The organism is Paenibacillus uliginis N3/975 (genome assembly GCF_900177425.1).
Lineage (GTDB): Bacteria > Bacillota > Bacilli > Paenibacillales > Paenibacillaceae > Paenibacillus_AQ > Paenibacillus_AQ uliginis.
Window position 1 is genome coordinate 499,547 of the sequence record NZ_LT840184.1, and the last position, 56,746, is coordinate 556,292.

Below are 56,746 nucleotides of genomic sequence, written 5' to 3' on the forward strand. Positions count from 1 at the left end.
CGTTTGGTGGCGATAGCGGAAGGGTTCCACGCGTACCCATCCCGAACACGACCGTTAAGCCTTCCAGCGCCGATGGTACTTGGACCGAAGGGTCCCGGGAGAGTAGGACGTCGCCAAGCACACAGAAAACACCGTTGTTGAGTAATCAACAACGGTGTTTTCTTGTCTATAATACTTACTGTCATTCATATCCGCCTTTAACCGCAGGAAGCTGCTTGTAAACATCTTTTGCCTTCAGGATGTTGATGATTTCATTAATCAATGCTTTCATCTGCTGAGCATCTTCTGTTTTGTCACATTCAGACCATTCATAATGAAGATCCCGGTTGTTAATATAAACCGTGAGATCATATTTCTCATGTGGTTTCTGATTACAGACGGTCGATAATTGTTTCTCTTCTAGGTAATTGGCGAGAACCATTGCCTTGTATATTTTTTGGCGCTCTTCCGGTGTAAATTGAAAATCAGATACCACAGCAGTTTCTCCGTTTTGAAGGTCTTTAACTAAAACTTGATTCACCGTATTAATCTCATTTTTTAATGCTGGGCCGTACTTTAAAACAAAATCAAAAGTATCCTGTCCCTGAACATCAAATGGGATTTGAAGTATCTGAATTTCTTTTCTATCCCCGTCACACCCCGTTAATGTATACCCTAACAAAGTATCGGTCTCTACTTTATTGAGTTTGTCACATGTATATTTATATACTTTGGGTGTTCCGAACTTATCTTGAGTTGTGTCATATTGCATCTCGATCTGATTATTGTTATGTTTTAAGACATAAAAGAGGGGATCCCCTTCAATAGTGTAATGAACGACACGCTGAGTACCTTTTGATTCCTTCATAAAAGCATCCAGCCTGTCAAGATTCGTCACGGTCATTCCGTGGTTGCTAATTACATCCTTCTCCTCATCAACTTGTGGATCCGTACAGCCAGATATCAGGGTGAGAAGCAGTATAAACAAAAGTGCTGCTCTATGGATCCATAGCTTCTTCAATTAGAAAGCCTCCTTCCATATATTCAATTATTGAACTCCTATCTTTAATGACGTACGGTCCAGGAAAAATGTTACAATTCGCTGTTAGGGATGATACTCCATAAAAAAAGCCATGAGCGCTTTTCTTTCAGCAGCCATGGCTTTTAAGCTATTTTATTCTGAAGAAGTTTGTACTGGCTCTTGTCTCTGTCCAAAAGGTACAGTCATTGCTCAGCAACCTCAACTACACCGCCTCTTAGATACTTAATCTTCAAGACTTTAAGAGGCTCCATACTAGTAATCTTCTCTTCCAGTTCATCATAGCTCTGAACACCCGTCATGTTTAGATGGGTAATAATATCACCTTCCTGAAGAACACCGTCTGCTGGTGTACCTTCAATAACCTGCACAACTTTAACTCCCTTCGTCTCGCTGCTCTCGTAAGAAATATGCTTCGTCCCAATCCAGCTCTTCCAAAAGGATGAGCGAATATCTTGACTGCTTTCCAGAACACTCTTCATATTTGTCATAAACCGGTATGTACCATAGGCCATGTTCTCCATCGACATGATCCCAAGATCACCAGGCCATAGGCCGGTATATTCAATGCCGACAAGAGTTCCCTCTGCATGAGGTTCAAGTGTCCAGATCGTAAGTTCGTTCTCATCGTCTGCGATTACCATTCTGCATGGTTCGACAAGCTCGGTAATCATTCCTCGTACGAGACTCCCCATCCATAATCAAGCTCGATAGCTCCACCAACTTTAAGCTCAATTAAGCAGATTCTTGTTTCCCAGCGGTTTCGTTCCTCTGGTACCGTAAGCGCCTTCCATACACGCTCAGGGGTAGTACGAATGACAATCTCCCGTTTCAACGTTGTAAATGTGGTTTCCATCTACATATCCTCCTCTAAATAATGTTTCAGATCGTTCAATTTGTTTTCCAAAATAAGGCCAAGTTCATGCTGCAGTCGCTGGTAATGATGCTGAAAAATCGGTGTGTTCAATCGGTAATAACAGTACTTGCCTTCCCTTCGCTCTAAAATCAACTCTTCCTCCAATAAAATAGCCAAGTGTTTCTTCACCGCCGGCTGCGAAATAATAAACTCCTTCACAATTTCACTCTGTGTTTTCTCCTGATGAGCAACTATTTTCAAAATCCGTCTTCGGACGGGATCCGAAACAGCTCGATAAATATCAGTCAATTTCAAACTCCTCCATTTATAACCTTTTGGTTATATGATGAAGTATATATTCCAACATGTGGAATGTAAATACTCAAGTTTCTGCAATCTGTGCTCGTCAAAATGTGATGCCAAACACCTAAAAATCCTTGTTACATCAACATTCTCAAGTTATCCGATCACTTGATTTTTCAGCCAGTTTCATATCTCAAAAAAATAATCAGCAGATTGCCCTTTACACAACCACTAACCTAGTGTACTATTTAACTATAACACTAACACAAAGGAAGTGGAACGATGAACGCATCCATAAATAAACCAAGTTCGGTTGTACTGAGTGCAGAGAAAATCACTAAGACAATCGGAAACAAGAACATCGTAGACGGATTGTCTTTTGATATACACCAAGGTGAGGTTGTAGGTCTTCTTGGACCGAACGGAGCCGGAAAGACGACTACAATCCGAATGATTGTCGGACTGATTAAGATGTCCCAGGGCGACGTCATTGTACGAGGACATAGTATTCGAAACCAGTTTGTAAAAGCGATACGCCATATTGGCGGGATTATTGAAAATCCGGAGTTTTATCCGTATATGAGTGGATACGACAATCTGAAGCAGTATCAGCGGATGTCTGAAGGAATTAATGAATCAAGAATTAACGAGGTCATCAAGCTGGTCGGACTACAGGACGCTATTCACAAGAAAGTCCGTGCTTATTCCCTGGGAATGAGACAAAGACTCGGTATTGCTCAAGCGCTTCTTCATGAGCCGTCTATTTTAATTCTGGATGAGCCAACGAATGGGCTGGACCCTGCTGGTATCCGGGAAATGCGTGATTACCTGAAGCTGATCGCGAGAGAAGAGGGCATTGCTGTTCTGGTCTCAAGTCATCTGCTGTCTGAGATGGAGTTAATGTGTAGTAGAGTTATCGTGATACAGGAAGGGAAGCTCGTGACTGAGCGTCCAATAGGCAGTGAGCCACAGAATGATCTGGTTTCGGTGACTTTCCGTGTCAATGATACTCAGCAAGTGCTGGAGGCTGTACACACGCTGGATGAAGTCAAAGTGATTGGTGTTCAGCCGGAACGAAACGAAGTCGGGCTCCAGGTGAAAGATGAAATGATACCACAGCTGATCAAGATTCTGGGGGATGCTGGAGTGGCCATTTATCGGATTGAAGAGATGAAACAATCATTAGAAGAAGAATTTTTGAAATGGACAGGGGGCAACCGCATTGCGTAGCTTTGGAAATCTCGTCACAAATGAATGGTTGAAAATGTTTAAGAAGAAAAGTTTTTTTGTACCGTATATTTTAGTGGCAGCCATGATTTTGTTTGTGGCTTACATGATAAATTCATACGCGGGCGGTGATACAGGTACAGGGTTCGAATATGCCAAAATGGTCGTAGCCTCCAAAGGAATGGGCCAAATTTTAACGATGCTTGCCATCGTTGTAACTGCCGGATCTGTTGCCAAGGAACACAGCTTCGGTACGATCAAACTGTTGCTGATCCGTGCACAGAGTCGTAGCAAGATTTTGGCCTCGAAATATGTCGTCATTGTGTTGTACATTATGTCACTGATTGCATTTGCGCTTGTCATCGGGCTTGCGACAGGGGCTGCAATGTTCGGTATGGGTGAAGGATCCGCGAACCTCCAGGACGTGCTCCTAGCTGCGGTGTACGGCCTAATCTATACTTTGATGTATGTTACATTTACGTTTGCCGTCGGTATTTTAACGAAATCGACAGGACCTGCGATTGGGATCGGGATGTTCATGGTTGTCGTCGAAAGCTTGGTTACTCAATTGCTGGCAAGCTATTCTTGGGCAAAGTACCTTCCGTTCTTTAATGTTGATCTCTCGATTTACAGTGGTGGTCCAGGGTCACCGATTCCCGGCATGTCACTGACGTTCTCAGCCATCGTGCTGGCTGTATATCTCCTCTTGTTTCTTGTCACAGGCTTTGTTACGTTTAAAAAACGGGATGTCGCTTGAAGAATCTAGGAACTAACTTATAGAGGAGAGCGGCGGAAAGGAGCAAAACTGAAAGTGACTATTGAATTCGACAATAACCTGCCGATCTATTTACAAATCATGAATTATTTAAAAAGAGAAATCGTAAGAGGAAGCCTGCAGCCCGGTGATAAAATTCCATCCGTTCGGGAGCTGGCAGCAGACCTTCAGATTAACCCCAATACGGTGCAGCGTACCTTTCAAGAACTGGAGCGTGAAGGCATTGTTGAGACGCGGCGCGGATTGGGAAGATACGTGACGAGTGAGGGATCTAAGATCATGACGATTAAAAAGGAAATGGCCGGTGAACTGCTGGAGCATTTTATCCGAGGTATGCAGGATCTTGGCTTTAAAGATCAAGACATTATGGCTATCGTAGCTGAAGCCGTTAACGATGACAGTAAGGAATCCGAATAGAAGGGGGGATACTACTAAGATGGAACACTTGATACAGTTTAAAGAGGTGTCTAAGAACTACGGCGGTAAAATTGCGCTGCATAATGTGTCGGTGAACATATCTGAAGGCAAAATCATTGGTTTGCTCGGGACGAACGGCAGCGGCAAGAGTACAATGATGAAAATTGCGGCAGGTCTTGTTCAGCCCTCAGCAGGGTCCGTCACCATCAAAGGTACCCCTGTGGGACTTTCGACAAAAGCGATGGTCTCCTTTATGCCAGACCGTCCGCTTACGGAATCATGGATGAAAGTATCCGATGCGATCAGCTATTTCAAAGATTTTTATGCTGACTTTGATGTTGAGAAAGCTCACAATATGTTGGAATTTATGAACTTAAACTTGAATGACAAGATTAGTTCATTATCCAAAGGGATGAATGAGCGGCTGCAGCTGACACTATCTCTTTCACGTAATGCATATGTGTACTTGCTCGATGAACCGATCGGAGGAGTTGATCCGGTGGCGCGCGGCAAAATTCTCAATGCGATTGTGGAATTTTATAATGAGGATAGCAGTATCATCATTTCGACACATCTGGTTAGAGACATTGAACGCATTTTTGATGAGGTGGTCTTTATTCGCAATGGTGAGATCGTCATGCATGAAGAAGTTGAGAATATTCGTCTTCAGCACGGAAAAAGTGTAGATGAAATGTTTAAAGAGGTGTTTGCAGAATGATGAGATTGCTGAAATACGACTGGAAGCGTAACGCAAGCTCGGTTCTTGGTCTGATGACCATTCTTCTGATCGTTCAGATATTAATCACGTCGGCAGGTTACATGCGCGGATGGGAATTTGGGGTTATGCTGGCTTTAAGTATGCTTGCATACGGAGTGGTGAGCACCATTCTGATTGTAATGGTATGCCGAACATTTGATCAGAACATCAAAGTGTATAACCGCCGTCTGCTGCCGGTCCGTTCCATTTGGAGTATAGTGTCGTCGCTAATACAGTCATGGATTAGTATGCTGATCCTTATGGTTTTGGTTATCCTGCACATGACGATACTCTGGAAGATAGAAGGGCTCGAATATGTTGTACGCTGGTCGAGTTTCGTCGCATTAGACTATGTCGTGGCCGCAGTAGCCGGTATTTGGAAATTCACGTTTGTAATGCTGGTTATCTTTTTATCGATTACAGTTGCCCGGGCTATAGGTAAGAAAGGGAGCCTGTGGATTGGTATCCTGTTCTTTTTTGCCATCCAAACTGCGATAGAATGGCTGGAATTTAAAATATTCACCTTCGACAATGGCTGGGTCGGTCAGGCATTCTCATTCAGTGTAGAGCAGGGTGGTATGGCTACGATTAATAATGAGTTCATTGAGATACCTTTAGGACCCCATGTATTTGAGATGCTGCTCGCCGCAGGTTTCATATATGCTATGGTTTACTTGATCGACCGTAAAGTAGAAGCATAAAGACACAATAATCGTACGCAAGACCTCGCAGGATGATATGCGGGGTCTTTTTTGGTTATGGATTAAGAGTAGTCGAACGGAATATAATCACTTTTTAACGGTTAGACTGAAATAAGAGACCTCTTGGCAAAATGAAAAAATGTGCTATAATAAATTCAAAGTCAAAGAAAGTCAAAGTCAGCAACAGTCGATTCAAACGAGTTCCAAAATGGTTAAAATTAACGTATAGGCAAGGCTCTGTGCGGACGTGTAAGATCATTACGGCTTAGCGTTTCAAGCAGTGGAGGATGAATGAACATGCGTAATATCTCTGATATTATCGAGCAGTATTTGAAGGGTATATTGCAAGACAGCACGGAGGGCACGGTTGAAATCCAGCGCAACGATCTCGCGGACAAATTCTCATGTGTGCCTTCCCAGATCAATTATGTGATCAGCACCCGCTTCACGTTAGAGAAGGGGTATCTGGTGGAAAGCAAGCGCGGGGGCGGCGGTTACATACGTATTCAGCGTATTGAGCTTCCGAAGCATACAGCACTTCATCACCATCTGCATCATTCAATTGGTAACTTTATTGATCAGACGGTAGCGGAGGGGCTGATTTACCAGCTTGAGGAGTCGCGGTTTTTGACGACACGTGAAGCATGTCTCATGCGGGCAGCTATCTCAAGGGAGTGTCTAAACGTCAAACTTCCTTACCGCGACGAGCTTCGTGCAAGAATCATGAAGGCGATGCTTGTTTCTTTGTTGGGTAAATGAGTCTGTGTTATAAGGAGGGTCATGAATATGGTGTGTCAAGAATGCGGTAAACGGCCGGCGACGCTCCATTTCACCAAGATTGTGAACGGAGAGAAGACGGAATTTCACTTTTGTGAATCTTGTGCCCGTGAAAAAGGGGAGATGATCCCTGGGACGTCGAATGGATTCTCTATTCACAGCCTTTTGTCAGGGCTGCTCGATCTGGATCCTACAGGAAAAGGTCAAGCTTCAGGCTCAAGGGGGCAGCAAGCCCCACGCTGCGAGGAATGCGGCATGACCTATTCACAGTTCAGCAAGCTCGGCCGGTTTGGCTGCAGTTCTTGTTACAAACATTTCTCGGATCGGCTGGATCCGCTCTTTAAGCGGGTTCACGGAAATACAACACATGTGGGCAAGATTCCGAAACGGAGCGGCGGCAAGATTCAGGTGAAACGCAAAATTGATGAGCTTAAGAAAGAATTGCAGTACCGGATTCTTCAAGAGGAGTTCGAGCTTGCTGCTGAAATACGCGACCAGATCCGTGAGCTGGAAAAGAGTATCGTTTAAGGCTAGGATGGTTGAAACTTAAGTTGCATTTGATATAGGAGGAATGCGTGATGTCGAATCTCCGGTTCACCGAACAGGCGCTGAGCGAATGGATGCGCGGTAACGGTCAGGATTCTGATATAGTCATCAGCACCCGGGTTCGGGTGGCGCGAAATCTGCAGCATCTTCCTTTTCCGCTGCTTGCGACCAACCAGCAGTCGGCAGAAGTGCTTGAGCGCCTGACTGGTGTATTGAAAGATCAGGAAGAGTTGAAGGAATTAGGATCTTTTCATACCATTATTTTGGATGATATGGAGGAACTGGATAAGAAAGTGCTCGTTGAGAAACATTTGATCAGCCCGGCTCTGGCGAATGAATCCCGGAACGGAGCGGTCATACTTACCGAGGACGAATCGGTAAGCGTCATGATCAATGAAGAGGACCATCTACGGATTCAGTGTCTGTATCCTGGATTTCAGGTCCGCGAAGCTTGGGATAGAGCTACAGCTTTGGATGACTTATTTGAAGATCAGGTCGACTATGCCTTTGATGACAAAAGCGGGTATCTTACGAGTTGCCCGACGAATGTCGGAACAGGGCTCCGGGCATCAGTCATGATGCACTTGCCTGCGCTCGTCATGACACAGCAGATTAATCGTATTTTGTCAGCCGTGTCACAGGTAGGGCTTACGGTCCGAGGCATGTATGGTGAAGGCAGTGAGGCTGTAGGAAATTTATTTCAGATTTCCAACCAGATTACGCTGGGGCAGACCGAGTCCGAAATTATAGATAATTTGCACAGCGTTGCACTTCAAATCATAGAACATGAGAAGAACGCCCGTGAACGGCTGCTGAGTGAATCAAAGCTGCGGATTACCGATCGCGTGATGCGCTCATACGGAATACTATCCTATGCAGCTGTTATGGAATCGAAGGAAGCGGCACAGCGCCTATCTGACGTTAGGCTTGGGGTTGATTTGGGACTTTTGCAAGGACCGCCGAGCTCAGTGATGAATGAGCTTAATGTTATGACCCAGCCTGGGTTTCTGCAAAAAAGATTTGGTGATTTGATGAATCCGGGAGAACGTGATGTTCACCGAGCAAAACTGATTCGGGAAATCCTTGGTAATCGACAACAATAATGCTACAAATGGGAATTTTGCAAAAATCCAAAAAGCGGTTTAAAATCAACGATATATAGGTTAGGACGATTGATCTCATCTATATATTGCACATTTGAGCGGCTTCATTTTGCATCATTCGGAGTTATAAAACAATCATTCGTGGAGGTGCAATACTATGATGTTTGGCAGATTTACGGAACGTGCGCAAAAAGTGCTTGCATTGGCTCAGGAAGAGGCCGTGCGTTTGGGGCACAACAACATAGGCACAGAACATATCCTGCTGGGACTCATCCGTGAAGGAGACGGCATTGCCGCTAAAGCGTTGATTGGTCTCGGCCTGGGGCTTGAGAAGATACAGGACGAAGTAGAAACATTGATTGGCCGCGGTCAAGAGCAGCCGACGAATATTGCATATACACCGAGAGCCAAGAAGGTAATTGAGCTTTCAATGGATGAAGCCCGCAAGCTGGGACACACCTATGTAGGCACAGAACATATCCTGCTCGGTTTGATTCGCGAAGGCGAAGGTGTGGCAGCCCGAGTACTTAACAATCTTGGCATAAGCCTGAACAAGGCCCGCCAGCAAGTGCTTCAGCTACTTGGCAGCAGTGAAGCCGTTTCGAGTCATCACGGACAGCCGCAAAATGTGAATACGCCAACGCTTGATAGCCTCGCACGTGACCTTACGGCCATTGCTAAAGAAGGCAATCTGGACCCGGTAATCGGCCGTAGTAAAGAGATCGAGCGTGTCATTCAGGTGCTTAGCCGCCGTACAAAGAACAACCCGGTTCTGATTGGTGAGCCTGGGGTAGGTAAAACCGCAATTGCGGAAGGTCTCGCCCAAAAGATTATTAACAACGAAATTCCGGAAACGCTCCGCGACAAGCGAGTGATGACCCTTGATATGGGCTCCGTAGTCGCGGGTACGAAGTACCGCGGTGAATTTGAAGATCGCTTGAAGAAAATCATGGACGAAATCCGTCAGGCCGGCAACATCATCCTCTTTATTGATGAGCTGCATACCTTGATTGGGGCTGGTGGAGCTGAAGGTGCCATTGATGCCTCCAACATCTTGAAGCCATCCCTTGCACGTGGTGAGCTGCAGTGTATCGGAGCTACAACACTTGATGAGTACCGTAAGTATATCGAAAAGGATGCTGCACTCGAGCGCCGTTTCCAACCGATTACTGTGGATCAGCCTTCTCCGGAAGAAGCTATTCAAATTCTTTACGGATTACGTGACCGTTATGAAGCCCATCACCGGGTGAAGATTACCGATGAAGCTATCGAACAGGCGGTTAAACTGTCTGACCGTTACATTACAGACCGCTTCCTGCCGGACAAAGCGATCGATCTGATTGACGAAGCAGGATCCAAGGTTCGCCTGCATACGTATACGATTCCGCCGAATCTGAAGGATCAAGAGTCGCATCTGGAGGATATTCGTAAGGAGAAAGACGCTGCCGTTCAGAGCCAAGAGTTTGAAAAAGCGGCTGCACTCCGCGATACCGAGCAGAAGCTGCGGGAAGAACTTGAAATTACGAAAAACCAATGGAAAGAGAAGCAGGGTCGTACAGATTCGGAGGTTACTCCGGAGGACATCGCAGATGTGGTAGCTAACTGGACGGGTATTCCTGTAAATAAACTTAAAGAAGAAGAAACTGAGCGCTTGCTCAATATGGAACAGTTGCTGCACGGCCGCGTCATCGGTCAGGAAGAAGCGGTTAAGGCTGTTAGCCGGGCAGTTCGCCGGGCACGTGCCGGATTGAAAGATCCGAAGCGTCCGATGGGCTCGTTTATTTTCCTCGGACCTACCGGTGTCGGTAAAACCGAGCTGGCCAGAGCACTTGCAGAAGCCATGTTCGGAGATGAGAATGCTGTAGTTCGGATCGATATGTCGGAATACATGGAGAAACATTCCACGGCTCGTCTCGTTGGAGCACCTCCGGGATATGTTGGTTATGAAGAGGGCGGTCAATTGACAGAGAAGGTTCGCCGCAAGCCATACTCCGTTGTCCTTCTTGATGAGATTGAGAAGGCTCACCCGGAAGTATTCAACATTCTTCTTCAAGTACTGGAAGACGGACGTCTGACTGACTCTAAAGGCCGTGTTGTCGACTTCCGTAACACATTGATCATTCTGACATCGAATGTGGGTGCTGAAGCGATTAAGCGCAACTCTACGCTTGGTTTTACAGCTGTAAGTGATGCGGGCAGAGACTACAACAACATGAAGGATAAAGTGATGGATGAGCTGAAGAAGAGCTTCCGTCCTGAATTCCTCAACCGGATCGATGAAATCATCGTATTCCATTCGCTCGAAGAGAAGCACATCGCCGAAATTGTGACGCTGATGTCCGATGAGCTTCGCAAGCGTCTGCGTGAATTCGAAGTAGAATTCGAACTGACAGATAAAGCGAAAGCTTTCCTGGCCAAGGAAGGGTATGACCCTGCATTTGGTGCAAGGCCGCTGCGCAGAGCTATTCAGAAGCATATCGAAGACCGTTTGTCTGAGGAGCTTCTGAAAGGAAATGTCGCGAAGGGTGACGAACTGGTTATTGATGAAGAGAATGGTGAGCTAAGCGTCACGAAGACGAGCACGCAATCCGCTATAACGAAATTTGAATAACAGGGTAGTCTATAAGAGGCCCCGCTGGTATACTGCCGGCGGGGTTCTCTTTTTTTAGAGGTTGTTCAAAAAGTCCGCTTTTGATCACGAAGTGAATCAGGAAGTGGGCTCGGCATCGAATCTTGAATTCAGCTAAAATGTTTCCTCCGGAAACATTTTAGGTGCTCACGTACCCAAAACAGCTGATGCTTCCGAAGACGTTTTCTACGAAAACGTGCAGCTCCGCTCCTCAGTCCCTAGCTTCATTCAACTCAAGCGTTTTGAAAAAACGCACATCGGAAGCATATGCCTCGGTGCTGAAAACCGACCTTTTTGAACACGCACTTATAGTAAACTTTTTGAATGTTCTTTACGATGAATTATAATAAATGGTAAACTTTGAGTAATGCCTGATTTTGCAAAGTTTTGACGAATATAGGCAGATGATGCATATCATAAAGGAGAGGCTATGGCAAAAACAAAAACAAAATTTTTCTGCACCGACTGCGGCTATGAATCGCCGAAATGGTACGGTAAATGCCCGGGCTGTCAGGCCTGGAATTCGATGGTGGAAGAAACAGAGACAGTCATCAAGACACAGGGGATGAATTCTCCCCTTTTTCATAGTAAAGAAAAGCCCGTATCGATCATAAATATAGAAAGCGGTAAGGAACCCCGGATCGAGACCGGGATTATAGAGCTGAACCGTGTACTCGGCGGCGGTCTCGTCCCGGGTTCACTTGTGCTTGTAGGCGGCGATCCGGGAATCGGGAAATCTACTCTGCTGCTCCAAACATCCAATCAGCTGGCGCGAAACGGACTTCGGGTGTTGTACATTTCCGGGGAGGAATCAGTGCGCCAGACGAAACTTCGAGCTGACCGTCTTGGAGCGCTGTCACCGGAACTTTTTGTTCTGTGCGAGACGAATCTGGATACCATTGAGGAAGCGATTGAGAACGTGCAGCCTCAATTCGTTGTCATCGACTCCATCCAGACCGTGTACCAGCCGGAAGTGTCAAGTGCACCCGGTAGCGTTGCTCAAGTTCGGGAATGCACAGCAAGATTCATGCGTCTGGCTAAGGTAAAAGGAATTGCTACTGTTCTCGTTGGTCATGTGACCAAGGAAGGTGCGATCGCGGGTCCACGATTGCTTGAGCATATGGTGGACTGTGTATTGTATTTTGAAGGAGAGCGGCATCACACGTATCGCCTTCTTCGCGCGGTGAAGAACCGCTTTGGTTCCACGAACGAGATCGGAATTTTTGAGATGGGTGAAGAAGGATTGCGTGAGGTGGGCAATCCATCCGAGCTATTTTTATCAGAACGGCCGCTCGGTGTTGCCGGATCAACCGTTGTTGCGAGTATGGAAGGCACCCGTCCAGTACTGGTGGAACTTCAGGCGCTCATCTCGTCAACCCATTTTCCTTCACCGCGAAGAATGGGTACAGGGGTGGATCATCACCGGATGAATTTAATTATTGCTGTACTTGAGAAACGAATGGGCATGTTCCTGCAAAATCAGGACGCCTATCTGAATGTCGCAGGCGGGGTTAAGCTGGATGAACCAGCGGTAGATTTGGCCATTGCAGTCAGCATCGCATCGAGCTTTCGGGATATGCCAACGAAGCCATATGATGTCATATTCGGCGAGGTGGGGCTGACCGGTGAAGTCCGTGCCGTTTCCCGAGCGGAGCAGCGGGTAAAAGAGGCAGAAAAGCTTGGATTCAAAAGAGTACTTATGCCTGAGAAGAGCTTGAAGGGCTGGAAGCATCCGAAAGGCATACAAATAATTGGAGTCAATACCGTGGCAGATGCACTAGCGGTTGCGTTAGATTAGGGGGCATACTAAGGTGAAAGAAACAAGCCAACTGGACAAAATGAATGATCTGCTGAAGCTGGTGGCGCCAGGAACAGCGTTTCGCGACGGGCTTGAGAATGTGCTAAGGGCAAAGACCGGCGCGTTGCTTGTCGTCGGCTACAGTCCGGAGGTGATGGAGGTCGTTGATGGCGGTTTTTCCATCAATTGTGATTTCTCGCCTAACTATTTGTATGAACTGGCGAAGATGGATGGGGCCATTATTTTGAGTGAGGACCTTAAACGGATCTTATATGCGAATACTCAGCTTATTCCGGACTCCTCGATATCCTCTTCAGAGACGGGGATTCGTCACCGGACGGCGGAGCGGGTAGCAAAACAGACCGGTAAGTTGGTGGTTTCCATTTCCCAGCGCAGAAACATCATCACGTTATATCAAGGGTCGATACGTTACGCGCTGAAGGAAATCGGCGTCATTTTGACAAAGGCTAATCAGGCCATTCAAACGTTGGAAAGATACAGAGTGGTGTTAAACCAGTCCTTAACGAATCTTTCGGCTTCAGAATTCGAGGAACTGGTTACCATCCCTGAAGTTGTGAATGTCATCCAGAGGGTTGAAATGGTACTCCGTATCAAGAAGGAAATCAAGCGTTACATCAATGAACTGGGCAATGAAGGACGTTTAATCAGTATGCAAATGGATGAGCTGGTCAGCAATATTGAGGAAGAGGCCTGGCTGCTGTACGCCGATTATGCCCGTGAATACAGCGAAGATAAAATCCGGGAAATCATCATGTCGCTGAAACGCTTAACGGATGATGAGCTTCTTGATATGCATCACATCGTTCGAATTCTTGGATATCCATCCGCTGCAGCGACCTCTGAGGAGGAAATTCTGCCGCGCGGTTACCGCATTCTGAACAAGATCCCTCGTCTGCCTAATGTAATTATCCGCAATCTGGTGGATCGGTTTGAAGATTTACCGAGCATTATGTCTGCTACCATTGATGAACTGGATGAAGTGGACGGGATCGGCGAAGTGCGTGCGCGTACAATTAAGGACGGCTTAAAAAGACTGCAAGAACAAGTATTTATTGACAGACAAATGTAAAACTCATACAATCGATGAATGTGATGTAAAATTTAACGAGGTGAATATACAAATGACGAAGTCAATTCCGAACATGTTTACTTTAGGTAACCTGTTTCTCGGAATGATTGGCATTATCTTGGCGACTACAGGAAATACAAGTATGGCTGCCATTATGATAATCATTGCCATGCTTCTCGACGGATTGGATGGCCGCGTTGCACGCGCGCTGAATGCGCAGAGTGAATTCGGTAAGGAACTGGATTCTTTGTCCGATGTGATCTCATTCGGCGTGGCACCTGCGCTCATTATGTACACCGTTGCTCTTACAGGTATCAACGATGCTTTTGCGTGGACGGTTACAGCTATTTTCCCGATGTGCGGTGCACTTCGCCTGGCTCGCTTTAACGTTCGTCCCGGTATCCCGGGATATTTCATCGGTTTGCCGATTCCGGCAGCGGGTGGAGTACTGGCTACTCTTGCACTGTTTCATGAAGAGATTACAGCACCTTATATGATCATTGCCATGCTATTGCTTTCTTATCTCATGATCAGCAGTGTCAAGTATCCGAACTTTAAAAAAATTGGCTTGCCGAAGAAAGCGATCAAGTTCACTCCTATTGTGATCATCGCTGCAGTAATGGTAGCCGTATTTTTTCCAGAACAAACCTCCAAGCTGATCTTCGTGCCGCTGTTGCTTTATGCGGGATACGGTTTGAAACAAAATTTTCGCAAGCTGAGCCGTAAGAAACGTCAAGAAGACCGAAATTCAGATGAGGCTTATCATTCCTCGGACCGTTAATAGACAACCCTGTGAAACAGCTGCACCCTTCAGTGCTGAGCCGTTTCAGTTCGAAATAAGAGCGGCCCGGAATGAGGCCGCTCTTTTATAAGATTGCATAATAAAAAGCATTTATTTCACTGTCCTGTGGCAGTGATATAAATGCTTTTTTATTTTTTATAGGGCGGAGCCAAAAGTGAATCCTACGACAGGTTAAACAAACCGAGTGTTGAGCATTTTTGGGATTCCTTAACGACGACTTCATCCAACTGAATGTCCAATAAATTAGCCATAGCGGACATATAGAACAGGTTACGGCCGAGTTCGGAACTAATAGCTTCCCGGCAATTTTCGCACAGATGGCCGTCAACGTGAGTACCCGCGAGTTCTTTGGCCTGTTCGAGATCAGCACCCATATCGAAGGTTTGCTTCGTGGCGTGAAGTTCGATGCAACCGCATTCAGTAATAGCTTTGGTAACAGCCCGATTGACTGACGCATTGCTTTGACCATTCTTGGACAGTACATCCAAAAGACTGCGGTGACGGAGCAACAATTCCGAAACTTGGTCCTGAAAAGCCTGTAAACTAGGAGCACTCATTATAATCATCCACCTCGATATCGATATTATGAATTGAATTGTGTTCATTATATTCCAGCCGTTCAGGGAATTTCAACCAATTTTAACACACAGGAAAGGAAGGAATGGTTCTATTTCCCTTGTGTTTACAGCTTAACACAGCCTCTACCGGAAAGGTTCCCTTTATTTCTAAACCATAGAAATTTATTCTCATTGGCTATAATTTGAGAAAAAACACTTTAAGTACGATTATAGCTCGGATAATTGGACCATACTGGAAAATATACAATGAACTATGAAAAAGGAGGTGCGCCGAACTCATGTTAAAAAAAGCTATCTTAGCATTTACGGTACTATGCGGAGCATGGTGTGGGTATACGTTATATCATATGGTGGAACGGTCGTTCCCTGAATTTTCCTTGGTCTTCAGTCAAGGACTGTTCGCCGGAGGAAGTGGTGTATTTGCATTGCTCGGAGGACTGCTATTCGGGATGATTGGAGTACTTGTTGCAGACCGGTTCGATGGCAGAATTCAGTCGATGATTGCATCCTTTTCTCGGATACCAATGAATGATCTTGCTGCTGGTACCGCGGGTCTGCTCGGGGGTTTACTTTTGTCGCTGTTGTTATCTCCAAGTCTTACCTGGCTTGGTCAAGGGGGACGTTTGCTACAGGTGGGCATTACCATGCTCGGGGGATATGTCGGCATGCGGATTGGTCTGGAGAAAAAGGAAGAGCTTGCTTCACTCTGGATGTCAGGAAGATGGAGTCAATCTGCTGAGCCTGAAGGACGGCGAATCGAGGAACATAAGATTTTGGATACCAGCGTGATCATTGACGGCAGAATCGCTGATATTTGCAAAACAGGATTTATTGAGGGAACGATCGTCATACCGGAATTTGTACTTGAGGAACTGCAACACATTGCAGATTCTTCGGACTTGCTAAAACGTAACCGCGGCCGGCGGGGCCTGGATATTTTGAATAAAATCCAGAAAGAGCTGGATGTGAAGGTTCTCATCTATGAAGGAGATTTCGATGAAATATCCGAGGTGGACAGCAAGCTGGTTAAACTGGCTAAAGTTCTTCAGGGTAAAGTGGTTACGAATGATTTCAATCTGAACAAAGTTTGCGAACTACAAGGTGTATCGGTTCTTAACATCAATGATCTCGCCAATGCGGTTAAGCCTGTCGTGCTGCCTGGAGAAGAGATTTTGGTACAGATCATTAAGGATGGCAAGGAGCATGGTCAGGGCGTAGCTTATCTCGATGATGGAACGATGATCGTTGTAGAAGGCGGACGCGAATATATCGGTTCGATGATGGAAGTGCTGGTGACCAGCGTGCTGCAGACATCCGCTGGACGGATGATCTTTGCGAAACCGAAACTGTTGGAAAAAGCCCAGTAAACGGGGTATGATGGAGTGTGTACTGTACATATCCGTTCCCGGCATGGGGGAATGTTACCAGGAGCCGGGTAAAGACAGGGGTTTTGGCATGAATACGAGCTTCGGTGCTGTTATCGTGGCAGCGGGTAAAGGTTCGCGAATGGGAACCCGTGAGAGCAAGCAGTTTTTGCAAATTGGCGGCAGACCGATCGTGGTGCATACAATGGATATATTCAACCAACTGCCGTGGTTGCAGGAGATCGTGCTTGTTACGGGCCGGGATGATGTTGCCCGCTGTGAGGAGTGGGTGAAGGAATACGGGCTGGACAAGGTGTCGGCTGTAATCTCAGGTGGCAGTGAACGGCAGGAATCGGTTTACCAAGGGATCAAGCAATTGAATACAGAATGGGTAATGATACATGACGGTGTCAGACCGTTTGTTACCCACGATGAGATTCATTCTTGCCGCGAAACGGCTCTTCGCGAAGGTGCTGCTGTTCTTGGTGTACCTGTGAAGGATACGATTAAACAAGTGAACGTACAGGGGCTAATTACAGCAACGCCTGAACGTCATAGTCTGTGGGCTGTTCAGACCCCACAGGCTTTTCGTCTTTCTGACCTGCTGGCTGCACATGAGTCAGCTCAGCAGAACGGTTTTTCCGGAACAGATGATGCGATGCTGCTGGAGAGAGCAGGTTTGCCGGTTGCTGTGGCGGAAGGGAAATATACGAACATCAAGATTACAACGCCGGAAGATTTGGAGTACGCTGCTTTTTTAAAATATAAGAAAGTATAATTGTGGACTTTACTTTCTTATATTTCTCGCAGAAACGGCCGCCGTCTTTAAGGACGGCAAAGCCGTTTCTACTTGAAGAAAAACAAGGGGGAGATGTAGATGATTCGAGTAGGTCAGGGATTTGATGTGCATCAGCTCGTGGAAGGAAGACCGTGCATTATCGGTGGCGTGACCATTCCGTATGAAAAAGGTTTGGTAGGGCATTCTGATGCTGACGTACTGCTGCATGCAATCACGGATGCCGTTCTGGGTGCTTTAGGTCTTGGCGATATTGGGCGTCACTTTCCGGATAATGACCCGGCTTTCAAAGACGCTGACAGTCTGAAGCTATTGGAACAAGTATGGGAAATGGCGAAAGAAAAAGGCTATCGTCTCGGGAATGTGGATAGTACGATTATTGCGCAAAAGCCGAAGATGGCGCCGTATATACCGGAGATGACAAAAGTTATCGCCAAGGCGCTTGAAGCGGATGAAGCGCAGGTTAACGTTAAGGCAACAACGACAGAGCAGCTTGGCTTTACAGGACGGGGCGAAGGGATCGCCGCACAATCTATTGTGTGCCTTGTTCAAGGTATGCTATCATCTTGAAAGAATCTTTGAAAGAAGCGAACGGAGGGGTTAGAAATGACCGAAGAAGTCCGTGTGCGCTACGCACCGAGTCCAACGGGACATTTACATATTGGCAATGCCAGAACGGCATTATTTAATTATTTATACGCACGTAAGCACAATGGTAAATTTATAATCCGTATTGAAGATACGGACGTGAAGCGTAACGTGGCTGGCGGAGAGGAAAGCCAGCTTAAATATTTGAAGTGGCTGGGTATGGATTGGGATGAAAGCATCGATGTGGGGGGCGAGTACGGTCCTTATCGTCAGACGGAACGACTTGACATTTACCGCAAGTTTTGGCAGGATCTGTTGGATTGTGGGCTTGCTTACCGGTGCTACTGCACCGAGGAAGAGCTGGAGAAGGAGCGGGAGGAACAGACCGCACGCGGGGAAACCCCTCGTTATTCAGGCAAACACCGTGATTTGACGGACGAACAGTGCCGCGCGTTTGAAGCGGAAGGACGGGTTGCGAGTATTCGCTTCCGTGTTCCGGAAGATAAAGTATATACATTTGATGATATGGTCAAAGGCACGATTTCTTTCAACACCAAAGAAACTGGTGACTTTGTCATTGTGAAAAAAGACGGTATCCCGACATACAACTTTGCGGTTGCGATCGACGATAATCTGATGAAGATTACCCATGTGTTGCGGGGGGAGGATCATATCTCCAATACGCCTCGCCAGCTCATGATTTATGAAGCGCTCGGTATGGAGCCGCCTAGATTCGGCCATATGACATTGATCGTAGGCGAGAATCACAAGAAGCTGAGCAAGCGTGATGAATCGATCATCCAGTTCATTGAGCAGTATGATCAGCTCGGTTATCTGCCGGAAGCTTTGTTCAATTTCATCGCTCTGCTGGGATGGTCTCCAGAAGGAGAGGAAGAAATTTTCTCGAAAGAGCAGCTGATTGATATCTTTGATGCGAACCGTCTTTCGAAGAGCCCTGCAGTGTTCGATACGAACAAACTGGCTTATTTGAACAATTCATATATTAAGAAGGCCGATCCAAACCGGATTGCAGACCTGGCCATTCCGCATCTGCAGCGCGCTTCACGCCTGCCTGCTGAATTGACGCCGGAGCAGGAAGACTGGGCTAGAGCGCTCGTTGCTCTCTATCAGGAACAAATGACCTCTGCATCCGAAATTGTTGATCTGTCTGAAATGTTTTTCCGTACTCATCTGGAGCTGGATCAGGAAGGTATCTCGATTCTTGCTGAAGAACAAGTTCCAACTGTGCTTTCAGCCTTCCTAGCGAAGCTGGAACAGTCTGAGGAATTCGCAGCAGCTAAAATTGCAGCCTTAATCAAAGAAGTGCAAAAGGAAACCGGCTTTAAAGGCAAAGCGCTCTTTATGCCGATCCGTGTGGCTCTGACAGGTCAGATGCACGGCCGTGATCTGAATCAGACGATATGGTTGCTTGGCAAAGACAAGGTGCTTGACCGTTTGCGTTCTCAGATCAAGGGAGTCTAAAACATTTCCTGAACATGGATGTATATCTTCTTGTCAGCGCACGGTCTTTTGGGTAATATATAAGAAAGTGCAAATCGAAAAGCTTAGATCAGGAGAAGTACGCGTAAAGATCGACATCATCCAGAGAGGATAACCGGAAGAAGACAGGGCAACTTGATTCTTCCAGGCTGAAAGTTATCCGGTTGTCGTTAAGCGGAAATGCGCCTGTGAGCTGTATGGTTGAAGCGAATCGTATCGTTAGATCATACCGGCTGTCACCGTTAATGACTTGAAGTGTAACCGGGCCGTCCGTCTCAGGATATGGGAGGAATATTGCCGGTTCAAGCAGAGTGGAACCGCGTGTCTGACGCCTCTGCAGCGAAAGCTGCAGAGGCGTTTTTTGTTAGCATATAAGAAAGTTTAAGTTTGGACCGTACACTTTCTTAAGTTTCTCGCAGAAACGTCCGCTGTCTTTATTTCCATTTGAATTGATCTTTTTATGGGTATAACTGGGGGAGGAGGATCGCTTATGTTCAAGCAGATAAAGTCGGATATAAGGACCGTATTCGAGAATGATCCGGCTGCCCGTGGGCTTTTTGAAGTGGTATTTACATATTCGGGTCTCCATGCTTTGTGGTTACACCGAATCGCCCATGCTCTGTTCAAACGGCGCTGGTACTCTCTGGCCCGTATCATTTCACAATTCAGTCGGTTCATGACTGGCATCGAAATTCACCCGGGAGCCCGAATCGGAAAGAGGCTGTTCATTGATCACGGGATGGGCGTGGTGATCGGGGAAACGTGTGAAATCGGTGATGACGTAGTCATTTATCAGGGTGTGACACTCGGTGGTACGGGGAAAGAGAAGGGGAAGCGTCACCCGACGATTGGGAGCAACGTGGTGATTGGGTCGGGTGCTAAAGTTCTTGGATCTTTCACTATTGGTGAGAACTGCAACATCGGCTCCAATGCGGTTGTACTACGTGAAGTTCCTCCGAACAGCACCGTTGTCGGCAACCCGGGTAAAATTGTGAAGCGGAACGGTGAGCGGATTCGCGACCGGCTTGATCATACCAAACTTCCGGACCCGATTGTTGATATGCTTCGCGACATGCAGAAAGAAATAGACGATATGCGTAAAGAGCTGGCAACATTGAGAGATGAGAAACGGCAGACACCAGAGGCGGATCATTTAGAAGCCTTTTTGCATAAAAATTTACAAAAGCGATAAGACGAAAGGATCGTGACCATCGAATGGCACTTCAAATTTATAATACGTTAACCCGTATGAAGGAGACGTTTAAGGCCCAAGAGCCGGGTAAGGTAAGCATGTACGTGTGCGGCCCAACCGTATACGGCTACATCCATATCGGAAATGCACGTCCAATGATTTTTTTTGATGTGGTACGCGCGTATTTAGAGCAGCAGGGCAGTCAGGTCAACTATGTAGTCAATTTTACTGATGTGGATGACAAAATGATCCGTAAAGCGGAGCAGACCGGAACAACTGTGTCGGAGGTTGCGGACACTTTCATCTCTGCCTACTTTGAGGATTTGGACGGACTCGGCATTCCCCGGGCGTCGCTTAATCCACGTGTAACCGACAATATGGACAGCATTATTGATTTCATTCGTGAATTGATCGAAAGAGATTTCGCTTACGAGAACGGTGGAGATGTCTTCTACCGAACGCGCAAGTTTGACGATTACGGCAAGCTGTCCCAGCAAAAAATCGATGAGCTTCAGTTCGGTATCCGGATTGAAGTGGATGAGCGGAAGGAAAGCCCTGAGGATTTTGTCCTTTGGAAAGCGGCTAAGCCTGGAGAGATCTTCTGGGAAAGCCCATGGGGAGACGGGCGTCCAGGCTGGCATATTGAATGCTCGGCAATGGCACGTCGTTATCTGGGTGATACGCTGGATATTCACGGCGGAGGTCAGGATTTGCAGTTCCCTCACCATGAGTGCGAGGTGGCTCAGTCGGAGGTGCTGACAGGGAAGCCGCTTGCGAATTACTGGATGCACAACGGTTATATTCGGATTAACAATGAAAAAATGTCAAAATCCCTTGGAAACGGGGTATTAGTAAAGGATTTACGTGAGCAATATACTAAAGAAGCTATCCGGTATTTCATGCTCTCGACGCATTACCGTAATCCATTAAACTATAGTGATGAAGTTATGGACCAAGCGCAGAACGGCATAGACCGGATTGCGAACGCGGTTGGAAACGTAAGACATCGTCTAAAGAATGCAGTCGGTTCGACAGAAGGAAAAACAGGAGTCGAAGTTGCTCGAAAAATGACAGAGGTTCTTGCCGAGTTCCACAACAAGATGCAGGATGATTTCAATACCCCGGATGCCATCACAGCCATGTTCCAATGGGTAACTGAGACGAACCATCTTCTGCAGCAGGCTTCCGTACCGGCAGAGGATCTTCAGACGGTTCTGGATGCTTTTGAAGAAATGAACGGAGTATTACGCATTGTAGACTCATCTGCAGATGAACTGCTTGATGAAGATATTGAGCGGCTGATCGAGGAAAGATCCGCTGCCCGCAGTAACAAAGACTGGGCACGAGCTGATGAAATCCGTGACATATTGGCTGCGGAAGGCATTGTGCTTGAGGATACGGCGCAGGGCATGCGCTGGCGGCGCAAATGAGCGGCGGTGACAACAAGGAACTGGAGGGGGGATGGTTTCCCTTCCCTCCTTCCAGGCCCGTCCGCCTCATTCCACCTATCGTGCTCGCCTACATTGGAGATGCAATTTATGAAGTTGCGGTTCGCCAGTATTTGATCTCCTTGCCGAATCTCCGGCCGCATCATTTACATCGTACAGCTACAAACCTTGTGTCAGCAAAAGCACAGAGTCGAATTTTGTCTTTTCTTGACCCAATGTTGACGGAAGAAGAACGGGATATTGTACGGCAGGGAAGGAATGCCAAGTCAGGCAGTCTTCCGAAGAATGCCGACGTTCTGGAGTATCGGCATGCCACGGCTTTTGAATGCCTGATAGGTTATCTTTATTATGTAGAACACCATGACCGTCTTCGGGAATTAATCGGGCAAGCCATCGAGTATATGGTTAATCCCGCTGAATAGCAGAAAAAAGTATAAACAGAATAAATTTAACCGCCGGCTTTAAGTGTTAAGGTCCGGACAGGTATGCAGGAGGAAAATAGTTATGCAGGAAGAAGAAATCATTGCGGGTAAGCACTCCGTCACCGAGGCGCTCCGCTCAGGGCGTACGATCAACAAGATCTGGATAGCCGAAAATGCGCAGAAGCATTTGACGATGCCAATTATCGCCGAAGCCAGAAAGCTGGGTATTGTTATTCAAAATGTCGATAAACGCAAACTGGATCAGATGGTGCCGGGGGTACAGCACCAAGGTGTTGTTGCTCAGACCGCTCCTTATGCGTATGTGGAAGTAGATGACCTTCTGAAAATTGCCGAAGATAAGGGACAGGCCCCATTCCTGTTGATTCTCGATGAAATTGAGGATCCACATAACCTTGGGTCCATTCTAAGAACGGCTGATTGCACAGGTGCACACGGTGTTATCCTGCCAAAGCGGCGTTCTGCGCAGATTACAGCTACTGTGTCCAAGACTTCAGCTGGCGCTGTTGAGTATGTCCCGGTGGCAAGAGTTACGAATCTCGCTCAAACGATAGAGCAGCTGAAAGAAATGGGAGTATGGGTTGTCGGAACGGTCGTAGATGCGGTTGAAGAGATCTATGATACTGAGGTGTTTAATGGTCCGGTTGCGATCGTAATCGGCAATGAGAGCAAAGGAATGGGCAGGCTCATCCGTGAGAAGTGTGACGTCCTTGTCAAGCTGCCAATGGCAGGCCAGATCAACTCGCTGAATGCATCGGTGGCTGCCGGTGTCGTAATGTATGAAGTACTACGCCGTCGCCGTCTTCAAGGTTAGAGCGGATGGCCGATTGGCGGGATGTGCTGCTGGTCGATGGTTATAACATGATCGGCGGATGGCCTTTCCTTGCACAACTCGCAAATATTGGTATGCAGGAGGCTCGGGATGCTCTTCTGGAGAAACTGGCCGATTACCAGGCTTTCTCGGGCCTTCGTGTCATTGCTGTTTTTGACGCTTACCGTGTACCGGGGCTGGGCAAATCTTTTACTCAGGGTAAGGTGCAAGTATACTTCACCAAGGAAAAAGAAACTGCCGATGAATGCATTGAACGTCTTGTTGTAGATTTCAGTCACCGTCGGCGTAAAATATATGTCGCTACAAGTGACCTGATGGAGCAGCACATTATTTTTGCACTCGGTGCTCTACGGATTTCAGCCCGTGAACTGCTCAGTCAAGTGGAGCAAAGTGAACGGGAAGTAAAACTCAAAATTAAAGAGGACCAGGCTAAATCAACGAGAAACACACTAGATGGCCAACTGTCTGAGGATGTCCGTAAAATGTTTGAGCGATGGCGCCGTGAATAATTGAACTGGTGGAGCAAATCATGAAAGTCTTTACATTTATGTTATTATCGTTCTAATTTAGGGATGACGTGGTTGACGGTCTTATGGACATCATATATACTTGTCATATATTTCAAGCGAGTGACGGGGTACCGTGCGTTCCGGGCCGGAGGGATTCTATTGAGTGTCAACCTCAAGGAAGTCATGATGTCAGGGTATGATTTGATAAGTGATGAAGACATTGTCGAGGCGGTCCGTGAAGGTGACAGCGGGGCGCTTGAATATTTGATCAATAAGTACCGGAACTTTGTACGTGCCAAAGCTCGTTCTTATTTTCTTATTGGCGCGGATCGCGAGGATATTGTCCAGGAAGGCATGATCGGCCTTTATAAGGCAATTCGTGATTTTAAAGGGGACAAGCTTTCTTCGTTCAAGGCTTTCGCTGAGCTGTGCATCACGCGGCAGATCATTACGGCAATCAAGACCGCGACGAGACAGAAGCATATTCCACTGAATTCCTATGTTTCTCTGGATAAGCCGATTTATGATGAGGATTCAGACCGTACACTGCTGGATGTTATATGCGGTACGGCGGTATCCGATCCAGAAGAACTGGTGATTAACCAGGAAGAGTTTGTTGGCTTGGAAGATAAAATGTCTGAAATACTGAGTGATCTGGAGCGGAAAGTGCTGATGCTTTATTTAGATGGCCGTTCCTATCAAGAGATCGCAGTAGATTTGAGACGTCATGTTAAATCTATTGATAATGCCCTCCAGCGGGTAAAGCGTAAGCTTGAACGCTATCTGGAGGTTCGGGATAATTAGAAGAATGAACGATGTGTGAAAGGCTCAATTTGAGCCTTTTTTTACTTCATTTCGAAATCCCGGTGTTTCAGTTATTGGAAGTATGACCATAATGGTAAGTAAATGCAGCCCGCATTCAGAGAGAAAAAGGCTTGAAAAGGCGTCAACCATGTGATAAAGTGTTTTAGGTAGGCCTAAATTCGCGTGTTTTATGAATGGAACGTTGTTACAGCATTGGAACAACGGTTTTGTTCATCTCGCAGGAATTTCGATTGTCTGTTACAGGACAAACCGATCTTTCTACTAGGATCAATATCGGTTCTTCTGATGAAGAAGGACGTCTTCGGGAGGTGCAAATCATGCGGGTAATTATCACTTTGGCTTGTACAAGCTGCAAACAAAGAAACTACACAACCACAAAGAACAAGCGAAATCACCCCGACCGCATGGAGATGAAGAAATTTTGCAAGTTCTGTAACGAGCAAACTCCTCATCGCGAAACCAGATAGTTTTTTGGAGGTGTAGTCGGCGTGAAACGTAGTTTCAAGTCTCTGTTTTCCTTTTTCTCTGAAAGCTGGGCGGAACTTAAAAAAGTTCGCTGGCCCAATCGTAAAGAACTGACGAACTATTCACTCATTGTTATCGGCACCGTTGTGTTTGTCACAATTTATTTTTGGGTTTTAGACATCGGTATTTCCGCTGTGATCGAAGCGATAATTTAGAAGGGTCCCAGGTGGCTTGATATGGAAAAAAGATGGTATGTGGTTCATACCTATTCCGGGTATGAGAATAAAGTCAAAGCCAATTTGGAAAAACGTGTCGAGTCCATGGGCATGGAGGACAAAATATTCCGCGTTCTTGTTCCTATGGAAGAAGAAATCGTAAACAAGGACGGTAAGAAAAAGACCGTCATGCGTAAAGTTTACCCGGGATATGTCTTGGTCGAAATGATTCAAACCGATGATTCTTGGTATGTTGTCCGCAATACACCGGGGGTTACGGGCTTTGTCGGTTCGACAGGCTCCGGTTCTAAACCGACGCCTTTGCTTCCAGAAGAAGTTGAACAGATTCTGAAGCATATGGGCATGGAAGAACCGAAACCGAAGATTGAATTCGACATCAAGGAATCTGTTCGTATCAAGGTTGGTCCTTTTGCGAATTTCGTGGGCTCCGTGGAAGAGATTTTGGCTGAAAAGAGTAAGCTTAAGGTTCACGTCAACATGTTTGGACGGGAAACCCCGCTGGAGTTGGATTATACTCAAGTGGAGAAGTTATAAATACTTCAGGTTTCTTGTGGGAGGGCGTAAAGCGTCCGATACCACTATTGATGCAAGGAGGTGTCTTACATGGCGAAGAAAATTATCAAGATGGTAAAACTGCAAATTCCTGCAGGTAAAGCGAACCCAGCTCCTCCAGTAGGTCCAGCATTGGGTCAAGCAGGTGTCAACATCATGGCATTCTGTAAAGAATTCAACGCTCGTACTGCTGATCAAGCTGGCTTGATCATTCCGGTTGAAATTTCGGTGTTTGAGGATCGTTCCTTTACATTTATCACCAAAACTCCACCGGCTGCTGTTCTGCTTCGTGTGGCTGCCAAGATCGAAAAAGGATCCGGCGAACCAAACAAGAAGAAAGTTGCAACGGTTAAACGTGATGCGGTTCGTCAAATCGCAGAACAAAAAATGCCTGACCTGAACGCTGCAACTGTTGAAGCTGCAATGTTGATGGTTGAAGGTACTGCCCGTAGTATGGGTATCACAATCGAAGACTAATACTCTTTCGATGCTACCGGATTAGATCCGGAATATGTGGGAGGAAATTCCGCTAACACCACAAAGGAGGAAAACAATCATGGCTAAACACGGTAAGAAATACCTTGAAGCTGCTAAGCTGATTGACAGCGAAGCAACTTATGAGCCTTCGGAAGCCGTTGAACTGGTGAAGAAGGCAGCAGTTGCCAAATTCGACGAAACTGTTGAAGTGGCTGTACGTTTGGGTGTAGACCCTCGTAAACAAGACCAGGCTGTTCGTGGCGTTGTAGTCCTGCCTCACGGTACGGGTAAAACGCAACGCGTTCTGGTATTTGCAAAAGGTGAAAAAGCGAAGGAAGCCGAAGCGGCTGGCGCGGATTTTGTTGGCGATCAAGATATGATTAACAAAATTCAACAGGGCTGGTTCGAATTCGACGTCTGCGTAGCTACACCTGATATGATGAGTGAAGTCGGTAAATTGGGCCGTCTGCTCGGTGGTAAAGGCCTGATGCCTAACCCTAAAGCCGGCACGGTTACATTCGATGTTGCTAAGGCTGTTCAAGAAATTAAAGCCGGTAAAATCGAGTACCGTCTGGACAAAGCAGGTCAAATTCACGCTCCAATCGGCAAAGTATCCTTTGATGCGGATAAACTCAATGAAAACCTCAAGTCTCTTGTGGATGCATTGAACCGCGCGAAGCCAGCTGCTGCTAAAGGTGTATACCTGAAGAACATCGCTGTATCTTCGACTATGGGACCTAGCGCTCGCGTGAACACAGCTTCTTTTAAATAATATTTACCATTGACTTACTTGTCATGGTTTGATATTATGTAACAGTTGTGAGTCCTTGTGACTGACCATTAAAGTTGAATATGCTTACCGTAGACAGTAGGTGCCGTTAGCTGGCTTAATTTCCTACCGAGGTGTTATGATAGAACGTCAGCAGTTTGTCCGGGAGACCGGCATAATGATGCTTCATCAGGCCTTCGTGATTCTACGGAGGCTTTTTTAGTGCCCGTAGGATGGTGGCCGTCATGGTCCCAGCTAACCATACAATCAGGAGGTGTAGACATTGGCAAACGCAAAAGTGATTCAAGCTAAACAAGACGCGGTTGACGTAGTAACTGCTAAGTTGCGCGAAAGTGTGACAACAGTTGTAGTTGACTATCGTGGATTGAACGTTACCCAAGTAACAGAACTGCGTAAGCAGCTTCGTGAAGCTGGTATCGAATTTCAAGTATTGAAAAACTCCCTGCTTCGCCGTGCGACAGCAGCTGCAGAGCTGACTGAGCTGGATGAAGCGTTGGCAGGTCCGACGGCTGTTGCTTTCGGTACTGAGGATGTTGTGGCTCCAGCGAAAATCTTGAACGATTTCGCTAAGAAAAACGACGCTTTGGAACTGAAAGGCGCAGTAGTAGAAGGCCGTGTCATCGGAGTGGACGAAATCAAAGCGCTGGCGGAACTTCCGTCCCGCGAAGGTCTCTTGTCCATGCTCCTCAGCGTGCTTCAAGCCCCAATGCGCAACTTCGCGCTTGCGGTTAAAGCCGTGGCTGACAAAGAAGAACAAGGCGCGTAAGCTCCTTATTCAACAAGCTGTATAAACAACTAAATCCTAAATATAAAATGGAGGTTCAACCCAAATGAGCAAAGAGCAAATCTTGGAAGCAATCAAAGGCATGTCCGTTCTGGAACTGAACGATCTCGTTAAAGCAATCGAAGAAGAATTCGGCGTAACTGCTGCAGCTCCAGTAGCTGTTGCAGGTGCAGGCGCTGGCGCAGCTGCTGAAGCTGAGCAATCTGAATTCGACGTAATCCTGACTGGTGCAGGCGCGTCCAAAATCAACGTTATCAAAGTTGTTCGCGAAATCACAGGCCTCGGCTTGAAAGAAGCGAAAGAACTCGTTGACAACGCACCAAAACCACTGAAAGAAAAAGTAAGTAAAGAAGATGCAGAAGCTGTTAAAGCTAAATTGGAAGAAGCAGGCGCATCCGTAGAAGTGAAGTAATTCCTTCTATACTGCAGCATGAATCAAACCCCTTGAATATTAGTTCAAGGGGTTTGTTATTGTAATAGATTGTTTTTTCAAGAAGAAGGCTATATTAGAGTTAGAGAGTTTTTAAGGTTTGGTGCCGTATTCACGGCAATCGATTTTGTGATACGGAGGTTGACATGCCGAATCAGCATTATTATACGAACCAGCCAGTAACCGGACATAACAGGCGGGAACTGGAAACGGTACTTCGTGGCAGTAAATTCAAGTTTATTAGTGATGCAGGTGTTTTTTCTAAGAGTGGAGTGGATTATGGGAGTAAGGTGCTGATTGAAGCCCTTGATATTCCAAGTCAGTCCAATGTGCTTGATGTCGGATGCGGTTATGGGCCGATCGGGCTTTCTGCAGCGAGAATTGCAAAGGACGGCCATGTAACGATGATAGATATCAACAGCCGTGCGGTAGAATTAGCCAAGGAAAATGCGAGACTCAATGGAATTGGTAATGTCACTATAATGGAAAGTGACCTGTTCACAGCAGTAGAGGGTAAGGAATTTGATATCGTTCTAACCAATCCGCCTATACGGGCAGGCAAAGAAACGGTACACAAAATTTTTGAACAAGCCTTTGAGCATCTGAAGGATCAGGGGCAGCTGTGGGTGGTCATTCAGAAAAAACAAGGCTCCCCATCGGCCAAAGCCAAACTGGAAAGCCTGTTTTCTCAAGTGGAGGAAGTGACGAAGGACAAGGGCTACCGGATATTCAAAGCGGTAAAGACTACATCCTGAACTGGCAAATAGGCTATTGACTCGGATTTCTGGCTGTGGTATTATTATAAAATGTCAGTATTAGGATGGTCTCCTTGTCTTTAGTTTGCTGAAATGTCAAGACTTGATGTGGGTATCATTGCATAAAGTCAGTCATATTGACGTATAATATGTACATTTTGGGCAAATCTACTGGATATGAGAGGATTATCATAACCATGGATAAGCTGCTCTTTTTTCGAAAGATATTCGATAAGGGCTTTTCTCTATTTATGGGAGTTTCCTCTGTACGTTCCATTATAGTGTTACAAACAGAGGTTCGCAATGAATTTTTAAAAGTGAGTAGACATGAGGGGTGAGTTTAAGTTGGCAGGACATCTTGTTCAATATGGTCGACGCACTCGGCGAAGTTATGCACGTATTACTGAGGTACTCGAAGTTCCGAACCTGATTGAAATCCAACAAAAATCTTATGAATGGTTTTTGGAGGAAGGGTTGCGCGAAATGTTCCAAGACATCTCGCCGATTCAGGATTTTACAGGAAACTTGGTGCTGGAGTTTATCGACTACAGCCTTGGAGAACCGAAATACACCGTCGATGACGCGAAAGAACGCGACGTAACTTATGCGGCGCCGCTCCGTGTTAAAGTCCGGCTCATCAACAAAGAGACTGGAGAGGTCAAGGAGCAAGAAGTGTTCATGGGAGACTTTCCGTTAATGACGGAAACCGGAACATTTATCATTAATGGTGCCGAACGGGTCATTGTCAGCCAGTTGGTTCGCTCTCCCAGCGTCTATTTCAGCACTAAAGTTGATAAAAACGGTAAGAAAACATACACTGCGACCGTTATTCCGAATCGCGGCGCATGGCTGGAGCTGGAGACGGACGCTAAGGATATTGTATATGTACGGATCGACCGTACCCGCAAAATACCGGTAACCGTACTGCTTCGTGCGCTCGGTTTCGGTACAGACGCAGAGATTTTGGAACTGCTGGGTGATGACGAGTACATTCGTAATACCCTGGATAAAGACAACACGGATTCGACGGAAAAGGCGCTTATTGAGATCTACGAACGCCTTCGTCCAGGCGAGCCTCCGACGTTGGACAATGCAAAGAGCCTCTTGGTAGCACGTTTCTTTGATCCGAAGCGCTATGATCTGGCGAACGTTGGTCGTTATAAGATCAACAAGAAGCTTCATATTAAAAACCGTCTCTTCAATCAGCGTTTGGCTGAGAGTCTGATTGACGTGGAAACGGGTGAGATCATTGCTGAAGCTGGTCAAACCGTAGACCGCCGTCTTTTGGACGAGATTATGCCTCACCTAGAGAAGAGTGTCGGCTACAAAACATATCATGTTGCGGGCGGCGTTCAGGATAGTGAGGATATTACACTTCAGACGATCGATGTGTTCTCGCCAATCGAGGACGGTAAAGTCGTTAAGATTATCGCCAATGGCAACATCGATAAATCGGTGAAGCATATTACGCAGGCGGACATTATTTCGTCCATCAGCTATTTCATGGATTTACTGCACGGTATCGGCAACACGGATGACATTGACCACCTGGGTAACAGACGTCTGCGTTCCGTAGGTGAACTTCTGCAGAACCAGTTCCGTATCGGTCTTTCCCGTATGGAGCGCGTTGTTCGTGAAAGAATGTCGATCCAGGATGCGAGTGTTATTACACCGCAGGCTCTCATCAACATTCGCCCGGTTATTGCATCGATTAAAGAGTTCTTCGGTAGCTCACAGTTGTCCCAGTTTATGGACCAGACGAACCCGCTTGCTGAACTGACGCATAAACGCCGTCTTTCCGCACTCGGACCTGGTGGTTTGACTCGGGAACGCGCGGGCTTTGAAGTCCGAGACGTTCACCACAGTCACTATGGCCGTATGTGTCCGATCGAGACTCCAGAGGGACCGAACATCGGTTTGATTAACTCCCTGTCTACATTTGCCCGTATTAACGAATACGGATTTATCGAAGCGCCTTATCGCTGGGTTGATCCGAAGACGGGTCAGGTAACAGAGCAGATCGATTATCTGACTGCTGATGAGGAAGATAACTATGTTGTAGCTCAGGCGAACGCAAGTTTAACAGAAGACAGTAAGTTTGCGGACGATATGGTAATTGTTCGTTATAACAAACAGGCCGATAACATTTTGCCAATGCCTAAAGATCGTGTGGATTACATGGACGTTTCGCCTAAACAGGTGGTATCTGTCGCTACGGCGCTGATTCCGTTCCTCGAGAACGATGACTCCAACCGTGCCCTCATGGGATCTAACATGCAGCGTCAAGCTGTTCCGCTTCTTATTCCGAAAGCACCGCTTGTCGGAACAGGAATGGAGCATAAATCCGCGAAAGATTCCGGTGTATGTATTGTATCCAAATATGACGGAATTATTGAGCGCTCAACAGCTAATGAAATCTGGCTCCGCCGCGTGGAAAATGTGGACGGACAAGAAGTCAAAGGCGATATCATTAAACATAAATTACACAAATTTATGCGTTCGAACCAAGGTACATGTATTAACCAGCGTCCAATCGTCCAACGTGGCGATGTAATCAAGAAGGGGGATATCCTTGCGGATGGTCCTTCGACTGAGATGGGCGAATTGGCACTTGGACGTAACGTTGTCGTAGCTTTCATGACCTGGGAAGGTTATAACTACGAGGATGCGATTCTTCTTTCTGAGAAGCTCGTGAAAGAGGATGTCTACACTTCGATTCACATCGAGGAGTATGAATCTGAAGCTCGAGATACAAAGCTTGGACCAGAAGAAATCACACGTGATATTCCGAACGTCGGTGAAGAAGCGCTGAAAAATCTTGATGAGCGCGGAATTATTCGTATCGGTGCTGAGATCAGTGCAGGCGACATCTTGGTTGGTAAAGTAACACCTAAGGGTGTAACGGAACTGACGGCTGAAGAGCGTCTCCTTCATGCGATCTTTGGTGAGAAAGCTCGCGAAGTGCGTGACACCTCGCTGCGCGTTCCTCACGGTAGTGATGGTATCATCGTTGATGTGAAGGTGTTTACTCGCGAGAACGGTGATGAATTGCCGCCGGGCGTAAACCAACTGGTTCGCGTGTACATCGCTCAGAAACGTAAAATCTCCGAAGGTGACAAAATGGCCGGACGTCACGGTAACAAAGGTGTCGTTGCCCGTATTTTGCCTGAGGAAGACATGCCGTTCCTGCCTGATGGCACACCTGTACAGGTTGTTCTTAACCCGCTTGGTGTACCTTCACGTATGAACATCGGTCAGGTATTGGAAGTTCACTTGGGTATGGCTGCTCTGCAGCTTGGTATTCACGTGGCTACGCCAGTATTTGATGGAGCAAGCGAGTATGATGTGTTTGATACAATGGAAGAAGCAGGCATGCAGCGTAATGGTAAGACCGTTTTGTATGATGGCCGTACAGGAGAGCGTTTCGAGCGCGAAGTTACTGTTGGTGTCATGCACATGATCAAGCTGGCGCACATGGTTGATGATAAAATCCACGCCCGTTCTACGGGACCATACTCTCTCGTTACGCAACAGCCGCTCGGTGGTAAAGCACAGTTCGGTGGACAGCGTTTCGGTGAGATGGAAGTATGGGCGCTTGAAGCATATGGCGCCGCATATACACTGCAAGAAATTCTTACCGTTAAGTCCGATGACGTGGTCGGTCGGGTGAAAACCTACGAATCGATCGTCAAGGGTGAGAACGTCCCGGAACCAGGTGTTCCAGAATCGTTCAAGGTATTGATTAAGGAACTTCAATCTCTCGGTATGGACGTCAAAATCCTTAGCGAGAACGAGGAAGAAATCGAGATGAGAGAACTCGATGATGAAGAAGATGCGGCAGGCGATAAACTGAGCCTTAACTTGGAAGGCACTGAAGTCGGAGTGGAATAACGGTCAGTCGTCACCCCGCCGGTTAACAGCCGGCGGTGGTGTTATGATCGGAGCACATAATTAGGACTAAGTTGAGGAGGGTTGCTCCTTGTTGGACGTTAACAATTTTGAGTATATGAAAATCGGTCTCGCTTCCCCGGAGAAGATTCGTTCTTGGTCTCGTGGAGAAGTAAAGAAGCCGGAAACAATTAACTACCGTACATTGAAGCCTGAGAAGGAAGGTCTTTTCTGCGAACGTATTTTTGGTCCGCAAAAAGACTGGGAGTGCCATTGCGGCAAGTACAAACGCGTCCGTTATAAAGGCGTAGTCTGCGACCGTTGCGGCGTTGAAGTTACCCGCGCTAAAGTCCGTCGTGAACGTATGGGCCACATTGAACTGGCTGCTCCTGTATCCCACATCTGGTATTTCAAAGGTATTCCAAGCCGTATGGGTCTGGCTTTGGATATGTCTCCAAGATCTCTGGAAGAGATCATCTATTTTGCATCTTATGTCGTGACGGATCCAGGAGATACGCCGCTTGAGAAGAAACAACTGTTGTCCGAGAAGGAATACCGCAGCTATCGTGAGAAATACGGTTACGGATTCCAAGCTGGCATGGGTGCAGAAGCTGTAAAGAAACTTCTTCAAGATCTGGATGTAGAGAAAGAACTCGAATTCCTGAAAGAAGAACTGCGTACTGCACAAGGTCAACGTCGTAACCGTGCGATCAAGCGTCTTGAAGTTATTGAAGCGTTCCGAAACTCCGGGAACAAACCGGGGTGGATGGTGTTGGACGTATTGCCGGTCATTCCTCCAGAACTGCGCCCGATGGTTCAGTTGGACGGCGGACGCTTTGCGACTTCCGACTTGAATGATCTGTACCGTCGTGTAATCAACCGGAATAACCGTCTGAAAAGACTGCTTGATCTTGGTGCACCTGATATTATCGTTCAGAACGAAAAACGGATGCTTCAAGAAGCCGTGGACGCACTGATTGATAACGGTCGCCGTGGTCGTCCAGTTACAGGACCGGGTAACCGTCCTCTGAAATCTCTCAGTCACATGCTGAAAGGTAAACAAGGACGTTTCCGTCAGAACTTGCTCGGTAAACGTGTTGACTATTCCGGTCGTTCCGTTATCGTTGTAGGACCTTATCTGAAGATGTACCAGTGCGGATTGCCTAAGAAAATGGCGCTGGAACTGTTTAAGCCTTTTGTTATGAAAGAGTTGGTCAATAAAGGCCTGGCTCATAATATTAAGAGTGCGAAACGTAAAGTGGAACGCGTAAGTCCAGAAGTTTGGGATGTGCTCGAAGAGGTAATCAAAGAACATCCAGTACTTCTGAACCGTGCCCCTACCCTTCACAGACTCGGTATTCAGGCGTTTGAACCGATTCTGGTAGAAGGTCACGCGATCCGTCTTCACCCGCTCGTATGTACAGCTTACAACGCTGACTTTGACGGTGACCAAATGGCTGTTCACGTTCCGTTGTCTGCGGAAGCACAAGCGGAAGCACGTCTCCTGATGCTTGCATCCGGAAACATTTTGAACCCTAAAGACGGTAAGCCTGTCGTTACACCTTCACAGGATATGGTCCTTGGTTCCTTCTATCTGACAATGGACAACAAGGAAGAAAAAGGAACAGGCATGATCCTGGGCAGTGTGAACGAGGCTGTGTCCGCATATCAGCGTGGAGCAGCAGGTCTGCATGCACGTGTAGCTATTCCGGTTAAAGCTCTGGGTAAAACAATCTTTACGGAAGATCAGCAAAAAGCGATGCTTGTTACCACTGTGGGACGGATTATCTTTAACGAAATCTTCCCGGCCAGCTTCCCTTACATTAACGAAGCGACTCGTGTGAACCTGTTCCAAGGTACACCTGAGAAATACTTTGTATATGAAAAAGGTGCGAATATCCAGGAAGTTATTCAAAGTCTTCCGATCAGCGGTGCTGTCGGAAAAGAATACCTGGGTCAAATCATTGCACGCTGCTTTGAGACTTATCACACAACTGAGACTTCTATTATTCTCGATAAAATCAAGCAGCTTGGATTCACATATTCCACACGTTCTGGTGTTACCGTTGCGGTGTCCGACGTTATCGTTCCGCCTGAGAAGACTGAAATTCTCAAAGAGTCCGATGGGAAGGTTAGTGTCGTAATGAACCAGTATCGCCGTGGATTGATTACGAACGAAGAGCGCTATGACCGTGTTATCGATATTTGGTCCAAAGCGAAGGACGATCTTACTGAGGTGCTCATGAAATCGATGGATCGCTTCAACTCCATCATGCTCATGGTTGATTCTAAAGCACGGGGTAACAAATCTCAGATTACTCAGCTCGGCGGTATGCGTGGTCTGATGGCCAACCCGTCCGGACGGATTATCGAGATGCCGATCAAATCGAACTTCCGTGAAGGTCTGACCGTACTCGAGTACTTCCTGTCTACTCACGGTGCCCGTAAAGGTCTTGCCGATACGGCTCTTCGTACCGCTGACTCCGGTTACTTGACCCGTCGTCTCGTTGACGTGGCACAGGATGTCATCGTACGTGAAGATGAGTGTAGTACGGATAAAGGCTTCACAGTTAGCCGGATTCAAGACGGTAAGGAAGTTATCGAGGATCTCTACGACCGTATTGAAGGACGCTATGCTTTTGAGACTGTCCGTCATCCGGAGACTAAAGAGGTTATCGTCAACCGTAATGAATTGATCGACTCTGACAAAGCTGACGAAATCGTTAAAGCTGGTGTCGAGAAACTACAAATCCGTTCCATTCTCAGCTGCCGTGCGCGTTATGGTGTCTGCAAGAAGTGTTACGGACGTAACCTGGCGACAGGTAAGTTTGTCGAGATTGGTGAAGCGGTTGGTATTATCGCTGCTCAATCGATCGGTGAACCAGGAACACAGCTCACTATGCGTACGTTCCATACCGGGGGCGTTGCGGGTGATGACATCACCCAAGGTTTGCCGCGTATCCAAGAGCTCTTTGAGGCCCGTAATCCTAAAGGTCAAGCAACGATCAGTGAGATTGACGGTGTCGTTAAAGAGATCCGTGAAACGAAAGACCGCCGTGAAATTGAAATCCAAGGTGAAGCGGAAACGAAAACATATTCCGTTACTTATGGCTCCCGTCTGCGCGTAAGCGAAGGCAAGCACATCGAAGCCGGGGATGAATTGACGGATGGTTCGATCGACCCTAAAGAAATGCTCCGCATCAAGGGTATCCGCGGCGTGCAGAACTATATTCTTCAGGAAGTTCAGCGCGTATACCGGAACCAGGGTGTAGAAATTAACGATAAACACGTCGAAGTTATGATTCGTCAGATGCTGCGTAAGATCCGCATCGTTGATGCAGGAGATACCAATCTGCTGCCAGGCTCCTTCGTGGACATTCACGAATATGAATCTGCCAACAAAGAAGCAATTCTATCAGGCAAAGAGCCAGCAGTGGCTAAACCGGTTCTGCTCGGTATTACGAAAGCTTCCCTTGAGACGGATTCATTCCTTTCCGCTGCCTCCTTCCAGGAGACAACGCGCGTGTTGACTGACGCAGCCATTAAAGGTAAAGTCGATCAGTTGCTCGGACTGAAAGAGAATGTTATCATCGGTAAACTGATCCCTGCTGGTACGGGTATGAACCGCTACCGCAGCGTTAAGTTTGAGGGTCAGGAAGATGGGAACGGCGAGAATCAGGAACTGGAGACCGCTAACGTAGAATAAAGAAGAATGATAGGGAGGCAGGGAGTTTGCCTGGATTAACAATTGGGCAAATTTCTCTCCCTGAATTTCTTTTTTACCTTGATATTATGCTTGACATCATTTAATGCAGATGCTAATATAGCAAAGGTGCGTGAGTAGTAGCTTTATCCCTGTTCTTTTGGAGGAATATCCAATGTCTAATGATAAAGGATTACAGGATGCTCATGTTAAGATTGGCACCAAACAAACAATGAAGGCCGTTGAAACCGGTCAGGCTACAGAAGTTTATGTGGCTGAAGATTGCGACCAGCGTTTGACTTCCAAAATCGTGACCCTGTGCGTTAAGCACGGTGTAGATATTACGTATGTGCCTACAATGAGAGCACTCGGAGAGGCCTGCGGCATCGAAGTCGGTGCAGCAATGGTAGCAGTCTTAAAACAGTGAGTACGATCTGTTTTTGTTGGAGAAGGGTTCTTCTCTCGGCAAAAACTTTTCATTTGTTCTTTTATGAACCGCCTGGGTCTGTGGACTTAAAAAGGTTTGTAATAGGATGAGAAATATAGGAAGGGGGTGGCAGCATGCCAACAATCAACCAACTGGTCCGTAAGGGCCGTCAAGCTAAAGTTTACAAATCGAAGTCACCGGCACTGCAAAAAGGATTCAACGCTTTGAAACGTGAGGATACCAATTTGAGTGCTCCGCAAAAACGCGGTGTGTGTACTCGTGTGGGTACTATGACTCCACGTAAACCGAACTCTGCACTTCGTAAATATGCTCGTGTTCGTTTAACGAACCGCATCGAGGTGACTGCTTACATTCCAGGTATCGGACATAACTTGCAAGAGCACAGTGTTGTTCTGATCCGTGGCGGTAAAGTAAAAGACCTTGCAGGGGTACGTTATCACATCGTTCGTGGTGCACTTGATACCGCTGGTGTTAACAACCGTATGCAAGCTCGTTCCAAATATGGCGCGAAACGTCCTAAAGCAAAGAGCTAAATTAAGTTACATGTTGAAATGACATGATTGAAGAAAGGGGGATATCCATGCCACGCAAAGGTCCAGTTACTAAAAGAGACGTGCTGCCGGATCCGGTGTATAACAGCAAGCTCGTTACTCGTCTGATCAACCGCATCATGCTGGATGGTAAGAGAGGTGTTGCTCAAAGCATTCTCTACAATTCATTCAAACTAATCCAAGAACGTACGGGTAATGACCCAATGGAAGTGTTTGAAGCAGCCATCAAGAACATCATGCCGGTTCTGGAAGTTAAAGCTCGCCGTGTCGGCGGTGCAAACTACCAGGTGCCTATCGAAGTAAAACCAGAGAGACGTACATCCTTGGGATTACGTTGGCTCGTAAACTACTCCCGCAACCGCGGCGAGAAGACTATGGAAGAGCGTTTGGCGGCTGAGATTATCGATGCTTCCAACAACACTGGTGCTTCTGTTAAGAAACGTGAAGACACGCACAAAATGGCTGAAGCGAACAAAGCGTTTGCTCACTACCGTTGGTAGGATAAAGTCATTAACAAACTTTAATTTTGAAGGGAGACTATTCGCATGGCAAGAGAGTTCTCCTTGAAAAATACACGGAACATCGGGATCATGGCGCATATTGACGCTGGTAAAACTACTACGACGGAACGTATCTTGTTCTACACAGGCCGTACTCATAAAATTGGTGAAACCCACGAGGGTTCCGCTACTATGGACTGGATGGAGCAAGAACAGGAGCGCGGAATCACGATCACTTCCGCTGCGACTACCGCTTCTTGGAAGGGTCACCGCGTTAATATTATCGACACCCCGGGGCACGTTGACTTCACAGTAGAAGTTGAACGTTCCCTTCGTGTATTGGATGGGGCAGTAGGTGTATTCAGTGCGAAAGAGGGCGTAGAACCTCAGTCGGAAACCGTATGGAGACAAGCAGACCGTTACGGTGTACCGCGGATCGCATATGTAAACAAAATGGACATTATCGGCGCCGATTACCTCAATGTTGTTAAAGACATGAAGGAGCGTCTTCAAGCCAATGCGGTAGCTATTCAGCTTCCGATCGGTGCAGAGGCTGACTTTCTCGGCATCATCGATATTATCACGGAAAAGGCCTTTATGTATAAGGATGACCTTGGACAAAATATCGAAGAAACCGAAATTCCAGCGGAATACAAAGATCAAGTTGAAGAACTTCGTAGCGAACTGATTGAGAAGGTTGCAGAACTTGACGAAGAATTGACTATGAAATACCTTGAAGGTGAAGAAATCTCTGTTGATGAGATCAAAGCAGCTCTTCGTAAAGGTGTTATAGAAGTTAAGATCTTCCCAGTAATCTGTGGTTCTTCTTATCGTAACAAAGGGGTTCAGCTTATGCTGGACGCTGTTATCGATTTCTTGCCGGCTCCAACCGATGTGCCAAGCATCCAAGGTCACTTGGAAGATGGTACAGAAGTAGAACGCCACTCCTCAGACGAGGAACCGTTCGCTGCATTGGCATTTAAAATTATGACAGACCCTTACGTTGGTAAGCTGACGTTCTTCCGTGTGTACTCCGGTGTTTTGCAATCCGGCTCTTACGTACTGAATGCAACGAAAAACAAACGCGAACGTATCGGACGTATCCTGCAAATGCACGCGAACAGCCGTCAAGAAATCACTGTAGTTTACGCTGGTGATATCGCAGCAGCTGTAGGTTTGAAAGATACGGGTACAGGTGATACACTGTGTGATGAGAAGAATCCAGTTATTCTCGAGTCCATGAACTTCCCTGATCCGGTTATCGAAATCGCAGTTGAACCAAAAACAAAAGCCGACCAAGATAAATTGGGCGTTGCTCTCGGTAAGTTGACTGAAGAGGATCCAACTCTTCGTGCTCATACGGACGAGGAAACTGGCCAGACGATCTTGGCAGGTATGGGTGAGCTTCACTTGGACGTTATCATCGACCGCATGCGTCGTGAGTTCAAGGTAGAAACCAACGTGGGTAAACCACAGGTAGCTTACCGCGAAACCTTCCGTGCATCAGCACGTGTTGAAGGTAAATTCGTTCGTCAGTCCGGTGGTCGTGGTCAATACGGTCACGTATGGGTTGAGTTCGAACCTCTGGAAGCAGGTAGCGGTAACCAATTCGAGAGCAAGGTTGTCGGTGGTTCCGTACCTAGAGAATACATTGGACCTGCACAACAAGGTATTGAAGAGCAAATGAAGAACGGCGTAATTGCCGGCTTTCCGCTTGTTGACGTTAAAGCAACAATCGTCGACGGTTCATACCATGATGTCGATTCCAACGAAATGGCGTTTAAAATCGCCGGTTCGATGGCTCTTAAAGCAGCTAAGGAAAAGTGTAAGCCTGTCCTGCTTGAGCCAATTATGAAAGTAGAAGTTACTGTGCCTGAGGAATACATGGGCGACGTAATGGGTATGCTGAACTCCCGCCGTGGACGGATCGAAGGTATGGATTCCCGTGGTGGTACTCAAATTATCCGTGCGAAAGTACCTCTTTCCGAAATGTTCGGTTACTCTACTACACTTCGCTCCGGTACACAAGGACGCGGTGTGTTCTCCATGGAACTCTCCCACTATGAAGAAGTTCCTAAGAACATCTCCGAAGAAATCGTGTCCAAGGTTAAAGGCGGAGAGTAATAAAGTTTTTCCTGCTGGACGAAGGGCGGGATGAAAATCCCGTTAACCTTTAGTCCGGCCTAAACATATATATCCCCTTAAGGAGGAATTGTTCAAATGGCAAAGGCTAAATACGAACGTACTAAACCCCATGTTAACATCGGTACTATCGGTCACGTTGACCATGGTAAAACAACTTTGACTGCTGCAATTACAAGTGTATTGTCCACAACTTACGGTGGTGCAGCAATGTCCTTCGACCAAATCGACAAAGCTCCAGAAGAGCGCGAACGCGGTATCACAATCTCTACTTCCCACGTAGAGTATGAAACTGAATCCCGTCACTATGCACACGTTGACTGCCCAGGTCACGCTGACTATGTTAAAAACATGATCACTGGTGCAGCTCAAATGGACGGCGCTATCCTGGTTGTATCCGCAGCTGACGGTCCTATGCCGCAAACTCGCGAACACATCCTGTTGTCCCGTCAAGTAGGCGTTCCTTACATCGTTGTATTCTTGAACAAATGCGACATGGTTGAAGACGAAGAGCTTCTGGAATTGGTTGAAATGGAAGTTCGTGACCTTCTGAGCGAGTATGACTTCCCAGGCGATGACACTCCGATCACTCGTGGTTCCGCTCGTGAAGCTCTGCAAAACCCAACTGGCGAATGGGCTCAAAAAATCGTTGAAATGTTCAAAACGATTGACGAGTATATCCCATTGCCAGAGCGCGACACTGACAAGCCTTTCTTGATGCCTGTCGAAGACGTATTCTCCATCACTGGTCGTGGTACCGTTGCTACAGGTCGTGTAGAGCGTGGTACGATCAAAGTTGGTGAAGAAATCGAAATCGTTGGTATCGCTGAAGAAACTAAGAAATCCGTTGTTACGGGCGTTGAAATGTTCCGTAAATTGCTGGATTCCGCTCAAGCTGGTGACAACATCGGAGCATTGCTTCGTGGTGTAGACCGTACTCAAATCGAGCGTGGACAAGTATTGGCTAAGCCAGGTTCTGTTAAGCCTCATACAGAATTTACTGCTCAAATTTACGTACTCAGCAAAGAAGAGGGTGGACGTCACAAGCCTTTCTTCACTGGATACCGTCCACAGTTCTACTTCCGTACTACAGATGTAACTGGTGTAATCAGCCTTCCAGAAGGTTCTGAAATGGTTATGCCTGGTGACAACATTACGGTTACTGTTAGTCTGATCTCTCCAATCGCGATTGAAGATGGTACTAAATTCTCCATTCGTGAAGGCGGCCGTACCGTTGGTGCAGGTTCCGTTGCTTCCATCCTTAAGTAATTAAGGCTTTAAGCCTCAAATATAGCAACAATGTACTGTAACGAGCAACAGTGTGATGTAACAATAAATAGAGCCTGATCCTAATGGATCGGGCTCTATTTTTTTAGAGATAAGAAAGTATAAACTTCGGAGTAAACTGCATCCTTGTCTCCCAAAATAAACTACCGTAAATGCTGTGGTCTGTTTTCTTTGAGGTACGATAATAGACGGTCTTCTTATTATCCACAATTCGTACACAGATTATGTAGGCTAGTATAGGATTATCGCTTTACTTTCTTGTGTACAGTTAATACAATCGTTGTGGAATGTTTGTGTAATATGGAACGGCGAAGTGTTGCCGCTTGAGGAGAGACAAATAATTATATGAAAAGCCCGTTTTCGTTCTTGAAGAAATCAGGTGAAGTAACAGTTAAAACATTAGACTCGGCTTCAACTGTTGAACCTATGTATGATTCAGATATTGAGGATAGATTTATATATCTTGAAAATGTAGGAGAGTTAAATGATCAAATGAGAATGATCGGACTGACAGAAGCAGACCTGGCCCTGCTTCGAAAAATCCGTCCGGTAATGGAACAACATATGGACGCCATTACAGATGCCTTCTATCAATCCGTACTAGATATTGATAAGCTTAGAGAAATAATCGTACAGCATAGTACGATTGATCGTTTGAAACGTACACTTCGTGACCATTTGCTCGAAATTTTTAAAGGTGAAGTGGACGAAGCATATATATCAAAAAGACTTCGGATCGCCCAGATACATAAATTGGTGGGATTGGAGCCCAAGTGGTACTTGTCGGCATTTCAGAATCTCCAGAATGAGTTAATAAGAGTTATTTATCATGAAACCGAGCATGAAGAAGAGCGTTTGAATGTAGTGCAGACGGTAACAAAGCTGCTTAGCTTGGAGCAGCAGCTCGTATTGGATGCCTATGAAAAGGAAAATATGAAAGAAAAGCAGCAGCAATATGAATTGGTTAAAAATGAATTGAAACGTAATATCTCGATATTTGTTGAGGAACTCGCCGATCTGAATCAGAATGTAAACGAAGCTGTAGAAAAGCTTATAACGAGCGGTGGAGAGGTTAGTGATACGTTCCAACGGACAACCGAAACGGCTCTAGGATCAATCAGCTTTGCCAAGGCTGGCGAAGAAAGGATATCGGGATTGGCAGTTCGGATCAATCAGATCGATGAAAGCACTCAAGAAATGCAATTGGCAGTTCAAGAGCTAAATGAATCTTCAAGACAAATCAGTATGATTGTTGACAGTGTACAGGAAATTGCATCACAGATTAAGCTTCTATCATTGAATGCAACGATAGAAGCGGCTCGTGCTGGTGAACACGGAAGAGGCTTTGCCGTTGTTGCTGCGGAAGTTAGCAGATTATCGGAGGATACACGAAGCACTGTCATTCATATATCAGATTTCGTTAATCGTTCAAGAGAACTCACCTATAGGGTTGTAGAGTCTATTAAACATGTACAATCTCTCACACATCAAGGTCGGGAGCAATCAGCGGAGACTAGCTCATTGTTTTCAGATATACTTAAATCTGTACAAGCTAGCACAGATGAGATGATCACAGCGGAAAAAGAAATGCGAATTCTCACGATGACGATTGGTGGCATTGGCCAAGCTACAGCAGAGGCAGCAAGCTCGGCCGACAAATTCAAGTCTGAAGCAGAAAAAATGTAATAGGTTTATCCGTAGAGCATATTCACCGGGAGTATGCTCTTTAAATTTGTTATTATTATATGAAGAGAAAATAATGAAGAGATGCGACAAATGGCTCAATGGCAAGGAAAATGGGCGATGTCTACTAAATATAGGAACAATATTAATGAGAAAATATGTTTTATAATTAAATGCTTGCATTGCGCCTATCTTTTCTATATAATAATGAATGTTGTTCTGCGACGTTGCGATGATGTGAGAGGTTACTGACACACCCGGCCCCTTTGCCATGAGGCAGGTGTCCAGAAAATTTTCACGGAGTATGTCCGATACCAAATTGGGCGATAGAAGGAGGGAATGAAATGGCAAAGCAAAAAATTCGTATTCGCTTGAAAGCATACGACCACAGAATTCTTGATCAATCCGCTGAGAAAATTGTTGAAACAGCAAAACGTTCGGGTGCTGGTGTATCTGGTCCGATCCCGCTGCCAACTGAAAAGCAAATTATTACAGTTCTCCGTGCGGTGCACAAGTATAAGGATTCTCGGGAACAGTTCGAAATGCGTACACACAAACGCTTGATCGACATCGTGAACCCGACTCCACAAACTGTGGATGCCTTGATGCGCTTGGACCTGCCGTCCGGTGTAGATATCGAAATTAAATTGTAAGACTAGAATAACGAAATAGTGAAGGAAAAGAGGTGTCAACATGAAAGGTATCTTAGGGAGAAAGCTCGGAATGACTCAAGTGTTTACCGCTGAAGGTAACGTAATTCCTGTAACGGTTATCGAAGCAGGTCCTTGTGTTGTTTTGCAAAAGAAAGACCTAGAGAACGATGGCTACGAAGCTATTCAAATCGGTTTCTCTGATAAGAAAGAAAACAGATCTAACAAACCTGAAGCAGGACATGCGAAAAAAGCAAACACTGCACCTAAGCGCTACGTTCGCGAAATTCGCGGTGTTGACCTCGCGAGTGTCGAGGTTGGACAAGAAGTAAAGGCTGATGTCTTTGCAGAAGGCGAATTTGTTGACGTAACTGGAATTTCCAAGGGTAAAGGTTTCCAAGGTGTTATCAAACGTTGGGGACAAAGCCGCGGACCAATGTCTCACGGTTCCCGCTACCATCGCCGCCCTGGTTCCATGGGTTCGATCCAAGCTAACCGCGTTCCTAAAGGAAAGCGTCTGCCAGGTCACATGGGCCATGACACGGTTACAATTCAAAAGCTTGAAATCATTAAAGTAGACGTTGAGCGCAACGTACTGCTCGTAAAAGGCTCTATTCCAGGACCTAAAAAAGGTCTTGTGCAAATCAAAGAAACGGTGAAGAAATAATCGCCTGAAGAAAGGAGGAACAATCAATGCCTAAAGTAGCACTTTTTAATATCGACGGCAGCCAAGTTGGTGAAGTTGAGTTGAACGATGCGGTATTTGGCATCGAGCCAAATGTGCACGTTCTGCATGATGCAGTATTGCTACAACGCGCTTCACTGCGTCGTGGTACTCACAAAGTCAAAGGACGTTCTGAAGTACGTGGCGGCGGACGTAAGCCTTGGAAACAAAAAGGTACAGGTCGTGCCCGTCAAGGTTCGATCCGTTCACCACAATGGAAGGGCGGCGGCGTAGTATTTGGACCAACTCCACGTAGCTACTCCATCAAGCTTCCTAAGAAAGTTCGTCGTTTGGCGATCAAATCCGCTTTGTCTTCTAAAGTGATTGACAATGCAATTATCGTACTGGATCAATTGACGCTTAATGCGCCAAAAACGAAAGAGTTCGCTAACATCTTGAGTAACCTTAAGGTTGGACGCAAAGCTCTGATCGTTGCTCCTAGCTATGATGACAATGTAGCCCTTTCCGCTCGTAACATTCCTGGAGTGAAGTTCGTAGCGGCTGATGGCATTAATGTTCTTGACGTACTGACGTACGATCAACTGATCATTACGAAGGAAGCAGTTCAGAAGGTAGAGGAGGTGCTCGCGTAATGAAGGATCCTCGCGATATAATCAAGCGCCCGGTGATCACGGAACGTACGGCTGACTACATGGCGGAGCTGAAATATGCTTTCGAAGTAGACATTCGTGCGAACAAAACCGAGATTAAACAAGCCGTTGAATCCATTTTCAAAGTAAAAGTATCGAACGTGAATACAATGCGTGTTCCTGCGAAGCCGAAGCGTTACGGCCGCCACTCTGGTTACACTACAGAATGGAAGAAAGCTATCGTAACTTTGACAGCTGACAGCAAACCGCTTGAGTTCTTTGAATCGGTTGAATAAGAAATTTCTGAGTAAGGAGGGAAAATTCAGTGCCTATTAAAAAGTATAAACCGACAACCCCGGCTCGACGCAACATGTCCGTGTCGACTTTCGAAGAAGTGACCACGAACCAGCCGGAGAAATCGTTGTTGGCGCCGCTGAGCAAAACAGCTGGTCGTAACAACCAAGGTAAAATTACGGTTCGTCACCATGGCGGCGGACACAAACGTAAATACCGTATCATCGACTTTAAACGTACGAAAGACGGCATTCCAGGTCGCGTTGCTACAATCGAGTATGACCCGAACCGTACTTCGAACATTGCTCTGATCCACTATGCGGACGGAGAGAAACGTTACATTATCGCTCCAAAAGGACTGAAAGTTGGAGATCAAGTTGTTTCCGGCGTTGGTTCTGACATCAAAATCGGTAATGCTCTTCCATTGGAGAATATTCCTGTGGGTACAGTTATCCACAACATTGAATTACAACCAGGTAAAGGCGGACAATTAGTTCGTGCTGCTGGTACAGAAGCACAACTTCTCGGTAAAGAAGAAAAATACGTAACTGTACGTTTGTCTTCCGGTGAAGTTCGTCACATCCTGAAAACCTGCCGTGCTACAATCGGTTCTGTAGGTAACGGAGACCACGAGCTGATCAAGATCGGTAAAGCTGGTCGTAACCGTTGGCTCGGAAAACGTCCTGAAGTACGTGGTGTGGTAATGAACCCTAACGATCACCCTCACGGTGGTGGTGAAGGTCGTGCTCCTATCGGACGTAAATCTCCAATGTCTCCATGGGGTAAACCAACCCTTGGATTCAAGACTCGTAAAAAAGGAAAAGCTTCTGACAAATATATCGTTCGCCGCCGCACGAAGTAATACACACTGTGCATAACTTCGTGTAAGGCAGTGAGTTACGAGACAATTTGGTGAAGGGAGGATTACAATATGAGCCGTAGTTTGAAAAAAGGACCTTTTATTGACGGATATCTGCTCAAAAAAGTGGAGGATATGAACGAATCCAGTAAAAAAGCTGTGATTAAAACATGGTCCCGCCGCTCCACGATTTTCCCGCAATTTATCGGTCACACGTTCGGCGTATACGATGGCCGTAAACACGTGCCTGTATACGTAACGGAAGACATGGTGGGTCACAAGTTGGGCGAGTTCGCGCCAACGCGTACTTACAAAGGTCACGAAGACGATAAGAAAACGAGAAGATAATTAATGAAGCTCTTTGTTTGAGAGGAGGTTAAACAATGGAAGCAAAAGCACATGCAAGATCGATTCGGATTGCTCCTCGTAAAGCTCAACTGGTTGTTGACTTGATCCGCGGTAAGCAAGTTGGTGAAGCGATCGCGATTCTTCGTCACACTCCGAAAGCTGCATCTCCTGTTGTGGAGAAGTTGCTTAACTCAGCTATCGCTAACGCTGAGCATAACTATTCTTTGGACGTAAACAAGTTGGTCGTAACTCAAGTTTACGTTAACCAAGGTCCGACGATGAAACGTTTCCGCCCACGCGCGATGGGACGTGCAAGCCGGATTAACAAACGCACCAGCCACATTACTTTGGTGGTAGCTGAAAAATAAGGAGGGAAAACGTGTGGGCCAAAAGGTAAATCCAGTAGGACTCCGTATCGGTATTATCCGTGATTGGGAATCCAAATGGTATGCAGGCAAAGACTTCGGTGATCTTTTGCTGGAAGACGTTAAAATCCGTGAATACCTGAAAAATAAATTGAAAGACTCCGCTGTATCCCGTATTGAAATCGAGAGAGCGGCTAATCGTGTGAACGTTACGATCCACACTGCGAAACCAGGTATGGTTATCGGTAAAGGTGGTTCGGAAGTTGAAGTACTGCGTGGTCAAGTAACTAAAATCGCAGGCGGCAAGAAAGTTCATATCAATATTTCTGAAATCAAAAACCCTGAGCTGGATGCAATTCTTGTAGCTGAAAGCATTGCACAACAATTGGAGCGTCGTGTTTCTTTCCGTCGTGCATTGAAACAATCGATCCAAAGAACTATGCGTTCTGGAGCAAAAGGGATTAAAACATCGGTCAGCGGACGTCTTGGCGGTGCCGAGATCGCTCGTACTGAAGGCTACAGTGAAGGAACTGTTCCACTTCATACGCTTCGTGCAGACATCGACTATGGTACAGCAGAAGCGCATACGACTTACGGCCGTATCGGCGTGAAAGTATGGATCTATCGTGGAGAGGTACTTCCTACGGCTAAGAAACAAGCTGCTCAGGAAGGAGGCAACTAATCATGTTGGTACCAAAACGTGTAAAACACCGCAAGCAACAGCGCGGCCATATGAAAGGCCGGGCAAAAGGCGGTACTGAAGTGAAATTCGGCGAATTCGGCCTGCAAGCTATGGAACCAGGCTGGATCACGAACCGTCAGATCGAAGCAGCGCGTATTGCGATGACTCGTTATATCCGTCGTGGTGGTCAAGTTTGGATCAAGATTTTCCCAGATAAGCCGATCACTCAAAAGCCTCTCGAGGTGCGGATGGGTAGCGGTAAAGGTAATGTTGAGAAATGGGTTGCAGTTGTAAAACCAGGCAAGATTATGTTTGAACTTGGAGGCGTGTCTGAGGAAATCGCACGCGAAGCGATGCGTCTCGCCGCTCACAAGCTGCCTGTTAAAACGAAGTTTGTGAAACGTGAAGAAGTGGGTGGTGAAGCAAATGAAAGCTAATGAACTGCGCAACTTAACCACTGCAGAAATCGAGCAAAAAATCGCCGGATTTAAAGAAGAACTCTTTAATCTCCGTTTTCAATTGGCTACAGGCCAGCTTGATAATCCGACCCGGATCCGTGACGTGCGCAAAGAAATAGCTCGTGCTAAAACCGTTATCCGTGAAAGAGAACTTGGGATTAGTTAATGAAACGGACGTTGTCGTCTGTATTCAGGAAGGAGGCCAACAATGAGCGAAGAACGCAATGCTCGTAAAGTGCAAATTGGTAAAGTCGTCAGCGATAAAATGGATAAAACCATCGTAGTAGCTGTTGAAACTTATAAGAAGCATAACTTGTATCACAAGCGCATTAAATACACGAAAAAATTTAAAGCGCATGATGAGAACAATACTGCTCAAATCGGAGATACCGTTAAAATCATGGAAACTCGTCCGCTCTCCAAAGATAAGCGCTGGAGACTGGTTGAAGTTGTAGAGAAAGCGGTCATCATCTAAGATGTAATCAGTTTTTCCGAAAGGAGGAAATTTAAATGATTCAACCATTTACACGTTTGGCTGTTGCCGACAACTCCGGTGCGAAGGAACTGATGTGTATCCGCGTATTGGGTGGTACAGGTCGCCGTACAGCTCAGATAGGCGATTTGATCGTATGCTCCGTCAAACAAGCAACACCTGGCGGCGTTGTCAAAAAAGGTGATGTAGTTAAAGCGGTTATCGTTCGTACGAAACGTTCCGTTCGTCGTAAAGACGGATCCTACATTGCATTTGATGAAAATGCAGCAGTTGTTGTTAAAGAAGACAGAAGCCCACGTGGAACTCGTATTTTCGGACCAGTTGCTCGCGAACTGCGCGAAAGAGACTTCATGAAGATCGTTTCCTTGGCTCCGGAAGTAATCTAATCGGTACGTTTTAGATAAGTAATGCTTGCGTGAGCAGGCAGGCCCCAGGAGGTGTAACGAATGCCTAGAGTAAAAAAAGTTCTGGAATCCCATAACAATAAATTGCACGTGAAGAAGGACGATACAGTTATCGTCATTAGCGGTAAAGACAAAGGCAAAAAAGGCCGTGTCATCGCAGCGTACCCTCGTGAGAACCGCGTTTTGGTGGAAGGCGTGAACATGATGAAAAAACATCAGAAGCCTAACCAACAAAACCCGCAAGGCGGTATCATCGAGCAGGAAGCTCCGATTCATGTCTCGAACGTGATGCACGTTGATCCTAAGAGCGGAAAAGTAACTCGTATCGGTTACAAAGTGCTGGACAACGGCAAAAAAGTTCGCGTTGCTAAGAAATCCGGAGAAGTAATTGATTAATAAGATGTAAGGAAAGGAGGTCCTTGAATCATGGCAATAAGAATGAAAGAACGTTTTCTGAACGAAGTCACTCCTGCCTTGATGCAGAAGTTCAGCTATAAATCGGTAATGCAAGTGCCTAAAATTGAGAAAGTTGTCATCAACATGGGTGTAGGTGACGCTGTAGCTAACTCTAAAGTACTTGATTCCGCTGTGAGCGACATGCAAATGATCGCTGGTCAAAAACCAGTTATCACACGTGCAAAGAAATCCATCGCCGGATTCAAATTGCGTGAAAATATGCCAATCGGCGTTAAAGTAACACTGCGCGGCGAGCGTATGTATTACTTCCTCGATAAGTTGTTCAATGTTACGCTTCCACGCGTACGCGACTTCCATGGCGTATCTACTAAAGCTTTCGACGGACGTGGTAACTATACACTCGGTTTGAAAGAACAACTCATCTTCCCTGAGATCGAGTATGATAAAGTAGATAAAGTTCGTGGTATGGATATCGTAATCGTAACAACGGCTAAAACTGACGAAGAGTCCCGTGAACTGCTTGCTCAACTGGGCATGCCTTTCGCGAAATAAGACAGTTTCTCCGAAACTATTTAGGAGGTGTCAGGCTAAGTGGCAAAAACTTCGATGAAAGTTAAACAACAACGCACACCTAAGTTTAAAGTACGGGCTTATACCCGTTGTGAGCGTTGTGGTCGTCCACATTCGGTACTGCAGAAGTTTAAAATATGCAGAATTTGTTTCCGTGAATTAGCTTATAAAGGCCAGATTCCTGGCGTGAAAAAAGCAAGCTGGTAAGAAGTTTATAACCGGGAAGGAGGTTTACCACACATGACTATGTCCGATCCAATTGCAGATATGCTTACTCGTATTCGTAACGCTAACACTGTGCGTCACGAGACAGTAGAAATGCCTGCCTCAACGATTAAGAAACAAATCGCTGACATCTTGAAGCGTGAAGGTTTCATCCGTGATGCGGAATTTGTGGAAGATAACAAACAAGGGATCATTCGTGTTTTCTTGAAATATGGTTCCAGCAACGAACGCGTCATCACAGGTCTGAAAAGAATCAGTAAGCCAGGTCTTCGCGTGTACACGAAAAGCAATGAAGTCCCTCGTGTTCTCGGCGGACTGGGTATCGCGATCATCTCCACGTCTAAGGGAGTTATGACCGACAAAGAAGCTCGTCAAGCCAAAGCCGGCGGAGAAGTTCTCTGCTACGTATGGTAATAAACGTCACAAGATAGGAGGTGCAATGAATGTCCCGTATTGGTCGTAAACCAATTGCTATCCCAAGCGGTGTGGAAGTCACACTGGATAACTCTGTAATCACTGTTAAAGGACCGAAAGGTACCCTGACTCGTGAACTGCACAAAGACATGCAGATTACAGTAGAAAACAACGAAATCTCTGTTGTTCGGCCTTCCGACAACAAAACTCATCGTTCTCTTCACGGCACGACCCGCAGCGTTGTCTCGAACATGGTCAGCGGCGTGACTGAAGGATTCGCGAAAAACCTTGAATTGGTTGGTGTCGGATACCGCGCAAGCAAATCCGGAGATAAAATCGTTCTGAACGTAGGTTACTCCCATCCGGTTGAAATTACACCGGAAGCAGGAATCGAGTTTGAATTACCTTCCAACACGAAGATCATCGTCAAAGGAATCGATAAAGAGCGCGTAGGTGCATACGCTGCTAAAATCCGTTCCGTACGTGAGCCTGAGCCTTACAAAGGTAAAGGGATTAAATATGAAGGTGAACGCATTATCCGTAAGGAAGGTAAGGCCGGTAAGAAGAAATAAGGTAGTAAGCTTTGGGTTTACCCAGGTAGCTTGCTAGCCTGTTTGTCCTTACTTACCCCATGAGTCTTAAAGTGAAGCTGTTAAGGCAAAACTGAAGGGAGTGAAAGGGAAGCATGATCACGAAACAAGACAAGAATAAAGCACGTTTGAAAAGACATCTGCGTGTGCGTAAGAAAATTCAGGGCACTGCAGAGCGTCCTCGTCTGAATGTGTTCCGTTCTTCGAAACACATTTATGCTCAACTGATCGATGACGTGGCCGGCGTGACTTTGGCATCGGCTTCTACATTGGATAAAGAATTGAGCAGCGGCATCAACAACGGCGGTAGCGTTGAGTCTGCTCGTAAAGTCGGCGAACTCGTTGCAAAACGTGCAGCAGACAAAGGTTATAAATCGATCGTATTTGATCGTGGTGGATATTTGTATCACGGACGTATTCAAGCATTGGCTGAAGCAGCTCGCGAAGCAGGCCTTGAATTCTAAGACATTTTCAAAAGGAGGTAAACGACTTGCGTGTAGATCCTAACACTTTAGAACTGACTGAAAGAGTAGTAAATATTAACCGCGTTGCTAAGGTTGTAAAAGGCGGACGCCGTTTCAGCTTTAGCGCATTGGTAGTTGTCGGTGATGGCAAAGGTTGGGTTGGAGCAGGTATTGGTAAAGCTGGCGAAGTACCGGATGCAATCCGCAAAGCCATTGAAGATGCCAAGAAAAACCTGATCCACATTCCATTGGTAGGAACAACAATTCCTCACCTCGTAACGGGTCACTTCGGTGCAGGCCGCGTTCTTTTGAAGCCAGCATCAGAAGGTACCGGAGTTATCGCTGGCGGACCGGTTCGTGCAGTACTCGAACTGGCTGGCGTAGGCGACATTTTGACAAAATCTCTAGGTTCTTCGAACTCCATGAATATGGTCAATGCGACTTTGGAAGGCTTGTCCCGTCTGAAGCGTATTGAAGAAGTTGCCAAGCTTCGCGGCAAATCCGTCGAAGAGCTGTTGGGTTAAGGAGGGAATCTCATGGCTAAACTTGAAATCACCCTCGTGCGCAGCGTGATCGGCCGTCCGGAAGATCAGCGTGTGACCGTGAAAACTCTTGGATTGAAAAAAATCAACCATTCTGTGGTTCATAATGACGGTCCAGCTATTCGCGGAATGATTAAGAAAGTAAATCACCTGATTTCAGTTCAAGAAATCGAAGGTTAGTCCCGGGATCGTCCCGGATATATTAAGGAGGTGCAACGAACGATGAAGTTACATGAGCTGAGCCCAGCTCCTGGTTCCCGCAAAGAGCGCAAGCGCGTTGGACGCGGACCAAGTAGCGGTACGGGTAAAACATCAGGTCGAGGTCACAAAGGACAAAACTCCCGTTCAGGCGGTGGTGTACGTCCAGGCTTCGAAGGCGGACAAAACCCGCTGTATCGTCGTCTGCCTAAACGCGGTTTTGTGAATCCAACTCGGAAAGAGTACGCGGTTGTGAACATCGAAGAACTGAACAGCTTTGCAGCAGGTACTGAAGTTACTCCAGAAGTTTTGGTCGAGAGCGGAATCGTAAACAATACGAAGAGCGGCATCAAAATTCTTGGCAACGGTGAAGTTACCGTACAATTGACTGTAAAAGCTAATAAGTTCTCTCAATCTGCGGTAGAGAAGATCGAGGCTGCCGGCGGTAAAACCGAGGTGATCTAATGTTTAAGACCCTGAAAAATATATGGCGTGTGGATGATCTTCGCAAGCGCATTTTATTCACCCTGTTTGTACTGATTATATTCCGTATCGGATCGTTCGTGCCGGTTCCCGGTGTGAACAAAGATGTGTTTACTCAGTCAAATCAGGCCGGGAATGAATTGTTTGGTTTCCTCAACACGTTCTCGGGGGGCGCACTTCAGCAATTCTCAATTTTCGCCCTTTCGATTTTTCCATATATTACTTCGTCCATTATCGTGCAGTTGCTGTCGATGGACGTCATTCCGAAGTTTGCGGAATGGGCCAAACAAGGGGAACACGGTAAAAAGCAGTTGGCTCAAGTCACCCGTTATGGTACGGTGGTCTTGGGTTTGATTCAAGCCTTCGGTATGTCGATCGGTTTTAACCGTCTCTACGGAACCGAAATGATTCCGAATGCAACCTTCGTTGATTATCTCGTCATCGCGATCGTGCTGACAGCCGGTACCTCATTCTTAATGTGGCTTGGCGAGCAGATCACGGAACGTGGAATCGGCAACGGTATTTCCATTATTATCTTTGCAGGTATCGCTGCGGGTATTCCGATGCATATCCGTACAACGATGGAGTCGGAATTTATTCAAGAAAATCAGATTTTCTTGAATTCCCTGAAGGCTATTATCGTCGTGCTGGTGTTTATCTTTATCGTGGTCGGAGTTGTGTTTATCCAGCAAGGTATTCGCAAAATCCCAGTGCAGTACGCTAAACGTGTTGTAGGGAACAAGATGTACGGTGGTCAGAACACGCACATTCCATTGAAAATCAATGGCGCAGGCGTCATTCCGGTTATCTTTGCATCGTCGTTGCTTCAATTCCCTATTATTCTTTCGAGCTTCTTTGCTACACATGCTTGGGCTAAGTGGGTTACCATAAACTTGGCATATGATAAACCGCTTGGTATGGTTCTCTATGTATTGATGATCATCGGTTTCACATTCTTCTACACATTCGTGCAGATGAACCCGAACCAGATGGCTGACAACATGAAGAAGAACGGCGGTTATGTTCCAGGTATTCGTCCTGGTAAAGCTACCGAGAAGTATCTGACTCGGGTTATGACCCGTCTGACAATGACAGGAGCACTGTTCCTGGCCGTTATCTCAGTACTTCCTGTGTTCCTTGGAGCGCTAGCAGGACTTCCACGTACGGTTCAAATCGGTGGTACATCCATACTGATCGTCGTAGGTGTTGCGCTGGATACGATGAAGCAGATTGAAGGCCAGTTGATCAAGCGTCATTACAAAGGATTTATTAATAAATAGTCGATAGGTTCCGGTTAGTGATCAATTTTGCTTCCGGCACCTATTGTGCTGTTCTTACTATAGGCAGGAGGAGGGACTAAGGTGAACATCTTATTCATGGGCCCTCCTGGGGCAGGAAAAGGAACACAAGCAGAAACCATTGTAAATGAATTCGGCATTCCTCACATCTCTACAGGCGACGCGTTTCGTCTGGCGATTAAACAAGGAACTCCTATTGGGATTAAAGCGAAAGAATACATTGATCAAGGTCTGCTGGTGCCTGATGATGTGACGATCGGTATTGTGGAAGAACGTCTGCAGCAGTCCGATTGCGAAAAAGGTTTTTTATTGGACGGTTTTCCAAGAACCCTTTCGCAAGCGGAAGCGCTGAATGACATTCTCTCCCGCTTGAATACTGGACTCGACCATGTCATCAACCTGAAAGTTGATCGTGAGAAGCTGATGGCTCGTCTTACCGGACGACGCATCTGCAAGAACTGCGGCGCAACTTATCATGTGATCTTTAATCCGCCTAAACAGGAAGGCGTTTGTGATAAATGCGGCGGTGAACTGTATCAACGCTCCGACGATAACGAAGAGAGCGTGGGCATTCGCTTGGACGAATATATCAACAAAACAGCACCACTCCTCACGTTTTATGAACAAAAAGGTCTTTTGCGTCAAATTGATGGTGAACAGGAAATCGGCGCGGTTTCCGCTGAAATTGCGTCCGTACTGCGAGGTTAAGTGTAATGATCATTTGTAAATCCGAAAAGGAACTGGGTCTGATGAGAGAAGCAGGACGGATTGTGGCTGAATGCCACAAACTCCTTTCTGCCCATATCGAACCTGGTATTACAACCGGGGAACTGGATCAAATGGCCGACCGGTTCATTCGCAGCCAAGACGCTTTGCCGTCTTTTAAAGGCTACAACGGATTTCCTTCCAGCATTTGCGCATCAGTTAATGAAGAATTGGTGCATGGATTTCCAAGCAAACGCAAATTAATCGAAGGCGATATCGTTACGTTTGATATCGGTGCACAGTTTCAGGGTTACCACGGTGACTCAGCATGGACCTACCCAGTAGGAAAGATTACCGAAGAAGCCCAGCGTCTGCTGGATGTGACGGAAGGTTCTCTCTATGCCGGACTTGCGCTAATCAAACCCGATGTCCGCTTGTTTACAATCTCTCATGCCATACAGCGTCATATCGAGGATGCCGGATTCTCCGTCGTTCGCGAGTACGTAGGTCATGGTGTGGGCACCGAGCTGCATGAAGATCCGCAAATTCCGAACTACGGCATTCCGGACCGGGGACCGAGACTCAAACCGGGTATGGTACTCGCGATTGAGCCGATGGTAAACGCCGGTAAGCGCAATGTTAAGACGCTGGAAGACAATTGGACGGTCGTTACGGTCGATGGCTCACTGTGTGCGCATTTTGAACATACAGTGGCAGTGACTCAGGACGGCATGGAAATTCTGACGAAGTTGGCTGATTAGGTGATCGACTTGAATAAAGAAATCACTCCGCAGATCGGTCAAATTGTCAAAATTTTGAGAGGCAGAGATGCTGATCAATATGCCGTCATCGTTTCGATAGAAGACAGCAAGTTTGTTAATATTGCGGATGGGAACAAACGCAAGTTTGACCAGGTGAAGAAGAAGAATCTTGTTCATCTGGAGCCCCAGCCTTTCATAAGTAGTGAGGTTGTAAACAGTTTGCAAGAAAGCGGTCGGGTAACGAATGGAAAGCTGCGGTTCGCCGTCAGCCAGTTTTTATCCGACAAATCCAATGCTGATCAGAAAGGAGAATAACTGTGGCCAAGGAAGATGTCATTGAAGTCGAAGGTACGGTTATAGAACCGTTGCCGAATGCAACTTTTAGAGTCGAGCTGGAGAATGGTCATCAAATTCTCGCTCACGTTTCCGGGAAGCTGCGGATGCACTTTATCCGCATCCTTACAGGTGACAAAGTGGTCATACAATTATCACCATACGATTTGTCCAAAGGTCGTATCACTTACCGTAAATAGAATGACGTTCCCCTGGGGAACAAAGGAAAGCTGCGAAGCGGTTTTACTGAAGTAAAACTCAGCAGCGGTTACGAAAAGTTTTGCAACTGCAAAACGACAGTCTAGTTTTCGAAGCTG

The 56,746-nt window shown here is 46.4% G+C and carries 69 protein-coding genes, 1 rRNA gene and 1 other annotated feature; of the genes, 65 read left to right on the forward strand and 5 right to left on the reverse strand.

Annotated features, from left to right (window positions below; translation table 11 throughout):
- Positions 1-2: 2 nt before the first annotated feature.
- Positions 3-119: ribosomal RNA gene (gene rrf / locus B9N86_RS02135) — 5S ribosomal RNA — on the forward strand.
- 62 nt (positions 120-181) lie between these two features.
- Here rrf and B9N86_RS02140 read toward each other — a convergent pair.
- From B9N86_RS02140 to B9N86_RS02150, 4 genes are all read right to left on the reverse strand, one after another.
- Positions 182-1,000, reverse strand: a complete 819-nt coding sequence (locus B9N86_RS02140; RefSeq protein ID WP_208917567.1) for a DUF4362 domain-containing protein — start codon at positions 998-1,000, stop codon at positions 182-184.
- A gap of 203 nt (positions 1,001-1,203) precedes the next feature.
- Positions 1,204-1,692, reverse strand: coding sequence for a PDZ domain-containing protein (locus B9N86_RS02145; protein ID WP_244562927.1), 489 nt, complete (start codon positions 1,690-1,692; stop codon positions 1,204-1,206).
- Positions 1,689-1,874, reverse strand: a complete 186-nt coding sequence (locus tag B9N86_RS30105) for an SRPBCC family protein (protein ID WP_244562928.1) — start codon at positions 1,872-1,874, stop codon at positions 1,689-1,691. The genes B9N86_RS02145 and B9N86_RS30105 overlap by 4 nt, the downstream gene beginning before the upstream one ends.
- Complete coding sequence (locus B9N86_RS02150) at positions 1,875-2,183, reverse strand: metalloregulator ArsR/SmtB family transcription factor (RefSeq protein WP_208917568.1); 309 nt, start codon at positions 2,181-2,183, stop codon at positions 1,875-1,877. It lies immediately after the preceding gene.
- A gap of 276 nt (positions 2,184-2,459) precedes the next feature.
- On the opposite strand from B9N86_RS02150, the gene B9N86_RS02155 reads away from it, so the two are divergent.
- From B9N86_RS02155 to pssA, 12 genes are all read left to right on the forward strand, one after another.
- Positions 2,460-3,407 carry an ABC transporter ATP-binding protein gene (locus B9N86_RS02155; RefSeq protein WP_208917569.1) on the forward strand — a complete coding sequence of 316 codons (948 nt, stop codon included), beginning with the start codon at positions 2,460-2,462 and terminating at the stop codon, positions 3,405-3,407.
- Entirely contained in the window at positions 3,400-4,161 is a 762-nt protein-coding gene (locus B9N86_RS02160; protein WP_208917570.1) for a DUF2705 family protein, read from the forward strand. Before B9N86_RS02155 ends, B9N86_RS02160 begins: the two co-directional genes overlap by 8 nt.
- 54 nt (positions 4,162-4,215) lie before the next feature.
- A complete protein-coding gene (locus B9N86_RS02165; protein ID WP_208917571.1) occupies positions 4,216-4,596 on the forward strand; it encodes a GntR family transcriptional regulator in 381 nt (126 codons plus the stop codon).
- 19 nt (positions 4,597-4,615) lie between these two features.
- Positions 4,616-5,314 (forward strand): ABC transporter ATP-binding protein, encoded by a 699-nt coding sequence (locus B9N86_RS02170; RefSeq protein ID WP_208917572.1) that lies wholly within the window; start codon positions 4,616-4,618, stop codon positions 5,312-5,314.
- Positions 5,311-6,054, forward strand: a complete 744-nt coding sequence (locus B9N86_RS02175) for a hypothetical protein (protein ID WP_208917573.1) — start codon at positions 5,311-5,313, stop codon at positions 6,052-6,054. Before B9N86_RS02170 ends, B9N86_RS02175 begins: the two co-directional genes overlap by 4 nt.
- Before the next feature lie 297 nt (positions 6,055-6,351).
- Positions 6,352-6,813 carry a CtsR family transcriptional regulator gene (locus tag B9N86_RS02180; RefSeq protein ID WP_208917574.1) on the forward strand — a complete coding sequence of 154 codons (462 nt, stop codon included), beginning with the start codon at positions 6,352-6,354 and terminating at the stop codon, positions 6,811-6,813.
- 27 nt (positions 6,814-6,840) lie between these two features.
- Positions 6,841-7,359, forward strand: a complete 519-nt coding sequence (gene mcsA, locus B9N86_RS02185) for a protein-arginine kinase activator protein McsA (protein ID WP_208917575.1) — start codon at positions 6,841-6,843, stop codon at positions 7,357-7,359.
- Positions 7,360-7,409: 50 nt separating this feature from the next.
- Entirely contained in the window at positions 7,410-8,480 is a 1,071-nt protein-coding gene (gene mcsB / locus B9N86_RS02190; protein ID WP_208917576.1) for a protein-arginine kinase McsB, read from the forward strand.
- Between the two features lie 157 nt (positions 8,481-8,637).
- Positions 8,638-11,091: an ATP-dependent Clp protease ATP-binding subunit gene (clpC, locus tag B9N86_RS02195; RefSeq protein WP_208917577.1), complete on the forward strand. Its 2,454-nt coding sequence runs from the start codon at positions 8,638-8,640 to the stop codon at positions 11,089-11,091.
- A gap of 448 nt (positions 11,092-11,539) precedes the next feature.
- Positions 11,540-12,907, forward strand: a complete 1,368-nt coding sequence (gene radA / locus B9N86_RS02200; protein ID WP_208917578.1) for a DNA repair protein RadA — start codon at positions 11,540-11,542, stop codon at positions 12,905-12,907.
- A 13-nt stretch (positions 12,908-12,920) separates the two neighbouring features.
- The gene (gene disA, locus B9N86_RS02205) at positions 12,921-13,997 is read left to right on the forward strand and encodes a DNA integrity scanning diadenylate cyclase DisA (RefSeq protein ID WP_208917579.1); all 1,077 of its coding nucleotides are present in this window, start codon (positions 12,921-12,923) and stop codon (positions 13,995-13,997) included.
- A 52-nt stretch (positions 13,998-14,049) separates the two neighbouring features.
- A complete protein-coding gene (gene pssA / locus B9N86_RS02210; RefSeq protein ID WP_208917580.1) occupies positions 14,050-14,778 on the forward strand; it encodes a CDP-diacylglycerol--serine O-phosphatidyltransferase in 729 nt (242 codons plus the stop codon).
- 182 nt (positions 14,779-14,960) lie between these two features.
- Here pssA and B9N86_RS02215 read toward each other — a convergent pair whose 3' ends face one another.
- A complete protein-coding gene (locus B9N86_RS02215; RefSeq protein ID WP_208917581.1) occupies positions 14,961-15,356 on the reverse strand; it encodes a nucleoside triphosphate pyrophosphohydrolase family protein in 396 nt (131 codons plus the stop codon).
- Positions 15,357-15,655: 299 nt separating this feature from the next.
- Here B9N86_RS02215 and B9N86_RS02220 point away from each other — a divergent pair, with 299 nt between their 5' ends.
- The 52 genes from B9N86_RS02220 (at position 15,656) to infA (ending at position 56,629) form a co-directional block, all read left to right on the forward strand.
- Positions 15,656-16,744, forward strand: coding sequence for a PIN/TRAM domain-containing protein (locus tag B9N86_RS02220; RefSeq protein WP_208917582.1), 1,089 nt, complete (start codon positions 15,656-15,658; stop codon positions 16,742-16,744).
- Positions 16,745-16,832: 88 nt separating this feature from the next.
- The gene (gene ispD / locus B9N86_RS02225; protein WP_208920050.1) at positions 16,833-17,519 is read left to right on the forward strand and encodes a 2-C-methyl-D-erythritol 4-phosphate cytidylyltransferase; all 687 of its coding nucleotides are present in this window, start codon (positions 16,833-16,835) and stop codon (positions 17,517-17,519) included.
- A gap of 99 nt (positions 17,520-17,618) precedes the next feature.
- On the forward strand, positions 17,619-18,107 hold the full coding sequence (ispF, locus tag B9N86_RS02230; protein ID WP_208917583.1) for a 2-C-methyl-D-erythritol 2,4-cyclodiphosphate synthase: 489 nt from the start codon (positions 17,619-17,621) through the stop codon (positions 18,105-18,107).
- Positions 18,108-18,143: 36 nt separating this feature from the next.
- Positions 18,144-19,607: a glutamate--tRNA ligase gene (gene gltX, locus B9N86_RS02235; RefSeq protein ID WP_208917584.1), complete on the forward strand. Its 1,464-nt coding sequence runs from the start codon at positions 18,144-18,146 to the stop codon at positions 19,605-19,607.
- A 508-nt stretch (positions 19,608-20,115) separates the two neighbouring features.
- A complete protein-coding gene (cysE, locus tag B9N86_RS02240) occupies positions 20,116-20,817 on the forward strand; it encodes a serine O-acetyltransferase (RefSeq protein WP_208917585.1) in 702 nt (233 codons plus the stop codon).
- Positions 20,818-20,840: 23 nt separating this feature from the next.
- Entirely contained in the window at positions 20,841-22,247 is a 1,407-nt protein-coding gene (gene cysS / locus B9N86_RS02245) for a cysteine--tRNA ligase (protein ID WP_208917586.1), read from the forward strand.
- Positions 22,244-22,687, forward strand: a complete 444-nt coding sequence (locus tag B9N86_RS02250; protein WP_208917587.1) for a Mini-ribonuclease 3 — start codon at positions 22,244-22,246, stop codon at positions 22,685-22,687. Before cysS ends, B9N86_RS02250 begins: the two co-directional genes overlap by 4 nt.
- A gap of 82 nt (positions 22,688-22,769) precedes the next feature.
- On the forward strand, positions 22,770-23,519 hold the full coding sequence (rlmB, locus tag B9N86_RS02255) for a 23S rRNA (guanosine(2251)-2'-O)-methyltransferase RlmB (RefSeq protein ID WP_208917588.1): 750 nt from the start codon (positions 22,770-22,772) through the stop codon (positions 23,517-23,519).
- Between the two features lie 5 nt (positions 23,520-23,524).
- The gene (locus tag B9N86_RS02260; protein WP_208917589.1) at positions 23,525-24,046 is read left to right on the forward strand and encodes an NYN domain-containing protein; all 522 of its coding nucleotides are present in this window, start codon (positions 23,525-23,527) and stop codon (positions 24,044-24,046) included.
- Positions 24,047-24,205: 159 nt separating this feature from the next.
- Positions 24,206-24,850: an RNA polymerase sporulation sigma factor SigH gene (gene sigH / locus B9N86_RS02265; protein ID WP_208917590.1), complete on the forward strand. Its 645-nt coding sequence runs from the start codon at positions 24,206-24,208 to the stop codon at positions 24,848-24,850.
- A 338-nt stretch (positions 24,851-25,188) separates the two neighbouring features.
- Positions 25,189-25,338 carry a 50S ribosomal protein L33 gene (gene rpmG, locus B9N86_RS02270; RefSeq protein WP_006212941.1) on the forward strand — a complete coding sequence of 50 codons (150 nt, stop codon included), beginning with the start codon at positions 25,189-25,191 and terminating at the stop codon, positions 25,336-25,338.
- 21 nt (positions 25,339-25,359) lie between these two features.
- Positions 25,360-25,551 (forward strand): preprotein translocase subunit SecE, encoded by a 192-nt coding sequence (secE, locus tag B9N86_RS02275; RefSeq protein ID WP_208917591.1) that lies wholly within the window; start codon positions 25,360-25,362, stop codon positions 25,549-25,551.
- A 21-nt stretch (positions 25,552-25,572) separates the two neighbouring features.
- Positions 25,573-26,106: a transcription termination/antitermination protein NusG gene (nusG, locus tag B9N86_RS02280; RefSeq protein ID WP_208917592.1), complete on the forward strand. Its 534-nt coding sequence runs from the start codon at positions 25,573-25,575 to the stop codon at positions 26,104-26,106.
- A gap of 69 nt (positions 26,107-26,175) precedes the next feature.
- Positions 26,176-26,601, forward strand: a complete 426-nt coding sequence (rplK, locus tag B9N86_RS02285) for a 50S ribosomal protein L11 (protein ID WP_208917593.1) — start codon at positions 26,176-26,178, stop codon at positions 26,599-26,601.
- 79 nt (positions 26,602-26,680) lie between these two features.
- A complete protein-coding gene (gene rplA, locus B9N86_RS02290) occupies positions 26,681-27,373 on the forward strand; it encodes a 50S ribosomal protein L1 (protein WP_208917594.1) in 693 nt (230 codons plus the stop codon).
- A gap of 69 nt (positions 27,374-27,442) precedes the next feature.
- Positions 27,443-27,600 (forward strand) — a sequence feature (ribosomal protein L10 leader region).
- Between the two features lie 53 nt (positions 27,601-27,653).
- A complete protein-coding gene (gene rplJ, locus B9N86_RS02295) occupies positions 27,654-28,157 on the forward strand; it encodes a 50S ribosomal protein L10 (RefSeq protein WP_208917595.1) in 504 nt (167 codons plus the stop codon).
- A gap of 64 nt (positions 28,158-28,221) precedes the next feature.
- Positions 28,222-28,587 (forward strand): 50S ribosomal protein L7/L12, encoded by a 366-nt coding sequence (rplL, locus tag B9N86_RS02300; RefSeq protein WP_208917596.1) that lies wholly within the window; start codon positions 28,222-28,224, stop codon positions 28,585-28,587.
- Between the two features lie 164 nt (positions 28,588-28,751).
- Complete coding sequence (locus tag B9N86_RS02305) at positions 28,752-29,360, forward strand: class I SAM-dependent methyltransferase (RefSeq protein WP_208917597.1); 609 nt, start codon at positions 28,752-28,754, stop codon at positions 29,358-29,360.
- 345 nt (positions 29,361-29,705) lie between these two features.
- On the forward strand, positions 29,706-33,251 hold the full coding sequence (rpoB, locus tag B9N86_RS02310) for a DNA-directed RNA polymerase subunit beta (protein WP_208917598.1): 3,546 nt from the start codon (positions 29,706-29,708) through the stop codon (positions 33,249-33,251).
- 88 nt (positions 33,252-33,339) lie between these two features.
- A complete protein-coding gene (gene rpoC, locus B9N86_RS02315) occupies positions 33,340-36,954 on the forward strand; it encodes a DNA-directed RNA polymerase subunit beta' (protein ID WP_208917599.1) in 3,615 nt (1,204 codons plus the stop codon).
- Between the two features lie 172 nt (positions 36,955-37,126).
- On the forward strand, positions 37,127-37,378 hold the full coding sequence (locus B9N86_RS02320) for a ribosomal L7Ae/L30e/S12e/Gadd45 family protein (protein WP_208920051.1): 252 nt from the start codon (positions 37,127-37,129) through the stop codon (positions 37,376-37,378).
- Positions 37,379-37,512: 134 nt separating this feature from the next.
- A complete protein-coding gene (gene rpsL, locus B9N86_RS02325; protein ID WP_054956068.1) occupies positions 37,513-37,932 on the forward strand; it encodes a 30S ribosomal protein S12 in 420 nt (139 codons plus the stop codon).
- A 47-nt stretch (positions 37,933-37,979) separates the two neighbouring features.
- A complete protein-coding gene (rpsG, locus tag B9N86_RS02330; protein ID WP_208917600.1) occupies positions 37,980-38,450 on the forward strand; it encodes a 30S ribosomal protein S7 in 471 nt (156 codons plus the stop codon).
- A gap of 45 nt (positions 38,451-38,495) precedes the next feature.
- Positions 38,496-40,574, forward strand: a complete 2,079-nt coding sequence (fusA, locus tag B9N86_RS02335) for an elongation factor G (protein ID WP_208917601.1) — start codon at positions 38,496-38,498, stop codon at positions 40,572-40,574.
- Between the two features lie 96 nt (positions 40,575-40,670).
- Positions 40,671-41,861 carry an elongation factor Tu gene (tuf, locus tag B9N86_RS02340; protein ID WP_208917602.1) on the forward strand — a complete coding sequence of 397 codons (1,191 nt, stop codon included), beginning with the start codon at positions 40,671-40,673 and terminating at the stop codon, positions 41,859-41,861.
- A gap of 384 nt (positions 41,862-42,245) precedes the next feature.
- Positions 42,246-43,565 carry a globin-coupled sensor protein gene (locus tag B9N86_RS02345; protein WP_210190631.1) on the forward strand — a complete coding sequence of 440 codons (1,320 nt, stop codon included), beginning with the start codon at positions 42,246-42,248 and terminating at the stop codon, positions 43,563-43,565.
- 341 nt (positions 43,566-43,906) lie between these two features.
- Positions 43,907-44,215 carry a 30S ribosomal protein S10 gene (rpsJ, locus tag B9N86_RS02350; protein ID WP_006037947.1) on the forward strand — a complete coding sequence of 103 codons (309 nt, stop codon included), beginning with the start codon at positions 43,907-43,909 and terminating at the stop codon, positions 44,213-44,215.
- Between the two features lie 40 nt (positions 44,216-44,255).
- Positions 44,256-44,879: a 50S ribosomal protein L3 gene (gene rplC, locus B9N86_RS02355; protein WP_208917604.1), complete on the forward strand. Its 624-nt coding sequence runs from the start codon at positions 44,256-44,258 to the stop codon at positions 44,877-44,879.
- A 26-nt stretch (positions 44,880-44,905) separates the two neighbouring features.
- The gene (gene rplD / locus B9N86_RS02360) at positions 44,906-45,529 is read left to right on the forward strand and encodes a 50S ribosomal protein L4 (RefSeq protein WP_208917605.1); all 624 of its coding nucleotides are present in this window, start codon (positions 44,906-44,908) and stop codon (positions 45,527-45,529) included.
- Positions 45,529-45,822 carry a 50S ribosomal protein L23 gene (rplW, locus tag B9N86_RS02365; RefSeq protein WP_208917606.1) on the forward strand — a complete coding sequence of 98 codons (294 nt, stop codon included), beginning with the start codon at positions 45,529-45,531 and terminating at the stop codon, positions 45,820-45,822. The genes rplD and rplW overlap by 1 nt, the downstream gene beginning before the upstream one ends.
- Before the next feature lie 29 nt (positions 45,823-45,851).
- The gene (gene rplB / locus B9N86_RS02370) at positions 45,852-46,682 is read left to right on the forward strand and encodes a 50S ribosomal protein L2 (protein WP_208917607.1); all 831 of its coding nucleotides are present in this window, start codon (positions 45,852-45,854) and stop codon (positions 46,680-46,682) included.
- Positions 46,683-46,751: 69 nt separating this feature from the next.
- The gene (gene rpsS, locus B9N86_RS02375) at positions 46,752-47,027 is read left to right on the forward strand and encodes a 30S ribosomal protein S19 (RefSeq protein WP_208917608.1); all 276 of its coding nucleotides are present in this window, start codon (positions 46,752-46,754) and stop codon (positions 47,025-47,027) included.
- A 35-nt stretch (positions 47,028-47,062) separates the two neighbouring features.
- On the forward strand, positions 47,063-47,395 hold the full coding sequence (gene rplV / locus B9N86_RS02380; protein ID WP_208917609.1) for a 50S ribosomal protein L22: 333 nt from the start codon (positions 47,063-47,065) through the stop codon (positions 47,393-47,395).
- A gap of 13 nt (positions 47,396-47,408) precedes the next feature.
- On the forward strand, positions 47,409-48,074 hold the full coding sequence (gene rpsC / locus B9N86_RS02385; RefSeq protein ID WP_208917610.1) for a 30S ribosomal protein S3: 666 nt from the start codon (positions 47,409-47,411) through the stop codon (positions 48,072-48,074).
- Positions 48,075-48,076: 2 nt separating this feature from the next.
- The gene (rplP, locus tag B9N86_RS02390; RefSeq protein WP_208917611.1) at positions 48,077-48,511 is read left to right on the forward strand and encodes a 50S ribosomal protein L16; all 435 of its coding nucleotides are present in this window, start codon (positions 48,077-48,079) and stop codon (positions 48,509-48,511) included.
- On the forward strand, positions 48,501-48,698 hold the full coding sequence (gene rpmC, locus B9N86_RS02395) for a 50S ribosomal protein L29 (protein WP_007132561.1): 198 nt from the start codon (positions 48,501-48,503) through the stop codon (positions 48,696-48,698). The genes rplP and rpmC overlap by 11 nt, the downstream gene beginning before the upstream one ends.
- A gap of 42 nt (positions 48,699-48,740) precedes the next feature.
- Positions 48,741-49,007: a 30S ribosomal protein S17 gene (gene rpsQ / locus B9N86_RS02400; RefSeq protein ID WP_036589437.1), complete on the forward strand. Its 267-nt coding sequence runs from the start codon at positions 48,741-48,743 to the stop codon at positions 49,005-49,007.
- Positions 49,008-49,042: 35 nt separating this feature from the next.
- Positions 49,043-49,411 carry a 50S ribosomal protein L14 gene (rplN, locus tag B9N86_RS02405; protein WP_208917612.1) on the forward strand — a complete coding sequence of 123 codons (369 nt, stop codon included), beginning with the start codon at positions 49,043-49,045 and terminating at the stop codon, positions 49,409-49,411.
- 60 nt (positions 49,412-49,471) lie between these two features.
- A complete protein-coding gene (gene rplX / locus B9N86_RS02410; RefSeq protein WP_210190632.1) occupies positions 49,472-49,825 on the forward strand; it encodes a 50S ribosomal protein L24 in 354 nt (117 codons plus the stop codon).
- Between the two features lie 30 nt (positions 49,826-49,855).
- Positions 49,856-50,398, forward strand: coding sequence for a 50S ribosomal protein L5 (gene rplE, locus B9N86_RS02415; RefSeq protein WP_208917613.1), 543 nt, complete (start codon positions 49,856-49,858; stop codon positions 50,396-50,398).
- A 39-nt stretch (positions 50,399-50,437) separates the two neighbouring features.
- Positions 50,438-50,623, forward strand: coding sequence for a type Z 30S ribosomal protein S14 (locus tag B9N86_RS02420; protein WP_013312154.1), 186 nt, complete (start codon positions 50,438-50,440; stop codon positions 50,621-50,623).
- 33 nt (positions 50,624-50,656) lie between these two features.
- Entirely contained in the window at positions 50,657-51,055 is a 399-nt protein-coding gene (gene rpsH / locus B9N86_RS02425; protein ID WP_208917614.1) for a 30S ribosomal protein S8, read from the forward strand.
- A 29-nt stretch (positions 51,056-51,084) separates the two neighbouring features.
- Positions 51,085-51,627, forward strand: a complete 543-nt coding sequence (gene rplF / locus B9N86_RS02430; RefSeq protein ID WP_208917615.1) for a 50S ribosomal protein L6 — start codon at positions 51,085-51,087, stop codon at positions 51,625-51,627.
- 113 nt (positions 51,628-51,740) lie between these two features.
- Positions 51,741-52,109, forward strand: coding sequence for a 50S ribosomal protein L18 (gene rplR / locus B9N86_RS02435; RefSeq protein WP_208917616.1), 369 nt, complete (start codon positions 51,741-51,743; stop codon positions 52,107-52,109).
- Positions 52,110-52,135: 26 nt separating this feature from the next.
- A complete protein-coding gene (gene rpsE / locus B9N86_RS02440) occupies positions 52,136-52,633 on the forward strand; it encodes a 30S ribosomal protein S5 (protein ID WP_208917617.1) in 498 nt (165 codons plus the stop codon).
- 12 nt (positions 52,634-52,645) lie between these two features.
- Positions 52,646-52,831 carry a 50S ribosomal protein L30 gene (gene rpmD, locus B9N86_RS02445; protein WP_208917618.1) on the forward strand — a complete coding sequence of 62 codons (186 nt, stop codon included), beginning with the start codon at positions 52,646-52,648 and terminating at the stop codon, positions 52,829-52,831.
- 42 nt (positions 52,832-52,873) lie between these two features.
- Positions 52,874-53,314 carry a 50S ribosomal protein L15 gene (rplO, locus tag B9N86_RS02450; RefSeq protein ID WP_208917619.1) on the forward strand — a complete coding sequence of 147 codons (441 nt, stop codon included), beginning with the start codon at positions 52,874-52,876 and terminating at the stop codon, positions 53,312-53,314.
- Positions 53,314-54,612 (forward strand): preprotein translocase subunit SecY, encoded by a 1,299-nt coding sequence (gene secY / locus B9N86_RS02455; RefSeq protein WP_208917620.1) that lies wholly within the window; start codon positions 53,314-53,316, stop codon positions 54,610-54,612. The genes rplO and secY overlap by 1 nt, the downstream gene beginning before the upstream one ends.
- Positions 54,613-54,693: 81 nt before the next feature.
- On the forward strand, positions 54,694-55,338 hold the full coding sequence (locus B9N86_RS02460) for an adenylate kinase (protein WP_208917621.1): 645 nt from the start codon (positions 54,694-54,696) through the stop codon (positions 55,336-55,338).
- 5 nt (positions 55,339-55,343) lie between these two features.
- The gene (gene map, locus B9N86_RS02465; protein ID WP_208917622.1) at positions 55,344-56,096 is read left to right on the forward strand and encodes a type I methionyl aminopeptidase; all 753 of its coding nucleotides are present in this window, start codon (positions 55,344-55,346) and stop codon (positions 56,094-56,096) included.
- 9 nt (positions 56,097-56,105) lie between these two features.
- Complete coding sequence (locus B9N86_RS02470) at positions 56,106-56,411, forward strand: KOW domain-containing RNA-binding protein (RefSeq protein ID WP_208917623.1); 306 nt, start codon at positions 56,106-56,108, stop codon at positions 56,409-56,411.
- A gap of 2 nt (positions 56,412-56,413) precedes the next feature.
- The gene (infA, locus tag B9N86_RS02475; protein ID WP_208917624.1) at positions 56,414-56,629 is read left to right on the forward strand and encodes a translation initiation factor IF-1; all 216 of its coding nucleotides are present in this window, start codon (positions 56,414-56,416) and stop codon (positions 56,627-56,629) included.
- Positions 56,630-56,746: the final 117 nt, after the last annotated feature.

Bases quoted from the DNA above. Each gene is read 5' to 3' on its own strand.
- B9N86_RS02145 (WP_244562927.1), bottom strand. From the start codon at position 1,692: ATGATTACCGAGCTTGTCGAACCATGCAGAATGGTAATCGCAGACGAT.
- B9N86_RS30105 (WP_244562928.1), bottom strand. From the start codon at position 1,874: ATGGAAACCACATTTACAACGTTGAAACGGGAGATTGTCATTCGTACT.
- B9N86_RS02155 (WP_208917569.1), top strand. From the start codon at position 2,460: ATGAACGCATCCATAAATAAACCAAGTTCGGTTGTACTGAGTGCAGAG.
- B9N86_RS02170 (WP_208917572.1), top strand. From the start codon at position 4,616: ATGGAACACTTGATACAGTTTAAAGAGGTGTCTAAGAACTACGGCGGT.
- B9N86_RS02175 (WP_208917573.1), top strand. From the start codon at position 5,311: ATGATGAGATTGCTGAAATACGACTGGAAGCGTAACGCAAGCTCGGTT.
- B9N86_RS02180 (WP_208917574.1), top strand. From the start codon at position 6,352: ATGCGTAATATCTCTGATATTATCGAGCAGTATTTGAAGGGTATATTG.
- mcsA (WP_208917575.1), top strand. From the start codon at position 6,841: ATGGTGTGTCAAGAATGCGGTAAACGGCCGGCGACGCTCCATTTCACC.
- mcsB (WP_208917576.1), top strand. From the start codon at position 7,410: ATGTCGAATCTCCGGTTCACCGAACAGGCGCTGAGCGAATGGATGCGC.
- clpC (WP_208917577.1), top strand. From the start codon at position 8,638: ATGATGTTTGGCAGATTTACGGAACGTGCGCAAAAAGTGCTTGCATTG.
- radA (WP_208917578.1), top strand. From the start codon at position 11,540: ATGGCAAAAACAAAAACAAAATTTTTCTGCACCGACTGCGGCTATGAA.
- pssA (WP_208917580.1), top strand. From the start codon at position 14,050: ATGACGAAGTCAATTCCGAACATGTTTACTTTAGGTAACCTGTTTCTC.
- B9N86_RS02215 (WP_208917581.1), bottom strand. From the start codon at position 15,356: ATGAGTGCTCCTAGTTTACAGGCTTTTCAGGACCAAGTTTCGGAATTG.
- B9N86_RS02220 (WP_208917582.1), top strand. From the start codon at position 15,656: ATGTTAAAAAAAGCTATCTTAGCATTTACGGTACTATGCGGAGCATGG.
- ispD (WP_208920050.1), top strand. From the start codon at position 16,833: ATGAATACGAGCTTCGGTGCTGTTATCGTGGCAGCGGGTAAAGGTTCG.
- ispF (WP_208917583.1), top strand. From the start codon at position 17,619: ATGATTCGAGTAGGTCAGGGATTTGATGTGCATCAGCTCGTGGAAGGA.
- gltX (WP_208917584.1), top strand. From the start codon at position 18,144: ATGACCGAAGAAGTCCGTGTGCGCTACGCACCGAGTCCAACGGGACAT.
- cysE (WP_208917585.1), top strand. From the start codon at position 20,116: ATGTTCAAGCAGATAAAGTCGGATATAAGGACCGTATTCGAGAATGAT.
- cysS (WP_208917586.1), top strand. From the start codon at position 20,841: ATGGCACTTCAAATTTATAATACGTTAACCCGTATGAAGGAGACGTTT.
- B9N86_RS02250 (WP_208917587.1), top strand. From the start codon at position 22,244: ATGAGCGGCGGTGACAACAAGGAACTGGAGGGGGGATGGTTTCCCTTC.
- rlmB (WP_208917588.1), top strand. From the start codon at position 22,770: ATGCAGGAAGAAGAAATCATTGCGGGTAAGCACTCCGTCACCGAGGCG.
- B9N86_RS02260 (WP_208917589.1), top strand. From the start codon at position 23,525: ATGGCCGATTGGCGGGATGTGCTGCTGGTCGATGGTTATAACATGATC.
- rpmG (WP_006212941.1), top strand. From the start codon at position 25,189: ATGCGGGTAATTATCACTTTGGCTTGTACAAGCTGCAAACAAAGAAAC.
- nusG (WP_208917592.1), top strand. From the start codon at position 25,573: ATGGAAAAAAGATGGTATGTGGTTCATACCTATTCCGGGTATGAGAAT.
- rplK (WP_208917593.1), top strand. From the start codon at position 26,176: ATGGCGAAGAAAATTATCAAGATGGTAAAACTGCAAATTCCTGCAGGT.
- rplA (WP_208917594.1), top strand. From the start codon at position 26,681: ATGGCTAAACACGGTAAGAAATACCTTGAAGCTGCTAAGCTGATTGAC.
- rplL (WP_208917596.1), top strand. From the start codon at position 28,222: ATGAGCAAAGAGCAAATCTTGGAAGCAATCAAAGGCATGTCCGTTCTG.
- B9N86_RS02305 (WP_208917597.1), top strand. From the start codon at position 28,752: ATGCCGAATCAGCATTATTATACGAACCAGCCAGTAACCGGACATAAC.
- B9N86_RS02320 (WP_208920051.1), top strand. From the start codon at position 37,127: ATGTCTAATGATAAAGGATTACAGGATGCTCATGTTAAGATTGGCACC.
- rpsL (WP_054956068.1), top strand. From the start codon at position 37,513: ATGCCAACAATCAACCAACTGGTCCGTAAGGGCCGTCAAGCTAAAGTT.
- rpsG (WP_208917600.1), top strand. From the start codon at position 37,980: ATGCCACGCAAAGGTCCAGTTACTAAAAGAGACGTGCTGCCGGATCCG.
- fusA (WP_208917601.1), top strand. From the start codon at position 38,496: ATGGCAAGAGAGTTCTCCTTGAAAAATACACGGAACATCGGGATCATG.
- tuf (WP_208917602.1), top strand. From the start codon at position 40,671: ATGGCAAAGGCTAAATACGAACGTACTAAACCCCATGTTAACATCGGT.
- rpsJ (WP_006037947.1), top strand. From the start codon at position 43,907: ATGGCAAAGCAAAAAATTCGTATTCGCTTGAAAGCATACGACCACAGA.
- rplC (WP_208917604.1), top strand. From the start codon at position 44,256: ATGAAAGGTATCTTAGGGAGAAAGCTCGGAATGACTCAAGTGTTTACC.
- rplD (WP_208917605.1), top strand. From the start codon at position 44,906: ATGCCTAAAGTAGCACTTTTTAATATCGACGGCAGCCAAGTTGGTGAA.
- rplW (WP_208917606.1), top strand. From the start codon at position 45,529: ATGAAGGATCCTCGCGATATAATCAAGCGCCCGGTGATCACGGAACGT.
- rpsS (WP_208917608.1), top strand. From the start codon at position 46,752: ATGAGCCGTAGTTTGAAAAAAGGACCTTTTATTGACGGATATCTGCTC.
- rplV (WP_208917609.1), top strand. From the start codon at position 47,063: ATGGAAGCAAAAGCACATGCAAGATCGATTCGGATTGCTCCTCGTAAA.
- rplP (WP_208917611.1), top strand. From the start codon at position 48,077: ATGTTGGTACCAAAACGTGTAAAACACCGCAAGCAACAGCGCGGCCAT.
- rpmC (WP_007132561.1), top strand. From the start codon at position 48,501: ATGAAAGCTAATGAACTGCGCAACTTAACCACTGCAGAAATCGAGCAA.
- rpsQ (WP_036589437.1), top strand. From the start codon at position 48,741: ATGAGCGAAGAACGCAATGCTCGTAAAGTGCAAATTGGTAAAGTCGTC.
- rplN (WP_208917612.1), top strand. From the start codon at position 49,043: ATGATTCAACCATTTACACGTTTGGCTGTTGCCGACAACTCCGGTGCG.
- rplX (WP_210190632.1), top strand. From the start codon at position 49,472: ATGCCTAGAGTAAAAAAAGTTCTGGAATCCCATAACAATAAATTGCAC.
- rplE (WP_208917613.1), top strand. From the start codon at position 49,856: ATGGCAATAAGAATGAAAGAACGTTTTCTGAACGAAGTCACTCCTGCC.
- rpsH (WP_208917614.1), top strand. From the start codon at position 50,657: ATGACTATGTCCGATCCAATTGCAGATATGCTTACTCGTATTCGTAAC.
- rplF (WP_208917615.1), top strand. From the start codon at position 51,085: ATGTCCCGTATTGGTCGTAAACCAATTGCTATCCCAAGCGGTGTGGAA.
- rplR (WP_208917616.1), top strand. From the start codon at position 51,741: ATGATCACGAAACAAGACAAGAATAAAGCACGTTTGAAAAGACATCTG.
- rpmD (WP_208917618.1), top strand. From the start codon at position 52,646: ATGGCTAAACTTGAAATCACCCTCGTGCGCAGCGTGATCGGCCGTCCG.
- rplO (WP_208917619.1), top strand. From the start codon at position 52,874: ATGAAGTTACATGAGCTGAGCCCAGCTCCTGGTTCCCGCAAAGAGCGC.
- secY (WP_208917620.1), top strand. From the start codon at position 53,314: ATGTTTAAGACCCTGAAAAATATATGGCGTGTGGATGATCTTCGCAAG.
- map (WP_208917622.1), top strand. From the start codon at position 55,344: ATGATCATTTGTAAATCCGAAAAGGAACTGGGTCTGATGAGAGAAGCA.